The following is a 56188-nucleotide window of genomic DNA, read 5'->3' as shown; positions in this document are numbered from 1 at the left end:
GCATGCCCGACACCGGATTTGCCGCGCAACTGCAGGACGGCAGCTTCTTCGGCAGGAACCGGAAGGAAGACATCCTTGCCGAGGCCGAGCGCTACCCCCTGATGACCGGGTTGTGGGAAAACAAGATCCCCGCCTTTGACCGCATCACCGTCCCGGCATACATCGTGGCCAGCTACTCGAACACGCTCCATACGGCGGGCACGTTCCGGGCCTGGCGCCGGATCGCGTCGGAGGAGAAATGGCTGCGGATCCACAATGGGCAGGAATGGCCGGACTACTACGACGAAGCCAATGTGGCGGAGCTGCGCATGTTCTTTGACCGCTACCTGAAGGATGCGGACAACGGCTGGGAAGCCACGCCACGTGTCCGCTACTCAGTCCTGGACCTCGCGGGCGGCGACCGGACCGGAGTGGCCGCGGACGCATTTCCGCCACAGGAGGTGGTGTCCACGAAGTTCTACCTGGACGCCCGCACCCGCACCCTGACCACCGAGACGCCTGCCGGGGCGGCCCAGGCCGGCTACGCCGTGACCGCCAACCCGAACGCGGTCTCGTTCCTGGCCCGCTTCGATCAGGAAACCGTGATGGTCGGCTACCCGAAGGCACGCCTCTGGGTCGAGGCCGACGGCGCCGACGACATGGACCTGTTCGTCCTGGTGCAAAAGCTCGACGCCCACGGCACCCCGCTGCAGGCTTTCACCGTCCCCAACCACAGCGCGACGGCGCACGACCTCACCGATCACGGCGCGAGCATCCTGCGGTACAAGGGATCCGACGGGCGGCTCCGCGTGTCGGCGCGCAAGCTGGACGGGGCACTCTCCAGCGACGACGTTCCCGCGCACAGCTTTGACCGGATTGAAAAGCTCACTCCGGGCGAGATCGTCGAGATCGAAATCGACTTGCTCCCCATGGGTCTCGCGTTCCACCCGGGTGAACAACTGCGTTTCATCGTCAGCTCCCGGAACCTGCTCGGAACCCTGATGCCCGGCATCCGTGAATACGTGGGAGTCAACAGCGGCAGGCACATCATCCACACCGGCGGACGGCACGCCTCCTACCTGCAACTGCCCATCCACAACCTCGAGCCGCAGCCGAACCACTCGCAGGACGAACCGAACACCATGACCACCGGCACTAACGCGCCCGCGGAATCCACCCCTGAGCACTGGGTGCGCCTGGAAGGAGAGGACGCCGATGCAAGCATCGACGGCTTCGAACTGTTCTCGGCCCGCAGGGCACTGGGATTACTCAAGGGAAAACTCGGACGCGAACGCCTCCTGGTGCTCCTGGACGAGGAGATCGCGGCCGGCGACGCCTTCCTTCGGAACGGCGTCGAACGCTCCGGCGGCCAGGAGATTGCCGGCACCACGCGGCTGAGTGCGCACGGCATCACGGCGGCCCAGTTCACAGGGTGGCTCGGTCGCGCCTTCGGCCGCAACGACGTCATGCTGGCCGGGCATCCGGAGCACTACTCGATCCACGCGCAGCCTGGACAGAACGTCAACATCGTCGAGACCCTCGGGGAGTATGTCTGCTCGTTCTTCATGCGCGAGTGGGATGACAGCGTGGTGGCACAGGCGCCTTCCGACGCCGGCGCGAAGCCGGCCGGCCGCCGATCCCAGATGCTCCTCGCGGACGGCACCTTGGTGGGCACGATCGAGAACGTTTTCGACGAGGAAGCCAACGGCTTCACCGCGACGCTGTCGGTAACCTTGCCGGCCGCCTGCGGGCAGGACGTGATCCGGCAGCACCTGGAGCATTTCGCGGTGGAGTTCCGGACGTGGATCCTCAGGGCTGTGGCTGAGCTGGGGCGTCCCTAACCATAGGTGCCGTGAATGGGGAGGCGCCGGGCCTGCTTCCGGCGCCTCCCTGCCGTTACGGGATCCTGTTGAGCCAGGCGTCGGTGCCAAACTTTGCGTCCACGCGGCGCTCCGCCTCGGCCAGCTCCGCCGCCGTGAGGAACGAGGCCTTGGCGTCGTAGCGGTCCGCGAACGTCGCCATCATGTGGGCCAGCAGCTCGCCCCGGCCCAACCCCGTTTGGCGGCGCAGCGGGTCCACGCGCTTCTTGGCGGACCGGGTGCCCTTGTCGGAGAGCTTCTCCTTGCCGATGCGCAGCACCTGGACCATCTTGTCGGCGTCGATGTCGTAGCTCATGGTCACGTGGTGGAGCATGCCGCCGTTGCTGAGCCGTTTCTGCGCGGCCCCGCCAATCTTGCCCTGGTCCGTGGCAATGTCGTTCAGCGGCACATAGAACGCCTGCACGCCCACGGACTCAAGGGCGGCCATGACCCAGCTGTCCAGGAACTTGTAGGAATCCTCGAACGTCAACCCGTCCACCAGGGACTGCGGCAGGTAGAGGGAGTAGGTGATGCAGTTGCCGGCCTCCATGAACATGGCCCCGCCGCCGCTGATCCGGCGCACCACGTTGATGCCGTACTTTTCGACGCCGGCCGGTTCCAGTTCGTTGCGCACCGACTGGAAGCTGCCAATCACCACGGAGGGTTCGTCCCAGTCCCAAAAACGCAGCGTGGGGTTGCGCCGCCCCGCGCCCACTTCTTCCGTGAGCACCTCGTCGAGGGCCACGTTGACGGCGGTGGGCAGGACGGTGGGGGCGATGATGTCCCACTCGTGGTCGTGCCAGCTCGTGGCTTTCGCCAGGGCGCGGCGCACGGCCACGGCAACGGCCTGGGCGGAGAAGCCAAACAGGACGACGCCGTCGGGCAGGCCGGCCGTGATGGCGGCGGCCAGCTCGGCCGCCGGAAGGTCGCTGGAGAGGCCCGTCAGAGCCGCGTTGATGTCATCGAGGGCCTCATCGGGTTCCAGGAAGAAGTCGCCGCTGACGGAAACCTCGGCCAGCCGGCCGTCCGTCACCGCGAGGTCGACCACCACGAGTTTGCCGCCGTGGACTTTGTATTCGCCATGCAAGGTATGTGCCATGGTTTCAGTCTTTCAACAGGGCGGGACTTAGGCAAAGTCGCGCGCAACCCGCCAGGGTTAAACAACAGCGGCCCGCCCCCGAAGGAACGGACCGCTGAGCGTAAAACTGGTGGAAAGAAGTATTACTTCTTGCCGAAGCCTGCGAAGCGGGCGTTGAAGCGCTCCACGCGACCGGCGCTGTCCATGATGCGCTGCTTGCCCGTGTAGAACGGGTGCGACTCGGAGGAGATTTCAACGTCGATCACGGGGTAGGTGTTGCCGTCTTCCCACTCGATGGTCTTGCTTGACGTCGCGGTGGAGCGCGTCAGGAACTTGGTACCCGAGGCCAGGTCGTTGAAAACGATGGCGGCATACTTGGGGTGGGTGTTCTGCTTCACGGTTTACCTCTAAAGTGTGATCGCCTGGTTTTTGCCAGGCTGATGAATGTTATGGCCACGCGGGCCAGCTACAAACTTTACCGGTTCCGCACCGTTTTAACCAAGCCGGGCCGCCGTTCCGGCGCGTCAGGCCAACGTGGCCAGGGCCGCCAGCGCATTGTCGGCGTGGACGTCCATGTTGGTTTCGCTGCTGACCTGGAATCGCACCGTCAGGGACGAGTCAACGATGAACGTTGCCCGCTTGGTGGGAAGCGTCTTGGCCAGCAGGTGCCGGCGGACCCCAAACTGGTCCGCAACGGCCCCCTTGGCATCGCTCAGCAGCGGGTAGTCGAAGTGGTTTTCGGTGGCGAAGGCGAGCTGTTTGGCCGGGGAATCGGTGCTGATGCCAACCAGGGAGGCCCCGGCTGCGGCGAATTCCTTCTCCAGGTCGCGGAAGTGGCAGGCCTCCTTGGTGCAGCCGCCGCTGCTGGCCAGCGGGTAGAAGAAGATCACCAACGGTCCGTTGGCGGCCAGGGCCGAAAGCGTGCGGGGGTTGCCGTGCTGGTCCGGCAGTTCAAAGTCTGCAACAACGTCACCAATTTTCATGGTGTCAGCCTACCCCGGCCCCTTGGGAGGCCGCTGTTAGGCCGGGGCGGTCTTCTGGGTGGCGAAAAAGGCGACTGCGCTGGCGGCGGCGACGTTGAGCGAGTCAACGCCGGCATACATGGGAATCATGACCGAATCGCCCGCGCGGGCCAGGGTTGCCGGGCTCAGGCCGTCGCCCTCGGTGCCCAGGATCAACGCCAGCTTCTCGTCATTGCGGGCGGCCAGTTCGGTGATGGTCAGCGAATCCGGCTCCAGGGCCAGCGCCGCCGTCGCAAATCCGGCCTCTTCAAGCAAGGCCATGCCCTCGGGCCATTCCGGCAGCCGCGCCCACGGCACCTGGAACACGGTGCCCATGCTCACCCGGATGCTGCGGCGGTACAGCGGGTCCCCGCAGCGCGGGCTGACCAGGACGGCATCCACGCCCAGTGCCGCGGCGGAGCGGAAGATGGCGCCAATGTTGGTGTGGTCCACAATGTCCTCCAGCACCGCCACCCGGCTGGCTCCCGCCAGCAAGGCGGAAATGTCGGCCGGGGCCGGGCGGTGCATGGCCGCCATGGCGCCGCGGTGCAGGTGGAAGCCGGTAATCTCCTCGAGCATGGCCGCGGTGCCGACAAACACGGGGACATCCGGGTGGGCGTCGATCACGTCAGCCAGCTCGGGCAGCCATTTCTCCGCCATGAAGAAGGACCGCGGCCGGTGGCCGGCGTCGAGTGCCCGGCGCAGCACGCGGGAGCTCTCGGCGATGTACATGCCCTCGGCCGGTTCCCGGACCTTGCGGAGCTGGGTGTCGGTCAGGGAGGTGTAGTCGTCGACGCGGGGGTCGGCGGAGTCCTGCAGATGGATGATCACAGGTGCTTAGTGGCGGGCGGTTGCCGCGTAGCGGCCGGCGTTGTTCGTCACCGAAAGCGGCAGGCCGAACGTGGTGCTTAGGTGTTCCTCGGTCAAGACGTCCTCGATGGGTCCCTGGGCCACCACGCCGCCGTCGCGCAGCAGCAAGGCGTGCGTGAAGCCGGGGGGCACTTCCTCCAGGTGGTGCGTGACCAGCACGGTGCTCGGCGCCATGGGATCGGCGGCCAGTTCGCTCAGGCGGCGCACCAGGTCCTCGCGGCCGGCCAGGTCAAGCCCGGCGCCGGGCTCGTCGAGCAGCAGCAGTTCGGGGTCGCTCATCAAGGCGCGGGCGATCTGGACGCGCTTGCGCTCCCCCTCGCTGAGCGAGACGAACGTGCGGTTCATGAACGTGGACATGCCCCAGTCCTCGAGCAGGTGGAAGGCGCGGCGTTCGTCGTCGCGATCGTACTGCTCACGCCAGCGGCCCGTGACGCCGTAGGAGGCGGTCACCACAACGTTGAGGACCTTCTCGTTCCAGGGGATCTGATTGGCCAGCGTGGCGGACGCCAGGCCGATCCGGGGACGCAGCTCGAAGACGTCGACGGCGCCAAGGACTTCGTCGAGGATCCCGGCAACTCCGCGGGTGGGGTGCATGCGCGCACCGGCAATTTGCAGCAGCGTGCTCTTGCCCGCGCCGTTGGGTCCAAGGACCACCCAGCGTTCGCCTTCGGCAACCCGCCAGTCGACGGAATCCAACAACGTCTTAGTGCCGCGGACCACGCTGACACCGGCCAAACCCAAAACTTCACTCATGAACAAAGAGCCTAGGCCACGCGGGGCGGCCAACGCGAACTGTGCGGCCCCGTGCAGCCAGTGCGTCCCGTGTTTCGCTAGAATCGACCCATGCCCTCCACTTTTACTGCGGTCAGCTATGGCCAAACGCTTCCCGCCGAATCCGTCGCCGCCATCCGTGCGTTGCTGCTTGCCAACGGCTGCACCGTCCTGGACGAGTCCCGCGAAAGCCACCCGGGTTTTGAGACTGCCAGCTTTGGGCTTTCCGCCGACGACGACGCCGCCCCCGCCCTGCGTGCGGCCCTGGCGGCTGCGCCGGTGGCCGGCGTGGACACGGCCGTGGTGCCCGAATCGCTGCGCGGCGCCCGGCGCAAGTTCATCATCATGGATGTCGACTCGACCCTGATCCAGCAGGAAGTCATCGAACTGCTGGCCACCCATGCCGGCACCGAGGCCGAGGTCGCCAAGGTGACCGAGGCCGCGATGCGGGGCGAACTCGACTTCGCCGAGAGCCTGCATCACCGGGTGGCCACCCTGGCCGGCCTGCCCGAGACCGTGCTGGCGGAAGTCGGCGCGAAGATCAAGATGTCGGTGGGCGCCGAACGCCTCGTGGCCGAGGCCAAGGCAGCCGGGCACACCGTGGCAGCCGTATCGGGCGGATTTGCGCAGATCCTGGCACCGCTGGCCGCGCGCCTGGGCCTGGACTTTTCCCTGGCGAACGAACTTGAGATCGTTGACGGCCACCTCACCGGCAAGGTGCGCGGCGCCGTCGTCGACCGGGCGGCCAAGGAAACCAAGCTGCGCGACTGGAGCGCGGAAGCCGGGATCGGCATGGACGCCACCATGGCGATCGGTGACGGGGCCAACGATCTGGACATGATGAACGCGGCGGCGCTGGGCGTGGCGTTTAACGCCAAGCCCGCCGTCCGGGCCGTGGCCGACGCCCAGATCAACCTGCCCAACCTGGACGTTGCCCTGGCCCTGGCCGGAATCCAGGCAGCACGCTAAAGGCCCGCGCCAAGACAACACGCAAAAGCGGCGGCCCCACCAATTGGTGGGACCGCCGCTTTTGCGTTGGTTGCGCAGCCCTACTTGAAGGAGTCCGCGCCGCCCACGTATTCGGTGTGGCCGGTCTCGACGTCGGCCGTCGTCATGGCCGTGATCTCGGCGGCGAACTCGGCCACCGTGTAGAGGCGTCCGGCCTCGGCGCGGCGGGCCTCGATGGCGCCCGGGTTGGCACGGTCCAGCAGCGTGGCCGTGACGGTGCCCTCGATCATGTCGGCGGAAACCACCACGAGGGAGACGTTCTCGGCGGCAAGGTTGGGGATGAGGGCGCGCAGCGCGTCCTCGCCGGCACGCTTGCTCCGGGCCACGGGCTCGTACTCGGGCATGGTGGGCGTGGTTTCGATGAAGTGCGCCTGGTGGCTCGTGACGAACACCACACGGGAACCGGGCTTCATGACGGGCAGGGCCGCGTTGAGCAGGTTGACCTGGGCGTCGCGGTTCAGCTTGAGGGCGTAGTCCTCGGCCATGCCGCCTTCCATGCCGCCGGAGGCGTTGAGCACCAGCAGGTCGAGCGAGCCAAAGTTCTCCATGGCGGCGCTGACCAGGGCGTGCACGCCCTCGCGCTCGGTCAGGTCGGCGCCCACGGCGACGGCGCGGCCGCCGGCCTCCACGATCTGTGCCACGACCTTGTTGGCGCGCGGTGCCTTCTGGCGGTAGTTGACCACCACGGCCGCACCTTCCGCGGCCAGGTTCTTGGCCACGTCGGCGCCAACGCCGCGCGATGAACCGGTGACGATAGCTGTCTTTCCGTCAAGCTTTCCCATAAACAATCCTTCGTTTCTCTATGAACAAGTAAAAGGTGGGCCTAGTGGCCCATGCCGAGTCCGCCGTCGACCGGGATGACCGCGCCGGAGATGTAGGCGGCCTCGTCGCTGGAGACCCAGCGGACCACGTTGGCCACTTCCTCGGCGGAGGCAAAACGGCCGGCCGGAATCGTGGAGAGGTACTGCTTTTGCGTGTCCTCGGGGAGGGCCGCGGTCATGTCGGTGCTGATGAAGCCGGGGGCCACCACGTTGGCGGTGATGCCGCGGGAGCCGAGCTCGCGGGTCAGTGACCGGGCAATGCCCACCAGACCGGCCTTTGACGCTGCGTAGTTGATCTGCCCCGGCGAGCCGTAGAGGCCCACCACGGAGGAAATCAGCACCACACGGCCCTTGCGCAGGCGGATCATGCCCTTGGAGGCGCGCTTGATGACGCGGAACGCGCCGGTCAGGTTCGTGTCGATGACCGAGGTGAAATCGTCCTCGCTCATGCGCAGCAGCAGGGTGTCCTTGGTGATGCCGGCGTTGGCCACGAGCACTTCCACGGGGCCGTGGGCCGCCTCGACCTCGGTGAACGCGGCGTCGATCGATGCGGCGTCGGTCACATCGGCCTGCACGCCAAGGATGCCCTCGGGCAGTTCGGACGGGCTCCGGAACGTGACGGCCACCTTGTCGCCGTTGGCCAGGAAGGCCTGCGCAATGGCCAGGCCGATGCCGCGGTTACCACCGGTAACAAGGACGCTGCGGCCCTGTCCGGGTGCGTTGGCGGGTGCATTCATGTATTCCTCCAAGATTCGTTGCTCGCATTGCATCCTACGGGAAAGCCGCATTGGCACGCACTTGGGCTTTTTGGTTGTGCACACCGGCAGTGAGAGAATGAAGGCGTCCCTTGGAGTGTGATGAAAGACCAATCAGCAATGCCCGCGTCCGGTACCGGGCCGCGGAAACGCTACCGCCGCGCTGCCGCCGTACCCGAGGTCCAGACCATCACCAACGCCGCCGAGGCGCACAGCCAGGAGATGCACGGACGGCTCGTGAAGTACGCCACGGCCATGGGTATCCGCATGGTCTGCATCGTGCTCATTTTCGTCTTTGACGGCTGGTTCAAGCTGATCCCCGTCGTGGGCGCCGTGCTGTTGCCCTGGGTTGCCGTGGTCATCGCCAACGCCGGGGCCGACACCGTGCACGTGGAGCAGGCCTCGCTGCTGGATGAGGCTCCCCCGTTTGAGCTGGCCTCCGCCCCCGTGGATCCGGACGACGACGGACAGGTCCTGCTACAGGGCGAGCTGGTCGACGACGACGATGCCTCACCCGCCGCCATGGACGACGACGGCGCCCCCACCCCGGGCTCCGAATCCGGCCCGGGCGGAACCGGGCCCGCCGGACATGAAGCCCATGAGAATGAACGCCGGAACCCTGGCCGCAGCGGAACGACGGAGGCCACGGCATGAACCTTTTGGACATGATGGGTTCGGAGCCCGCACCCACCATCTGCTCCCGCAAGGGCTGCCGCGCCGCCGCCACCACGCAGCTGCTCTGGAACAACCCGCGTATCCACACACCTGAGCGGCGTAAGATATGGCTGGCCTGCGATGACCATGTCGCGTGGCTGGAAGATTATTTGCAAAGCCGGTCCCTCTGGAAGGAAACCGTGCCGATGACCAATGAGGAACCCGCCTAATACATGAAGACGTACAAGTTCCTGTTTTCCAGCAAGTGGGCCGGCTATTTTGTGATGGCGCTGATCTTTGCCATCGCCTGCGTGGCCCTGGGCAACTGGCAGATGAACCGGCGCAATGAGGTCGTGGCGGACATCGCCAAGATCACCGCCAACTACTCCTCCGCGCCCGTTCCGTACAGCACCATGGCGAACGACTTCGCGCACTTTGACTCCACTAAGGAGTGGACCCAGGTCACCATGAAGGGCGTTTACAAGACGGCCGACCAACGGGTTGTCCGGAACCGCCCGCTCAACGGCCAGCCCGGTTACGAGGTGCTGGTGCCCCTGACCCTGGATAATGGCGACACCGTCATCATCGACCGCGGCTGGCTGCCCATTGGCGACAAGGACCCCGGGCACCCGGACTCCGTCCCGCAACCGGCGTCCGGAGAGGTCACGGTGGTGGCCAGGCTGCGGCCGGCCGAGGCCAAACTCAACCGTGGCGCCCCGGCGGGCCAGTTGGCCTCCATTGAGCTCGGCGACTACGCGACTCAGCTGAGCTACCCCATCAAGACCGGCGCGTATGCCCAGCTCGCCACCGAATCCCCCGCCGCGGCGGTCAACCCCATTGGCTTCCCCGCCCCGTCCATCGACGAGGGCTCGCACCTCAGCTACGCCATGCAGTGGATCTGCTTCGGCGTACTGGCTTTTGTGGGCTTCGGCTACGCCGCCCGGATGCAGCGACGCAATGACGAATTCGACGAACTTGAGGCTGCCGAGACCGGCATCCCGGTCGAGGAAATCTATGGCCGCGGTTCCGCATTCCACCCCCGTCGGCTGAAGAAGGTCAAGAAGCCCGGGGCCCGCGCCTCGGCCGAGGAAGAGGAAGACGCGCTGCTGGATTCTCAGGGCTTCTAAGCGTATTTGACGCATATCGGCGCTTTCCGGGCTTATCGGCGGGTCAGGAACCGCCCATAAGCCGGGAAACCGCCGTTATGCGACGTAAGCGCGGTTGTGTGGAGGCTGTGACATTGCCCATAGACTGGGACCATGAGTGCTGAAGCAACCCCGGAAACCGCCAATCCCGTCGTCGAGAACGTGCGCCGGGCGCTGCTGGCCGCGGGGCTCCCCGACACGGTCATCGTCGTGGAGGAAACCGTCGCGACGGCGGCCACAGCTGCAGCAGCCCTGGGTTGTGAGGTGGGCGCAATCGCCAACAGCCTGATTTTTGAATGCGGCGGCGAACCGTTGTTGATCCTGGCCAGCGGGGCCGCGAAGGTCAACGCGAAGCTGGTGGCCAGGGAGCACGGTTTGCCCAAGATTGGCCGGGCCACCCCCGAGTTCGTGCTGGAGCACGCCGGGCAGCCGGTGGGTGGTGTCGCCCCCTTGGGGCACCGGGCACCCATCCGGGCATTTTTGGACACGGACCTGGCCCGCTTCCCGCTCCTGTGGGCGGGCGCGGGAAGCCATCAGGCCATGTTGTCCCTCACGTATGAGGAACTGTTGTGGGTCACCGGCGCGGTGCCGACGGCGGTCCGCTGACCGCCGTCGCTGCCGGGCGTGGGGACTAAGCCAGGGTGATCAGGTCCAGGTAATCCGGGTTCCAGAGGTCCTCGTCGCCGTCGGGCAGCAGGACCACGCGCTCGGGATCGAGTGCCTCCACGGCGCCTTCATCGTGGCTGACCAGGACCACGGCTCCGCTGTAGTTCTTCAGGGCGCCGAGGATCTCCGCGCGGCTGGCGGGGTCAAGGTTGTTCGTGGGCTCATCGAGGAGCAGCACGTTGGCCGAGGACGCCACGATCGTGGCCAGCGCCAGGCGGGTCTTCTCACCACCGGAGAGAACCCCGGCCGGCTTGTTGACGTCGTCGCCGGAGAACAGGAAGGATCCGAGGATCCCGCGCACTTCGGCGTCGTTCATGTCACCGGCGGCCGAGCGCATGTTTTCCAGCACGGTGCGGGTGACGTCGAGGGTGTCGTGCTCCTGGGCGTAGTAGCCCACCTTGAGCCCGTGCCCGTGGATGATCTCCCCGGTGTCCGGCTTGGCCACGCCGGCCAGCATGCGCAGGAGCGTGGTCTTGCCGGCACCGTTGAGGCCCAGGATGACCACCTTGGAGCCGCGGTCGATCGCCAGGCTGACGTCGGTGAAGATTTCCAGCGAGCCGTAGGACTTGCTCAGGCCCTCGGCCATGAGCGGGGTCTTCCCGCACGGTGAGGGGTCCGGGAAGCGCAGCGCGGCAACCTTGTCCTGGGCCCGGACGTCCTCCAGGCCGGCCAGCAGGCGTTCGGCACGCTTGGCCATGTTCTGGGCGGCGACGGCCTTGGTGGCCTTGGCACGCATCTTGTTGGCCTGCTCCATGAGGACTCCGGCCTTCTTTTCCGCGTTGGCGCGTTCCCGGCGTCGGGCCCGTTCGTCGGTCTCGCGCTGGGCCAGGTACTTCTTCCAGCCCAGGTTGTACTGGTCGATCGTGGCGCGGTTGGCGTCCAGGTGGAAGACCTTGTTCACCGTGGCCTCGAGCAGATCGGTGTCGTGGCTGATCACGATCAGCCCGCCCTGATGGCTCTTGAGGAAGTCCCGCAGCCAGGCGATGGAGTCGGCGTCAAGGTGGTTCGTGGGCTCATCGAGGAGCATGGTCTGGGCGCCGGAGAAAAGAATCCGGGCGAGTTCCACACGGCGGCGCTGACCACCGGAGAGCGTCTTCAGCGGCTGGTTCAGGATCCGCTCCGGCAGGGCCAGGTTGGAGGAGATGGCGGCGGCCTCAGCCTCGGCAGCATAGCCCCCGCCGGCCAGGAATTCCTGCTCGAGCCGGTCATAGCGGCGCATGGCCTTGTCCCGGACGTTGTTGTCCTCGCTGGCCATGTCGTGCTCGGCGGCGCGCAGCTTGGTGATGACCTTGTCCAGGTCGCGGGCGGCAAGGATCCTGTCCTTCGCCAGCTGTTCCATGTCGGGAGTGCGGGGATCCTGGGGCAGGTAGCCGATCTCGCCGCTGCGGGTGACCTTGCCGCCGGCAGGCAGGCCCTCCCCTGCCAGGACGCGGGTCAGCGTCGTCTTGCCGGCACCGTTACGTCCCACCAGGCCGATCTTGTCACCCTTGTCGATCCGAAATGACACTTCGTCCATGAGCAGTCGCGCCCCGGCGCGTAACTCAAGGTCTTGGACCGTAATCAACGTAGTAACCTTTCACGTAAGTGGGTAAGTGCCGCGAAACGAACGTCTGCCCCTTAAATACTGGCAGGACTTGCGTTGAACAACCTGTCCAGTCTAGCGAGGTTCCGGCACAACAAAAATCCCCAGGCATCGGAAAGTAGTGAGAATGAATCGAACATCACGCCCGCAGCAGGAAAAGCTTGTCCCTGCGACGGATTCGACGGCGGCACCGGCCCCCCTGCAGTCTTCCGTGACTGCCGGACGACGCCGTTTCACCGCGGTTGACCTGTCCCTGATCGCCGTTTTCGCCGCACTCCTTGCCGCCTCCATCGCGGTGCCCGGCATCAATGTGGGCCCGCTGGGTGTGGCGATTACGCTGCAGACCCTGGTGGTCAGCCTGTGCGGGCTCGTTCTGGGATTTGCCCGCGGCACGGCCGCCGTCGGCCTGTACATCCTCCTGGGGTTGATTGGCCTGCCCATCTTCAGCGGCTTCCGTGCCGGTCCGGCCGTGTTGGCCAGCCCGTCGGCCGGCTACATCATCGGCTTCATCTTTGGCGTGGCCGTGGTGGGCCTGTTGGCCAGCTGGGCCGTGCGCAGCCGTTTCCGCGCCGCAGCGCTGTTCGGTGCCGCCCTGGCCGGCATGGTGGTCATCCACGCGAGCGGGATCATCGGCTTCGTCATCAAGGGCATGAGCCTGCCGGCGGCCATCGGTGCCGACGCCATCTACCTGCCCGGTGACATCCTCAAGAACGTCATTGCCGTGGCCATCGCGCTGAGCCTGCACCGTGCTTTCCCCGATGTGTTGGTGCGACGCCGCCGGTGACCGTCCCAGCATCACGTTCAATCGTCCTGTCGGCGGCCGGGGTTTCCATTCCCCCGGCCGATGCCCGGGACACTGCTCCGAAAACCATCCTCCGGCCGCTTTCCCTGGAGCTGCGCGAACAGCGGATTGCCGTCATCGGCGCCAACGGCTCCGGCAAGTCCACGCTGCTGCGCCTGCTCAACGGGCTGGTGCTTCCGTCTACGGGCACCGTTGGCGTCAACGGCCTCGACACCCGCACCCAGGGTTCGGCCGTGCGTCGCACGGTTGGTTTTGTCTTCACCGACCCGTTGTCGCAGCTCGTCATGCCCACGCCCGTGGAGGACGTGGAGTTGTCCCTGCGCCGGCTCAAGCTGGGCAAGAAAGAACGGCGCGCCAAGGCCGAATCCATCCTGGAGTCCTATGGGCTGGCGCACCTATCCGGCAACAGCGTTTACGAGCTCTCCGGCGGCGAACGCCAGCTGGTGGCGTTGGCTGCGGTGCTGGCCGTGGAGCCTTCCATCCTGGTCCTCGACGAGCCGTCCACGCTGCTGGACCTGCGCAACACGCGTTTGCTGCGCGAACGATTGGAGCAACTGCCCCAACAGATCATCATGTCCACCCATGACCTGTCCCTGGCCGCCACCTTTGAGCGGATCCTGGTGGTCGACGACGCCGGCATCGCCTTTGACGGTCCGGCCGCCGAGGCCGTGGACCGGTACCGGGCCTTGGTGGGCTGATGCGCGGGCACGCCCATTTGGTGGCCGGGTACATTCCCGGCACCTCCTTTGTCCACCGCATGCCGCTGGGGCTAAAAGCAGTCCTGCTGCTTTTAGTGGCCGTGCTGTGCCTGGCCTCCCCCGCCATACCGGTGGGAATCGGGGCCGCCGTCACGACCTTCGTCCTGGTGATGGTGGTTGCGTCCCATGCCCTTGCGGGCTTGCCCTGGCGGAGGCTGTGGAGCGCCCTTCGCATGATGATTGTGTTCCTGGTGCTCATCGCGGCCTACCAGTGGTGGCAGCACGGCCCGGTGGTGGCCTGGCAGGTGATAGCGGCGATCGTTGCCACCGTGCTGGCGTCCAACGTGCTCACCGCGACCACGCCCGTCGACGAACTATTGGACGGTCTCGACGCCATGGTGCGCCCGTTGGAGCGGTTCGGCGCGGATCCCGAACGGTTTTCGCTGACCGTGGCGCTCATGCTGCGCAGCATCCCCTTTGTGATTGGCGCGTTCAGCGACGTCCGCGATGCCGCCCGGGCTCGTGGACTGGAACGGAACCTGCTGGCCCGGTCCTTGCCTGTTGTGATTGCCACGGTCGGCTACGCCCAGGCCACCGGCGAGGCGCTGGTGGCCCGGGGTCTGGGGGAAACCGAGCCGGATCTGCCCGAAGCTGACCGGCCGTAGCCTGCCGGATTCGAACCGCCGGTGCGTGAGACTAAATTCTCGCCACTTTTCAACTGGTCACTCGTTAACGCCGCGGGAGTTACGGCGCCTTTTCGACGGAAATGTCACCGTTGCGGGAATGGGCTTTCACCACATGGGCGCTGCCGTCGTCCGTGGCCACGTTCACGCTGATCCTCCCCTTCTTCGCGGACGTGTCGACTGCATACGTCGCTTGTGGAAGGGCCAGTTGGATGATTCCGTCCTGGCTTTGTACGTTGACGAGGTCGGGCACTGCGCCAAGCTCGAGCTGAACCTTGCCGTTCCTGCTGCTCGCCGTCACTGACTTGGCCGAGATCTTCTCCGCGTCAATATCTCCGTCCATGGTCATCAAGCTCAGCTCGGTAGTGAATCCGGTCGCTTTGATGCGGCCGCCGCCGTTTTCAGCGGAAAGAGTGACGTTTCGCGGTACTTTTACGGTGAACCGGGCGCCGCAATTAATGGAGATACCTGTGCAGCTCTGGTCCAGTGTCAGGGTGTTCCCGTCCAGCTGCCATACGGACTTGGGCTCTGCGCCGATCATTGACCCGCTGCTCGCCCGCTCGACCTGGATCTCGTCGACGTCTGCGGAGATGAGTTCAAGGTCGGAGGAGTGTGAGGTCACGATGAGGTTCTCCCCGCTGAACGAGAACGACTTCGTCTCCACGGTGGCGTTGGCTGTGCCGCTCTCGCTGCCGCAACCGGTGGCGACAAGGGCCAGGAGAACGATCCCGCCAAGGGCGAGCAGGGTGCGTGGTTTGGTAGTCATAGTGTGATTCCTTATTTCTGGGGGCATGCAGTGCTGCATGCCGTTGAACTTCTTGGAGAAGGGGTGGTTAGTCGTGTAGCCGCAGCGGCGCGTCAGCTGCGAAGCGCGTTGGGGACGTTGGTGCGGGATGCTGCAATGGCTGGCCATAGCAATGCCGCGCAGGGAGTGGCGAGCGTCAAGGCAGCGAGTCCGCAGAGCGTGACCCAGGGCAGACCGGACACTATTTCGAGCTGGGAAACACGGGCGCCAATGGCGACGGTCCAGCAAGCGATCACCAAAGTGATGAGGCCGAAGAGGATCGCAGTGATCGCATAGATGAGCCCCTCGTACAGGGTTGACCGGGCGATGACGCCGGGGCGCGCACCGGCCACACTCAGGAGAGCGGAGTCTCGGTGCCGCTCGCGTCCCACCAGTGCGATGACGGCCAGGCCCCCGACCCACGAGACAACAAAGACCCAGCCCAGGACGACGAGCACATCGCCAACGCCGGCTGTGCCACCGGGCATCGCGTTTCCGATCACCATGAACAGGCCCACCATGGACAGGGCCAAAGCAAAGGGCAACACGGTGGTGACGCTGCGGGCCGCACGGGTTCGGCAGGAGTGGACAGCCAGCCGCCATGCCACGTTGTTGGCCGGTACCGCTGCTGTCCACAACGACATCAGGGGCGTAAGAACCCAGGGCCCCATGACCAGCAACAGGCACACCAAGAAGAGATTGCCGGCGAAGGCGAAGGCCGTGCGCTGTTCAAATCCACCGCTGAGTTCCAGACCCAAACCGGGGATCCACATGCCTACTACACCGGCGAACAGGCAGAATGCCAGAATGCTCCGGCCGACACCGGGCCGCACGCCCGGGTCTGCGTTCTCGCGGAAAGCACGCATCTCCGGGGTCTTCGACGCGCGTCGCGCGGCACCCCAACCACCCACAAAACAGGGAAATACTCCTGCCGCCACTGCAGCGCCAAGGTGCCACGGCTGGAAGGCGATGCCGGCTCCGTGAAGGTCAAGGCCGGAATTGGTCCATTGAACCAGCGCTACGGCAGCGACCAAGAGCGCCAGCGGCAGTGCGAGGACCCCTGCTACCAAGCCCAGAACTGTTAGCTCGGCGTTCAGCACGCTGCGCACACGCCCGCGAGGGACGCCCAGCACCAGCCACAATGCGTGTTCGCGGCGCTGGCTTGTCAGCGTCAAGCTCACGGTGGATGCGACTACCCCGACCGAGGCCAGCACCGTGAAGAAGACAATATTTCCCCCGAGCGCAATCGCAGCCGTTGCCATGTTGGCGTCCCCTGCATGCCGGGCTGCACCCAGGGCGGTAAACATGGCAATCACCGAGCCCGCCGAACATGCTGCACCAACTGTGGCGCACAGGACGGTCCACAGCCACATTGCAGCTTGACGGCGGACGTCGGCCATCACCAGGCGGATCACGCCGGCACCTCCGCGGAATCGGCAACGGCCTGCGCAGCAAGGATGGCATCGGCAATCGCGTGGCTATCCCCACCAGCCATGACCTGGTGGATGTGACCGGAACCCATGACCACCACCTGGTCCGCCCTGGCTGCGGCGAGAGGATCATGGGTCACCATCACAACGGTGGTTCCCTGGGCCGGAAGAGCTTGCAACCAATCGAGGACAACATGGCCCGATTGCAGGTCAAGGGCGCCGGTGGGTTCATCGGCGAACACAATGCGCGGCTGGTTGGCCACAACCCGGGCAATCGCGACACGTTGACGTTCGCCGCCGGACAGCCTGTCCGGGCGCCGCCGGGCAAGTTTTCCGATGCCCAGGCGCTCCATCGCGTCGCGAATGCGCTTCTTGGGCACCTTGTGGCCGGCGAGGCGGGCCGGGAGCGCAATGTTCTCTTCCACGGTGAGGGAGCTGACCAGGTTGTAGTCCTGGAAGACGAAGCCGATGTGTTCACTGCGGAAGGTGGCACGCTGACGCGGGTTGAGGGAACCGAGCTCCACTCCGAGCACTTCGATGGTGCCGCCGGTGGGCTCTTCAAGCCCCGCGGCACAGAAGAGCAGGGTTGACTTGCCGGAGCCGGATGGACCGACGATGGCGGTCAGCCGACCCTCGGGGATGTCGAGGTCGATGTCGTGCAGAATTCGGGCGCTCTCCTTGCCGCGTCCGGGAACTGGGAACGCCATGTGCAGGCCCCGTACTCGTACACAAAGGTTGGCGGAGTTGGATTCGATAGGCATATATCCATTCCACCGTTTCTGAAACGCACACGCACTGGTGCTGTCACCCGAGACAGGTAGAGCCAGGTCTACCTTTCGTTTCGGTGTGCCGGCCGTGTGGGAGAGTTGAGGCATGCCACCATCGATCCTGCTCCGAAGGGTGCTGACGGAGGTTGTGGCCGCAGCACTGACTCCGCTGATGCTTGTGCTGCTGCCGCTACTGCCGCTGACGGCCGTCACCGTCGCGGAGATCGACAGGCTGCGGGCGCGTGCCTGCGGTGCACCGAGCTCACGGTTGCGCCCGGCCCACCAATCCTGGACCACATGGTGCCGTGCCCGGGTGCGCACCTCGGGATTGTGGCGTACGGACCTGCCCATATTCCTCACGGCACTCCTTCTCGGCCTGCTTTCGTTACTCGTAGTCTTCTTCGGTTTCATCGGCGCCTTGGCACTGGTGACCTCCCCCGTGCTCTGGGCCTTCGGCGTCGCGGCACAGGTGGGCCCCTTCACGCCCACCTCCTTTGGGCAGTCGTTGGCGGCCGTCCCCGCCGGCGCAGGACTGGCCCTGGTGACCGCGGCATTGCTCGTCGGTTTTTCGAAAGTGCGTGACGCTGCACTGCTCGGTTTTTCCAGCCGGCATGACCTGGACCTCCAAGCGCAGTTGAAGGAAGTGCGCAACAGCCGTGCCTCACTCACCGAAGCCTTCGAGCAGGAGCGCCGCCGCATCGAACGCGACCTGCACGACGGCGCGCAGCAGGACCTCGTGGCCGTGGTGCTCAGTCTTGGCCTGCTCGAATCAGCCGCGAGCTCCGGGGCGGACAAGGACCGCATCCAGGCACTGGCATTGCGCTCCCAGGATCAGGCGGAGCGGGCGCTGCGGCGCCTGCGCGACACAGTGCGCGGGATCCACCCGCCTGAACTCAGCGACTTGGGACTCGTGGCCGCAATCCGCGAGGTGGCCTCCCGTTCGCCATTGGACGTCGAAGTGGTGGCGGAGGACACCGATGATTCTTCACTCTCCTCCCCATCCGCGGGGGCGGTCTACTTCGCTGTATCCGAGGCACTGACCAACGTCGCCAAGCATGCCGGCGTCGACCACGTCAGGTTGGAGCTTTACTGCACGCAGGACGGCGTCAGAGCCCGCGTCATCGACACCGGAATCGGCGGCGTGGAACTCGGCAAAGGCACAGGTACCGGGCTCCTGGGACTCCGCGAACGGATGCGGAGCATCGGCGGCGACATCAGGGTCACCAGCCCGCCGGGTAGTGGCACCACGGTGAAGATCACCGCCCCCGCCGAGCCACAGTGGTGACGATGCAAAGCTGCAGACAACTATGAAGGAAAAGACAATGAGAATAGTGTTGGCCGATGATGCGGCACTCATCCTGGCCGGAATCAAGGAGATCCTTCAATCAAGCGGGCATGACGTGGTCCGCGAATGCATGGACGCGCCCTCCCTTGTTTCCGCCGTTGATGCCATGGCCCTCACAGTTGGGCTGCCGGACCTGGTGATCACCGATGTGCGGATGCCTCCGGGAAATACCGACGACGGTTTGCGGGCAGCCATCGATCTACAGGACCGACATCGCCACCTACCGATTCTGGTGCTGTCGGCCTACGTCACCGGGCCGTACATCAAGGAGCTACTCAATGGTCCCGGCGCCGACGCAGGCGTCGGATACCTTCTCAAGGAGAAGGTGGGTCGCGTCGGAGATTTCCTCCGGGCTGTCGAGATCGTCGCAGGTGGCGGCGTCGTCGTCGACCCGGAGGTGGTACGACACGTCACCAGGCCGGACTCTCCCACCGGACCGCTGAGTCGCCTGACTGCCCGAGAGACGCAAGTCCTCACCATGATGGCCGAGGGGGAATCGAACAAGGACATCGCCGATGCGCTCTACTTGTCCAACGCAGCGGTCAGCAAACACGTTGCCAACGTTTTCCTGAAGCTCGGCATGCCACCTGGCGAGGACAACCGCCGCGTCAAGGCAATTCTCACCTGGCTCGAACACCAGTGATGAACACCCACCTTCCATCGTGGCGTGCGCGGGGCGCACTGCCGGGACGCCGCGCATTGGGTTATTGTGTTGAAACGGATCACCCCTAGCAGCACCCTTCCACTTCCAGGAAAGAGCCATGAACAACATTCAAGCCACATCCGAAAGCCACAAGGGGCGCGGCCTAGGTATCACGGCGCTGATCCTGGCCATCCTGTTGAACATTGTTGGACTGATCGTGGGCATCATCGCCCTCGTCATCTCTCGCAGGGCCGGTGCAAAGAATGGCTGGGCCGTGGCTGCCATCATCGTCGGGGCCGTACTCTTTGTGGTCCTGGGCGGAGCAACCTTGATTGGTCTCACCGCAATCAATAGCCAGTGCGGGAATCTGGGGCCGGGCGTCCACCAGTGGAACGGCCTGACGCTGACCTGTTCCTGACACACAGCGCGTCAGGCCACGTGCCGAACCGCGGCTGCCCTATGGCCTCATCCACCGCAGGTCACGGCGTGGCGACCACCCAAAAGCCCTGGTAGGTTTTCAACGATTAACAACCCCGCTTTCTACAGCAGACTCCACCGGAACTGGGCCGTGATTCCCATGCCGCCGGCCATGCTGATCATGGCCAAGGCACCCAGGCCCGGTTCGGTACGGGCCGCGGACTGGGCAAAGAGCCGCACCACCGATACCGCTCCCGACGCACCATAAGGATGCCCCAGCGCGAGGGCGCCGCCGTCGAGGTTGAAGGCGTCGGGATCGAGGCCAGCCAGGTCTGCCGTGGCCAGCACCTGGGCGGCAAAGGCCTCGTTGAATTCGATCAGCCCGCTGTTGAGGGCGGCGGCGTCCTGCCCCGTGCGCTTCATGAGCGCCAGGGTTGAATGGGCGGCGCCCACGCCCAGCAAGTTGGGGTCCGTGCCGGCAACCGCACTGTCCACGAACGCTAAGCCTTCGGCGGCCAGTGAGCGAGCCCGTGCGGCAGTCGTGACCACTACGGCCGCTGCACCGTCGCTGTAGGGGCAGGAGTTTCCCGCCGTGACTGTGCCTCCGTCAACGAACGCTGCAGGGAATCGGGCCATGAGTGCAGGCGTGAGGTGGCGGTGCAGGCCCTCGTCGGCAATGAGACCGGCCAGCGGAAGCAATTCCTTCGAGAAGCGGCCGGCCGTGTCAGCGGCGTTGGCACGCCGGTGGCTTTCGAGAGCGTAGGCGTCCTGGCGTTCGCGGCCAATCCCGAAATGGCCCGCCACGTTTTCCGCGGCGACCCCGGCATCGGGATCGCCGGACTCCAGCGGCGCGAACTGGGCCCTGTCGAAGAAGTCCAGCGAACCGTCGGCCCGTCGATGGGCACGCGCCGGGGCGGTGCTGATGCTCTCTACTCCCCCAGCAACATAGGTGTCCCCGGCGCCGGCCTGGACCAACCGACAGGCCAGGACTATGGCCTCCAAACCGGAGCCGCACTGCCTGTCCACCGTCAGCCCGGGGACGCGGTCACCGAGGCCGGCCGTCAGCGCTGCCAGCCGTGCCACGTTGCCGCCCCCGCCGGTGGCGTTGCCCAGGATGACGTCGTCGACATCGGCGGCGGCCAGACCGGAATCGGCCAGCACCGCTGCCAGCACTGGTGCCGCGAGTTGATGGGCACGGAGTTCCTTATAGGCGCCGCCTGCCTTGGCCGTTGGCAGACGCCGGGCCGCGACGATGACGGGCGTACGGTCGGGAAGCGTACGAAGCTCAGGCGAGGCGTTGGGCACGAGCGTCCCCTTCCATGATCCAGTCCCGAAGTTGCGCCCGGCTGAGCTTGCCGCCGCCGGTCACGGGGGCCGCGGACAAGGCGAAATATTGGGTGGGCCGGGCTGCGGCGGGCAACTGCTTGGCCCGGGCGCGGCAATCAGTCAGGAACTGCTCAATGGGCATCTGCCCTGCCAGGATTCCGGCCACCACGCGCTGCCCGCGCAGGGGGTCCGCGACACCGGTCACCACCACGGTTCCGGCATCTTCCGAGCTCTCCAGTGCGCGCTCCACCAGCTGCGGGTACACGTTCGCGCCCGAGGTCACGATCATGTCGGACGCCCGGCCCAGCACGTTCAGGATCCCGTCACCGTCCAGGAAGCCCTGGTCGTGGACCGTATGCCAGTCGCCGTCGAGGGCCGTGAAGGCCAGCCCGTCGTCGCCCCACGCATAGCCGTCGCTGACCAGCGAGCTTCGCACACAAATGCTGCCTGGCTCTCCCTGGATGGTTGGCTCCCCGTCCGCATCCAGGATGGCCAGTTCGACGCCGGGAAACGCCGCCCCGACCGCGGTGCCGTTGTCGGGAAGAGGCGCTGCCGACGCCGCCACGAAGCCCAGCTCGGACGCACCGTAATACTGCTGGATGGTTGCCTCGGGCGCCCAGCGGCGGGCCAGCGCGGCAATCGCGGGCGGCAGGGCGGCGCCCGCGCAGACGATTGCCCGTACAGCGCCGGGTCCTTGGTCCGTGTCGAGCCCACGCTGTGCCAGCAACCCCAGGACCGCGGGTACCAGGACCAGCCGGGTCACGCCGTCGTTCTTGATGGCGCCAATGGCGGCGTCCGGGCTGAAGGAGGGCAGGGCCACGAAGGTGCCCCCGGCAAACAGCGATTCTCCGAGGGCGTAAAGGTTCATGCTGGCGGCCAAGGGCCCGGGAGCCAGCGTTACGTCATCGGGGCCTACGCCGAAGTAGGCGATGCTGCGCACGAAAGATTCCCGCCAGGACTCGCGGGAACGGGTGAATGCCTTCGGCAGGCCGCTGGTGCCAGAGGACAGACCCAGCATGAACGTGGTGTCCGGCGGGCCGTCGGTGAAACCCGGCTCCGGCGCAGGAGGTATCTCGCGGTCGCGGGCCCAATCGCCCACCTTTGCCTCGAGACCGGCCTTGAGGGTGTCCGGCCAGGAGGCGTCAACCACGGCTGCGACACCCGTGCCGGCCACGGCCGCGCAGAACTCCACCGCCAGCGAGGTGCTCGTGGGAGTGTCGATGACGTGGACACCGTCGGCGCCTTCATGGCGATGAAGCGCTGCGGCGGCCTGGCTGAGCTGTTCAAAGCTGAGTGAATCGGCTCCGACGATGACGGCCGGGTGCTGGGGCCTGGTCCGGGCCCAATGCTGGAGCTGGTTGATGAAAGGCATTGCCTTCATCGTAAACGAAGCGGGCCAACTGTCCCGCGGCGGGCCCGGAGCCGCTACCCTGATCCCATGACTTTTAATGAGGGGGCGCGGCTTGATCCATCACAAGCCGAGGACCAGCGGGGCGGATCGGGCGGCGGGATGGGCCGCGGAGGCAAGGTGGGCCTTGGCCTGGGCGGCGGACTGGTGGTGCTCATCGGGGCACTGCTGGGCATCAACCCGGAACTGCTCACTGGCCTTGTAGGTGACACGGGCGGGCAGCCGCCGGCCATTGAACAGACGGCCGGTTCGGCGCTGGGATCGTGCCTGACGGGCAAGGACGCCAACGACCGGCTGGATTGCCGGATCCTGGGCACCACCAATTCGCTCAACAGCTTTTGGCCCGGCTACCTGAGCCGGTACAAGGTCAAGTACACCCAGCCCAGGACCGTGATCTTCTCCTCGCGGGTAAACACCGCGTGCGGGGCGGCAAGTACCGACGTGGGCCCGTTCTACTGCCCCGCGGACAACAAGGCCTATTTTGACCCGTCGTTCTTCAACGAGCTCGAGACCCGGTTCGGGTCCTCGGGCGGTCCGCTGGCCCAGGAATATGTGGTGGCCCACGAGTTCGGCCATCACGTGCAAAACCTCATCGGCACCATCGGCAATGCCCAGCGGGACCCCAACGGCGCCCAATCGGCCGCCGTGCGCACCGAACTGCAGGCCGATTGCTATGCCGGAATCTGGATGCGGTACGCGTCCACCACACCGGCTCCGGGCAGTTCCCAACCGTTCCTGGCGCCGTTGACCCAAAAGGACCTCAACGACGCGCTCTCCGCGGCCTCATCGGTGGGCGACGACAGGATCCAGCAGGCCGCCACGGGACGCACCAACCCCGAGTCCTGGACCCACGGCTCCAGCGCCCAACGCCAAAAATGGATGTACACGGGGTACCAGAAAGCGGACCTCAAGGCCTGGGACACCTTCGCCGTGCCCAAGGTCTAGCGAGCCCGGTCACGCGAAGAGGCCCGGGTCTCGACAGGCTCGACCACCGGTGGTCGAGCCTGTCGAGACCCGGGCCTTCAGCCCGCGGACGGCCCGGCTGCGAAGCGGCCGAGGCGGTGGGGACTAGATGTTGAAGCCGAGGGCCCGCATCTGGTCGCGGCCGTCGTCGGTGATCCGCTCGGGACCCCACGGCGGCATCCACACCCAGTTGATCCGCCACTCGTCCACGATGGGCCCGAGGGAGTTCTCAACCTGTTCCTCGATGACGTCCTGCAGCGGGCAGGCCGCTGTGGTCAGCGTCATGTCCAGCAGCAGGGCGCCGTCCTCGCCGTAGCGCAGGCCGTACAGCAGGCCCAGGTCGACGACGTTGACGCCGAGTTCGGGGTCGATGACGTCCCGGAGGGCTTCTTCAACGTCCTCGAGGTCGGTCTGCGCACCCGCCGGGGCGGCGTTTGATTCGCTGATGTCAGTCATGGTTCCTTCTTCGCGATCGATGGATCGGTAAGGTTGTTGAACGGGGAGCGGCGGTTAGGCCGTGGCCGTTTCGGCAACCTGGTAGCGGTCGTAGCCTTCAGCTTCGAGGCGGTCGGCCAGTTCCGGGCCGCCCTGCTCGGCGATGTTGCCATCGACGAAGACGTGCACGAAGTCGGGCTTGATGTAGCGCAGGATGCGGGTGTAGTGGGTGATGAGCATGGTGCCCAGTCCACCGGCGTCGATGGCGCGGTTGACGCCCTCGGAGACAACCTTCAGTGCGTCGACGTCGAGGCCGGAGTCGGTCTCGTCGAGGATCGCGAACTTCGGCTTCAGGAGCTCAAGCTGGAGGATCTCGTGGCGCTTCTTCTCGCCACCGGAGAAACCTTCGTTGACGTTGCGCTCGGCGAACTCGGGCTCGATGCGCAGCTGCGCCATGGCGGCCTTGACGTCCTTGGTCCAGGTGCGCAGCTTGGGGGCTTCGCCGTCGACCGCGGTCTTGGCGGTGCGCAGGAAGTTGGTCATGGTGACGCCGGGGATTTCAACCGGGTACTGCATGGCCAGGAACAGGCCGGCGCGGGCGCGCTGGTCCACGGTCATCGCCAGGACGTCTTCGCCGTCGAGGGTGATGGAGCCGCTGTCCACGGTGTAGCGCGGGTGGCCGGCGATCGTGGAGGCCAGGGTGGACTTGCCGGAACCGTTGGGGCCCATGATGGCGTGGGTCTCACCGGTGTTGATGGTCAGGCTGACACCCTTGAGGATCGGCTTGACGCCCTGCTCGGTCTCAATGCTGACGTGCAGGTCCTTGATTTCCAGAGTAGACATACTCTATTTTCTCCTAAAATATGTGTGCGTGCGCCGCTACTGCGGGCTGACGCCGTTAAGAATGTTGGTGACGTCAACGTAGACGTCGCTGCCGTGAACGGCCAGGGCAAAGACGGGCACCGGTTCGAACGCCGGCAACGTCAGCGGTTCGCCCGTTTTTAAATCGAACGAGCTGCCGTGTGCCCAGCATTCGATGGTGCAGTCCTCCACGTCGCCCTCGCTGAGCGAAATTTCCGCATGCGAGCAGGTGTCCCCGATGGCGTGCAGCTCACCGTAGGAGTCCCTGACGATGGCAACTGGGATGTCGTCGATCTCCACCAGGAGGGCCGACTTCACCTCGACGTCGCCGTCCTGGCAGACCACGACGCCGGCGGGCGCGGAGGTTTCGGCCACTACAGTGCCCCTGCTGCCAGCTCACGTTCCACGGCGTCGCGCAAGCGCTCTTCCAGGGCGGGAACCTTGATGTGCTGGATGACCTCGTTGAGGAAGCCGCGCACCACCAAACGGCGGGCCACGTCTTCCTGGATGCCGCGCGACTGCAGGTAGAACAGCTGCTCGTCATCGAAGCGGCCCGTTGCACTTGCGTGCCCGGCGCCCTCGATCATGCCCGTTTCGATCTCCAGGTTCGGCACCGAATCGGCGCGGGCCCCCTGGGTCAGGATCAGGTTGCGGTTCATCTCGTAGGTGTCGGTGCCTTCGGCCTGCTTGCGGATCAGCACGTCGCCAATCCACACGGCGTGTGCGCCGTCGCCCTGCAACGCGCCCTTGTAGGTGACGCGGGACTTGCAGTTCTTCGTGGAGTGGTCAACGAACAGGCGCTGCTCCAGGTGCTGGCCGGCGTCGGCAAAGTACAGGCCGTACATTTCCACGTCGCCACCGGTGCCGGTGTAGCGGGCCGACGGCGTGGTGCGCAGCAGGTTGCCGCCAAGGTTGACGACGACGTGCTTGACGTGGGCGTCGCGGCCCACCGAGATGTGCTGGGCACTGGCGTGCACGGCGTCGTCGTTCCAGTCCTGGATGCTGACGACGGTCAGGTTGGCACCGTCCTCGAGGACGATCTCGACGTTTTCGCTGAGCACTGCGCTGCCGCGGTGGTCAAGGACCACGACGCCGGTGGCGAACTTCTTCGCGTGCACCACGATGTGCGAGGCGGCCGGGGTGTCCCCCGTGCCGGTCAGCGTCAGCGTGGTGACGTCGTCGTCCGTGCCGGCAAACTCGGCCGGCAAGGTGACAACGGTGGCCTCGGTGAAGTTCTCCCACGCGGCTGCCGCAACGCGGTCCTCGGGGATGCCGCCGGTGCCGATGCGGGCATCGTCGCGACCCACGGTCTCCACCGTGACGGCGTCGGGCTTGGAAACCTCGACCGTCGGGGCGGCGCCGTTGAGCTCCTGGCCCTTGACACCCACGCGGTCAAGGCCGCGCAGGCGCTTGAGCGGGGTGAAGCGCCAGTCCTCTTCACGGCCCGTGATGAGCGGGAAGTCGGCCAGCTTGTAGGAGGTCAGCCGGCCGGCGCGGGAGCTGTCCGGGATGCCGACGCCCCCACCGTGGCTGTCGCCGCCGTGGCTGTGGGCCTGGGCGGCGCTGCCGCCGAGCGGGCCGGTCTCCGGGTTGATTTCGGAAAGCTGCTCGCCCTCCTCCGTCATGCCCTTGATGAATCCCTGTGACCAAACTTTTTCTTCTGTTGCTTGTTCTTGCTTGAGCTCGGTCATTTAGCCGACGGCCCCTTCCATCTGCAGTTCGATCAGGCGGTTCAGTTCCAGCGCGTATTCCATGGGCAGTTCCTTCGCGATCGGCTCGATGAAGCCGCGCACGATCATGGCCATGGCCTCGTCCTCAGGCATGCCGCGGGACTGCAGGTAGAACAGCTGCTCCTCGCTCACCTTGGACACGGTGGCCTCGTGGCCCATGGAGACATCGTCTTCACGAACGTCCACGTACGGGTACGTGTCCGAGCGGGAGATGTTGTCCACCAGCAGGGCGTCGCAGCGCACGGTGTTGGCCGAGTGCGTGGCGCCTTCGCGGATCTGGACCAGGCCGCGGTAAGCGGCACGGCCGCCGCCACGGGCCACGGACTTGGAGATGATGGAGGACTGCGTGTTCGGCGCAATGTGGACCATCTTGGAACCGGTGTCCTGGTGCTGGCCCTCGCCGGCAAAAGCAACCGACAGGGTCTCGCCCTTGGCGTGCTCGCCCACCAGGTAGACGGCCGGGTACTTCATGGTGACCTTGGAACCGATGTTGCCGTCGACCCATTCCATGGTGGCGCCTTCGTGCGCAATGGCACGCTTGGTGACCAGGTTGTACACGTTGTTGGACCAGTTCTGGATGGTGGTGTAGCGAACGCGGGCGTTCTTCTTGACCACGATCTCGACGACGGCCGAGTGCAGGGAGTCCGAGGTGTAGATCGGGGCCGTGCAGCCTTCGATGTAGTGGACGTAGCTGCCCTCGTCGGCGATGATGAGCGTGCGCTCGAACTGGCCCATGTTTTCCGTGTTGATGCGGAAGTAGGCCTGCAGCGGGATCTCCACGTGGACGCCCGGCGGGACGTAGACGAAGGAGCCACCGGACCAGACGGCCGTATTCAGCGAGGCGAACTTGTTATCGCCCACCGGGATCATGGTGCCGAAGTACTCCTGGAAGATTTCCGGGTGTTCGCGCAGCGCGGTGTCGGTGTCGGTGAAGATGACGCCCTGGGCTTCCAGGTCCTCACGGATCTGGTGGTAGACAACCTCGGACTCGTACTGGGCCGTGACGCCGCCGACCAGGCGGTTGCGCTCGGCTTCCGGAATGCCCAGCTTCTCGTAGGTGTTCCGGATGTCCTCGGGAAGCTCTTCCCAGGTGCCGGCCTGCTTCTCCGTGGAGCGCACGAAGTACTTGATGTTGTCGAAGTCGATGCCGGAGAGGTCTGCACCCCAGGTGGGCATGGGCTTGCGGTCGAAGTACTTCAGGCCCTTCAGGCGCATGTCCAGCATCCACTGGGGCTCGCCCTTCTTGGCGGAGATGTCGCGGACGACCTCTTCGCTCAGGCCGCGGCGGGCGTTGTCGCTGACGGCGTTCTTGTCCGACCAGCCGAAGGCGTAGTTGCCCAAGCCCTCCAGCTCCGGGTTTCTTTCGAGGATGTCGTGGTTGGTGGCATCTTCCACCGCACCATCCGCGCGTACATCGTGCGCTAGTTGATCCGTCATCACGGCCTTTCTTGCTGATGGTTGGAAATACTCTTTGACGCGGGGGCGGAGTCCGGTCCCACGCTGATGCGCTTGCGGACCACCGCCCGCCCCGTTGGTACGTGGGTCGTGCAGACGTGTCCGCCACTGGCAAGGGTGGAGAGCCGCCGGACGTCGACGCCGAGGAGCCTGGAGAAGACTTCCGTTTCGGCGTCGCAAAATTCGGGGAACGTGGTGGCAAGTTCCTGGATGGGGCAGTGGCCCTGGCACAGTTGCTCGGCAGCCATGGCCGAGTCAGGGTTCAGGGAGTTCGACGTCGCCACGAACCTGTCGGCATTCAGTGCGGTTGCGAGGGCTTTGGACCGTGCGGCGACGTCGGAGCCGGCCGCGTCAACCGCGGGCCGGTACTTGGCCTCCATCTTCGCAAAGCGGCGTTCGGCGAACTCCGCCACACCGCGCGCTCCCCTGACATCGGCAATCTCGGACAGGGCAAGCCGGGCAATCTCAAGGTAGTCGTCGCCGATTTCACTTTGGCCCTGCTTGGAGACAACGTAGCGGCGGGCCGGGCGTCCGGCCCCGCTCTTGGCGTTGCTGATCAGTTTGACCTCGATCACGCCCTGGCGGGACAGGGTGTCAAGGTGCCGGCGGACGGCGGCCGGGGTCAGCCGGAGCATGGTGCCCATCTGCGCTGCGCTGATGGGGCCGTGTTCCAGGACGGCCGTCAGGACGCGGTCGCGGGTGCGCTCGTCCGGGTCGACGCCATGCATCTGCCCCGGATCCACTTGCGTGCTCATGACACCTCCGCTACCTGAAATTCATCGTTCATTAATAAACAACACAAGTATGTCGTAATTCGGTGTGACAATCCACTAAGGTGAGCCTACCCACGCACCCGTCACGGGCATGCGGGACGGTGAGCGCCGCGGACACATACTACGTCGCGTAGAATAGGGCCGTGACACAGTCTCCCTCCCCCGCCCTGGACATTGTTGGGCTCATCAAGGATGTCGGCCCCGTCCCGGCACTTGACGGCCGCATGAAAAGGGTCATTTCCAATATTAGTCTCCAAGCCCACTTTGGTGCCGTAACGGCCCTGTTGGGTGCCAATGGAGCCGGTAAAACGACCACCATCGAGTGCGCCCAAGGTCTGCAGAAGCGCACGGGCGGCACCATTTCACTCCTGGGCCAGGACCCCGAAACCGCCGATGCGGCGCTCCGGGCCAGGGTTGGCGTCATGCTGCAGGACGGCGGCCTGCCGCCGTCGGCCCGCCCGGTGGCCCTGTTGCGCCACCTGGCCGGCCTCTACGAGAATCCGCTGGACGTGGACGCGCTGGTCGATCGGCTGGGCATTGGCGAGTTTTCCGCCACCACCATCCGCCGGCTTTCGGGCGGCCAAAAGCAGCGCGTTGCGCTGGCTGCCAGCCTGTTGGGCAACCCCGACGTCGTGTTCCTTGACGAGCCCAGTGCCGGCCTGGATCCGCAGTCCCGCTTGATGGTGTTCGAGCTGATCCGTGAACTGCGCGACGCCGGTAAGGCCATTGTGCTCACCACCCATCTACTCGACGACGCCCAACGCCTGGCCGACTACGTCTACATCGTCAATCACGGCGAATCCGTCACGGAGGGCACGGTTCCGCAGCTGCTGAGCCAGTCCACCGCCGCCCAAACCCAGCGCGTCATGACCTTCGAGGCGGCGCCGGACCTGGATACGGCGTCGCTGCGCCGCGAGGGCCTGGCCTGTGACGAAACGCGGCCCGGCAGCTACCGCCTGGCCGGCTCGCTGGAACCGGCCGACCTTGCCCGCTTTGGCAACTGGTGTGCCGAACGCTCGGTCATGCCGACGTCGGTCCACCTGGCGTCCCAGTCACTCGAGGATGTGTTCCTGGCCGTGTCCCAAGGCGCGTCCGCAGCCCTGGAAACGGAGAACTCATGAGCACGCTCTTCCACGACGCCCCGGCCGGGCGGCCGGCGTCGCTCACCCGGCGCGTCCTGAACCAGGGCAGGTACGAGGCCGGCACCATGCTGCGCAACGGCGAGCAGCTGGTCTTGATGATCGTGATGCCGCTGTTGGGGCTGATCGCCCTTGCCGTCACTCCCATCCTCGACGGACTGGGGCACTCTAGGATCGACGTCGCCACCCCCGGCATCCTGGCGCTGTGCGCGCTCTCGACGGCCTTCACCGGCCAGGGCATCGCCACGGGCTTTGACCGCCGTTACGGTGTGCTGCGCTTCCTGGCCACGACGCCATTGGGCAAGGCCGGGCTGATTGCCGGCAAGGTCATCGCCGTGCTGGCCGCGCTGGCCATCCAGGTCGTGATCATCTCCACCGTTGCGGCGTTCCTTGGCTGGCGGCCCCCCGTGGCCGGCGTGCTCCTGGGCATCCCCCTGCTGATCCTCGGCGCTGCCACGTTCACCGCTCTTGGCCTGCTGATCGCCGGCACCGTGCGACCCGAGGCCACGCTGGCCATCACCAACCTGGGCTGGATCCTATTCGCCGCACTCGGCGGGATCGTGCTGCCGGCGTCGAAGTTCTCCGACACCATGGCCGGGATCGTGAACTGGCTGCCGTCCGGAGCCCTTGGCACCCTGATGCGCGGGGCCCTCCTGGAGAGCCGGATCGATGTTTTTGCAATTGTCATCCTGCTGGCCTGGGCAGTTGCCGGATCAGTGGCCGCAATCAAGTGGTTCAAATGGAACTGAAAGACGTGAATCAAGTGACTCAAAGCAACGCGGTGAAGCGATCCTGGAACGACAGGCTGCCCACCTCCATCACTCCGGCCCTGCGCCGGCTCTCCGTGGCGTCCCTGATCGGCCAGGGCGTGCTGATCGTCTCCGGCGGCGTGGTCCGGCTGACCGGTTCCGGCCTGGGCTGCCCCACCTGGCCCAAGTGCACGGCCGAATCCCTGACCAACACCCCGGCCATGGGCATCCACGGCCTCATTGAGTTCGGCAACCGGACCCTGACCTTCGTGCTGGCAGCAGTGGCCGTCGCCATGCTGGTCATGCTGTGGAACCTGCGCAAGGAACGCAAGGACCTGTTCTGGCTGGCCTTCGCCCTGCTGGCCAGCATCCCCGCCCAGGCCGTCATTGGCGGCATCACGGTGCTGACCCACCTGAACCCGTACGTGGTGAGCCTGCACTTCCTGGTGTCGGCGGCCTTGGTGGTCTTCTCCATGTTGCTGGTGAACCGCACCTACGGCCGCACCGGAGCCACCGCCCCGTCCGACGTCGTGCGCCCCCGCGCCACGATCCGCAAGCTCAGCGTTGTTGCGGCCGTGTGCACGTACCTGGCCGTGGTGATCGGCACCATGGTTACCGGCTCGGGCCCGCACGCCGGCGACGCCAACGCACCCCGCAACGATCTCGACCCGTACCTGATCACACGCCTGCATGTGGTGCCCGTGTACATTCTGGTGGCCGTTTCGGCTCTCCTGGTGGTGCTGCTGTGGCGCCGCGGCAAGGGCGACCTGCTGCGCATCGCCTCACTCCTGCTCTTTTCCGCCGTGCTGTACCAGGGCGCAATCGGCTACTGGCAGTACTTCACCGGCCTGCCCGGCGTACTGGTGGGCTTCCACATGCTCGGCTCCTCGCTGATGCTGGCCGCCGGCACGAACATCGTCGACCTGGCGTTGCGCCGCGGCAAGGACCGTGTCAGCGCCTAGCGCTCAATAGCGAATCCCGGCCCCGCACCTTTTCGATAAGGTGCGGGGCCGTCGTCGTTAAGGCCCTGTTCGAGGGGTGCCGGGTGCGCAGCTAACGCGGTTATCCCACTCGCTAAGGCGCGTTATGTGCGCACCGGGCGCCGGATTGAGCCGCGGAGGCGCTGTGGAGGGCGATCTCTGTGGTGCGCACCCGAGCCCGGCCCGCCGGATGTGCAGCTATGGCGACTCCCGGTCCGTGGGAGTCGCCATAACTGCGCACCCACCCGGAAAGCGAAACGGCACCCGCCCCGGTGGGGCGAGTGCCGTCGTCGTGCTTGGGGAGGGTGTCAGCCCATCAGCGCGGAGCCGACGAACGGGTCCACGGCGAGGGAGAGGAACACCAGGGTCAGGTAGCTGATGGAGGCGTGGAACACCTTCATGGCGTTCTTCTTGGTGACGAGGTCCTTCTTGGCGTTGTTGTACAGGGTGTGGGCCTCGAACAGGAACCAGACGCCCGCGGCCGCCGTGGTCACCGTGTAGACGATGCCGGCGCCACCCAGCGGAATCATGAGCAGCGAGCACGCCACCATGGCCCATGTGTACAGGACAACCTGCACGGCAACGGTGCGTGAACCGGCCACGGCGCCCAGCATGGGGACGTTGGCGGCGTTGTAGTCGTCGCCGTAGCGCATGGACAGCGGCCAGTAGTGCGGCGGGGTCCACAGGAAGATGATCATGAAGAGGATGACGGCCGGCCACTGCACGGAGTTCGTGACGGCGGACCAGGCAATCAGCACGGGCATGCAGCCGGCGGCACCGCCCCAGACAATGTTCTGCGTGGTGCGGCGCTTGAGGATCAGCGAGTAAACCACCACGTAGAGGAAGATCGCGCCAATGCCGAGCACGCCGGTCAGCGGGTTGATGCTCCACAGCAACGCGACGGCCAGCACCGTCAGGATCCAGGAGAAGACGAGCGCTTCGCGCGGGGTGATGACGCCCGTCACGAGGGGGCGGTTGGACGTGCGGTGCATGACCTTGTCGATGTCGCGGTCAATGTAGCAGTTGAACGCGCCCGAGGCTCCCGCGGCCAGGGCGCCGCCCACCATGGTGGCCACGATCAGCCACAGGCCGGGCACGCCGCCCTTGCCGGAGAATCCCTGCGCGTAGAACATGGTGGGGAGCGTGGTGACAAGCAGCAGTTCCACCACACGCGGCTTGGTCAGGGCCAAATACCCTTTGGCTTTGTCGGCAAACCCCACAGGCGCTTGGGGGCTTGTTCCTGCGATCGGTGTATGCGTTGCACTCACGTGTAATGTCACCATGTTCTAATCGTTGGTTCACAGCGTGTTCATTGGTCCACGGCTGCGGTTTGGCGCGGGCGCACGTACGTTTGGAACGGGCGTCGTTCGGAAGCTCTCAAACCTCTAAATATCATACCCGCACGCGGCTGAAAAGGCGTGAAGGGGCGTAAGTCAAGGATTTGCGCCAAGTTACGTCAAAGATGAGCACTTGTCTCCGCGGCCCCGCCTTTATGAATCCAACGCACCACCATGGGTTGGACGTCCCCCGTACCAGTGGCACTAAGCTGAAGGAACTTGAAAGTTTCACCGCCGAAGCGTCCAGCCCACCGGCGCACCGACTCGTTCGCAGCCGGCGCCAGCCGCACGCCAAGGCTTGTTTTGCATGCACCCAACGAGAGGGACTAAGTACGTGTCACATCTGGACTCAGCACCATTTACCTGGACGGCCGACGACAAGCGCGCAGTGGACACTGCCCGCGTATTGGCCGCTGACGCAGTCGAAAAGGTTGGCAACGGCCACCCCGGCACCGCCATGTCCCTGGCCCCCGCGGCCTACCTGCTTTTCCAAAAGGTCATGCGCATTGACCCGAAGAACCCGGACTGGATCGGCCGCGACCGCTTCATCCTCTCCCCCGGACACACCTCGCTGACGCTGTACGTCCAGCTGTTCCTCTCCGGCTACGGCCTGGAGCTGAACGACCTGGAGGCCCTGCGCACTTGGGGTTCACTGACCCCGGCCACCCCGAGTACAAGCACACCAAGGGCGTGGAGATCACCACAGGCCCGCTCGGCCAGGGCCTCGCCTCCGCCGTCGGTTTCGCCTACTCCCAGCGCCGCATGCGCGGGCTCATGGACCCCGACGCCGCCCCCGGCACCAGCCCGTTCGACCACACCGTGTGGGTTATCGCCTCCGACGGCGACCTCCAGGAAGGCGTGACCAGCGAGGCCTCCTCGCTGGCCGGCCACCAGGAACTCGGCAACATGGTGGTCATTTACGACTCCAACCACATCTCCATCGAAGACGACACCAACATCGCCTACTCCGAGGACGTCCTCAAGCGTTACGAGGCCTACGGCTGGCACGTGCAGCGCGTCGACTGGACCAAGACCGGCGAATACGTCGAGGACGTGGCAGAGCTCAACGCCGCACTCGCGACCGCCAAGGCCGAGACCTCCAAGCCGTCCATCATCTTGCTGCGCACCATCATCGGCTACCCGTCGCCGAAGAAGCAGAACACCGGCGCCATCCACGGCTCCGCCCTCGGTGCCGCCGAGGTTGCCGCGCTGAAGACCGATCTCGGCTTCGACCCGGAGAAGAACTTCGAGGTGGACCCCGCCATCCTGGCCCACGCCCGCCAGCTTGAAGAGCGCGGCGCCGCGGCCCACGCAGAGTGGAACACCGGCTTCGAGGCCTGGAAGACCGCCAACCCGGAGAACGCCGCACTGCTCGAGCGCATCGAGAACAAGGAACTCCCGGCCGGCTGGGAAACCAACCTCCCGGTGTTCGAGGCCGGCAAGGACGTCTCCACCCGCGTGGCATCCGGCAAGGTCCTCAACGGCGTTGGCGGCGTGCTGCCCGAGCTGTGGGGCGGTTCCTGCGACCTCGCCGGTTCCAACAACACCACCATCGAGGGTGTCGGCTCGTTCGTGCCGGCCTCCAAGCAGACCGACACCTGGTCAGGCGGCCCCTACGGCCGTGTGTTGCACTTCGGCATCCGCGAGCACGCAGCCGCCTCGATCGTCAACGGCATCCACCTGGGCGGGCCCACCCGGGCCTTCTCCGGCACGTTCTTGATCTTCAGCGACTACCAGCGCCCGGCCATCCGCCTCTCGGCCCTCATGGGCGTCCCGTCCATCTACGTGTGGTCGCACGACTCGATCGGCCTCGGCGAGGACGGCCCCACCCACCAGCCCGTGGAGCAGCTCGCAACCTTGCGCGCCATCCCGGGCCTCGACGTGGTCCGCCCGGGCGACGCCAACGAGGTCTCCGCTTCCTGGAAGAAGATCCTGGAAACGAAGAACAACCCCGCCGGCATCGTGCTGACCCGCCAGAACATCCCCACCTACGCCCGCGCCGAAGGTGCGGCAACGGCCACCGAGTTCGGCTCCGCCGACGGCGTGGCCCAGGGTGGCTACGTGCTGGCCGAAGCCGTCACCGACGGTGCGGTCGTCACGCCCGCCGTGATCCTGATCGCCACCGGCTCCGAGGTGCAGCTGGCCGTCGAGGCCCGCGAGGCACTCCAGGCCGAGGGCATCGCCACCCGCGTGGTCTCCATGCCGTGTGTCGAGTGGTTCCACGCCCAGGACGCCGCATACCGCGAGTCCGTGTTGCCCGCAGCCGTCAAGGCCCGCGTCTCCGTCGAGGCCGGCCTGGCCCTGGGGTGGAAGGAATTTGTTGGCGACGCCGGCCGTTCCATCTCACTGGAGCACTTCGGCGCCTCGGCAGACTACAAGCGCCTGTTCCAGGAGTTTGGCATCACCACCGAGGCCGTCACGGCAGCAGCCAAGGATTCCCTGGCCGCCGCCGGCGCATAGCCCTCCGGCACAGCAGTAAAAATGTTTGTGCGCGGCCGGCCGGCTGTCCGGCCCGCCGCGCACAAACCACGGCACCTGTAGCTCATTCCCAGGAAGAAGTTGAAGACATGACCAACGAAACCCCCACCGCACAGCTTTCCGCCGCCGGAGTATCCATCTGGCTCGACGACCTGTCCCGCACGCGCCTTACCACGGGCAACCTGCAAGAACTCATCGCCGAAAAGAACGTTGTTGGCGTGACCACCAACCCCAGCATCTTCGAGGCCGCCATCACCAAGAGCGACGCCTACAAGGCCGAGCTGGCCGAGCTTTCCGCCAAGGGCATCGCCGCCGAAGAGGCAGTCTTTGAACTGACCACGGCCGACGTCGCCGCCGGTTGCGACGTGTTCGCCGAGATTGCCGCGTCCACCAAGGGCGTCGACGGCCGCGTGTCGATCGAGGTCGACCCCCGCAAGGCCTGGGACACCGAGGGCACCATCGCCGAGGCCAAGCGCCTCTACGCCAAGGTCGACAAGAAGAACGTCTACATCAAGATCCCCGCAACGCTGGAAGGCCTGGAAGCCATCACGGCAACCCTCGGCGCCGGCATCAGCGTCAACGTGACCCTGATCTTCTCGCTGGAGCGCTACCGCGCCGTCATGAACGCCTACATCAGCGGCATCGAGCTGGCCAAGGCCAACGGCCACAACCTGGCCGACATCCACTCCGTGGCATCCTTCTTCGTCTCCCGCGTGGACAGCGAAATCGACAAGCGCCTCGACGCCCTCGGCACGGATGGAGCCAAGGAGCTCAAGGGCAAGGCCGGCCTGGCCAACGCCCGCCTCGCCTACCAGGCCTTCGAGGAGACCTTCGCCTCCGAGCGCTGGGCCCTGCTGGCCGGTGCCGGCGCACTCCCCCAGCGCCCCCTGTGGGCCTCCACGGGCGTGAAGGACCCGGCCTACCCCGACACGCTGTACGTGACGGAACTGGCCGCGGCCAACGTTGTCAACACCATGCCGGAGAAGACGCTCGACGCGACCTTCGACCACGGCGTCGTCACCGGCGACACCATCACGGGCACCTACGAGGAGTCCAACGCACTCTTGAACCGCCTCGAGGGCCTGGGCATCTCCTACAACGACGTTGTGGGCCTGCTGGAGTCCGAAGGCCTCGAGAAATTCGTTGCCAGCTGGAAGGACCTCCTGAACCACGTCCAGGAAGCCCTGGACGCCGCCGGCAAGGAAGCATAAGTCCATGACGTCCCTCGCATTCGCGGCCACGGGTGCCGCACAGGCCGCCGGAGCGGCCCACCTTGAAACGCTCGTGGCCGACGCGGTTGCGTCGCGGATCTTCGCCAAGGACGCGACCCTTTGGGGTCCCGACGCCGAGGCCGAGTCCGCGATCCGTCTGGGTTGGGTGGAGGCACCCGAGGTGTCCTCCGCACTCGTACCCGACATCAACGCACTCCGCGACGAATTGGCCGCCGAGGGCATCACGCACATCGTGCTGTGCGGCATGGGCGGTTCATCCCTGGCCCCCGAGGTCATCACGGCCACGGCCGGGGTTGAACTGACCGTCCTGGACAGCACCGAGCCCGGCCAGGTCCGTGCGGCCGTGGCCGACCGGTTGGCGCAGACCGCCGTGGTGGTCTCCTCCAAGTCCGGCTCCACGCTGGAAACGGATTCGCAGCGGCGCATCTTCGAGCAGGAGTTCACGGCGGCGGGCATCGATGCGAAGTCACGCATCATCATCGTCACCGACCCGGGCTCCCCCTTGGACAAGTCGGCCCGCGAGGCCGGCTACCGCAAGGTCTTCAACGCCGATCCGAATGTGGGCGGCCGCTACTCGGCGCTGACCGCGTTTGGCCTGGTCCCCTCCGGCCTGGCCGGCGTGGACGTGCAGGCGCTGCTGGACTCGGCCGAGGAGGCCGGGGAATTCCTGCGCGAGGACGACGCCGACAACATCGGCCTGCGCCTCGCCGCCGCCCTGGGCGGGACGTCGCCGCTGCGCGACAAGATCGTCATTGTCGATGAGGGATCCGGCATCGTGGGCTTCGCCGACTGGGCCGAACAGCTCATCGCCGAATCCACGGGCAAGCTCGGCACCGGCGTCCTGCCGGTCGTGGCCGGCCCGTCCTCCCCGAGGTCACCGGCGGCGCCTCCGACGTCCTGGTGGTTCGGCTGGTGGCCGGGGACTCCGACGTCGAACTTCGTGAAAACGAAGTCTCGATTGCCGGTGACCTGGGCGCACAGATGATGGTCTGGGAGTTCGCCACGGCCGTGGCCGGACGCCTGCTGGGCATCAACCCGTTCGACCAGCCCGACGTGGAGGCCGCCAAGTCGGCCGCCCGCGGCCTGCTGGACGCCACCCGGCACCCACCCCGGCCATCTTCACCGACGGCTTCGTTGAGGTTCGCACCGCCAACGATGACGCCGGCTGGCTGGCCGGGGCGAGCACCCTCACCGAGGCGCTCACGGCCCTGAACGGCACCCTGCCGGCCAACGGCTACCTGAGCGTCCAGGCATACCTGGACCGTTTGGCCAACCCGTCGCTCGCCGAGGTGCGCGACGAACTGGCCGAAACCACGGGCCGCCCGGTCACCTTTGGGTGGGGCCCGCGGTTCCTGCACTCGACCGGCCAGTTCCACAAGGGCGGCCCCGCCGTGGGAGTATTCCTTCAGGTGACGGGTGCCGCAGCCACGGATTTGGCAATCCCCGACCGCCCGTTTACGTTTGGGGAGCTGATTTCCGCCCAGGCGGCAGGAGACGCACAGGTATTGGCCAACCACGGCCGCCCCGTGCTGCGCCTGCACCTGACGGACGTCGCAGCAGGTGTTGAACAACTAAAGACTGTGGTGGCTGCACTCGCCGGCCGGCACACCGACGCATAAGGCTAGATTTCCCACATGCCCACACATGCCCCAACGCAACACGCCAACCCGCTCCGGGATAGCCGAGACCGTCGGCTGTCCCGGGTGGCGGGCCCGTCGTCGCTGGTGCTCTTTGGAGTCACCGGCGACCTCTCGCGCAAGAAGCTCATGCCAGCCGTGTACGATCTGGCGAACCGTGGCTTGCTGCCGCCCAGTTTTGCGTTGGTGGGTTTTGCCCGCCGCAGCTGGTCGAACGAGGACTTCGCCGCCGAGGTGAAGGCCTCCGTGCAGGCGCACTGCCGCACCCCCTTTGACGAGGCGGTGTGGAACCAGCTCAGCGAAGGCATCCGCTTCGTCCAGGGCGAGTTCGACGACGACGACGCCTTTGAGCGTCTCAAGACGACCCTGGCCGAACTGGATGAGCAGCGGGGCACGCAGGGTAACCATGCGTTCTACCTCTCGATCCCGCCGAAGGCCTTTGAACTGGTCTGCCGCCAGCTGTCCAAGCACGGCCTGGCCCAGGCCGAGGGTGAGAAGTGGCGCCGGGTGGTGATCGAGAAGCCGTTCGGGCACAACCTCGAATCGGCCCGGACGTTGAACAGCATCGTCGAATCGGTGTTCCCGCCCGATGCCGTGTTCCGGATTGACCATTACCTGGGCAAGGAGACGGTCCAGAACATCCTGGCGCTGCGCTTCGCGAACCAGTTCTTTGAACCGCTCTGGAACGCGAACTATGTGGACCATGTGCAGATCACGATGGCCGAGGACATTGGCACCGGTGGTCGGGCCGGTTACTACGACGGTGTGGGCGCGGCCCGTGACGTCATCCAAAACCATCTCCTGCAGTTGTTGGCCCTGACGGCCATGGAGGAGCCCATCTCCTTCAACGCCGAGGACCTGCGTGCGGAGAAGGAAAAAGTCCTCGCCGCCGTGAAGCTGCCGGCGGATTTGTCGACGCATTCGGCGCGCGGCCAGTTTGCCGGCGGCTGGCAGGGCGGTGAGCAGGTCCTCGGTTACCTGCAGGAGGAGGGTATTCCGGCCGATTCGACCACGGAGACCTTTGCCGCGATCCGGCTGGATATCAATACCCGCCGCTGGTCCGGGGTCCCGTTCTACCTGCGGGCCGGTAAGCGGCTGGGGCGGCGCGTCACCGAGATCGCGGTCGTGTTCAAACGGGCACCGAACTTGTTGTTCACGGATCATGCGGAGGATGACTTCGGTCAGAACGCCGTGGTGATCCGGGTCCAGCCCGATGAGGGTGTGACGATCCGTTTTGGGTCCAAGGTGCCGGGCACGCAGATGGAAGTCCGCGATGTCACAATGGACTTCGGCTACGGGCATGCGTTCACCGAATCGAGCCCCGAAGCCTACGAACGCCTCATCCTGGATGTGCTGCTCGGTGAACCGCCGTTGTTCCCGCGCCACCAGGAAGTGGAACTGTCCTGGAAGATCCTGGACCCGTTCGAGGACTTTTGGGCTGCCGAGAACGTGCAGCCCGAAAGTTATGAACCCGGCAGCTGGGGACCGGCGTCGGCCGATGAACTGTTGAAGCGAGACGGAAGGACGTGGCGTCGACCGTGATCGTTGACCTACCCAATACCACCACCTCCAAAATCACCAAGCGCATTGTCAAGATGCGGGAACAGGGCGGCGTCGTCACCCTGGGCCGCGTCCTGACCTTGGTGGTCATCACCAAGAACGGGCTCGAGGAGGAAGCCATCGAGGCGGCCAACCTGGCCAGCCGCGAACACCCCTGCCGCATCATCGTGCTGGCCGCCGGTTCCGCCGACGAGCCCACGCGCCTTGACGCCGAGATCCGGGTGGGCGGTGACGCCGGCGCCTCCGAGGTGATCGTGCTGCGCGGCTTCGGCGAACTGGCCGCGGAGAACGAATCCGTGGTCTCGGCGCTGCTGCTCCCGGACGCACCCATCGTCGCCTGGTGGCCCAACCACGCCCCCGAGTCGCCCAGCACGAGCCCCGTGGGCCGGATTGCGCACCGTCGCATCACGGACTCCTCCAACGAGGAGGATCCCCGCGCGGCGCTTGAACACATGGCCAACACCTATGCCGCCGGCGACACCGACCTGGCCTGGACCCGCCTGACCAACTGGCGGATCCAGCTGGCGGCGGTGCTGGACCAGTTCATCACCAGCGCGCCCATCACCGGCCTGCAGGTGGAAGGCGCCAGCGACTCCCCCAGTACCTTGCTGTTGGCGTCCTGGCTGCACCAGGCCCTCAATGTGCCGATCACCGTCATCGAGGATCCCCGCGGCACAGGTATCCGCCGCGTCATCCTCGAACGGGACAACGGCAACGTCGAGCTGCACCGCCCCGGCACCACCGAGGCAATCCTGACCCAGCCCTGCCAGCCGGTGCAAAGGATCTCCCTGCCGCGCCGCTCCCTCCAGGACTGCCTGGCCGAGGAACTGCGCCGGCTCGACCCGGACGAGGTCTTTGGTGAGGTGCTCACCGAGGGCATGAGGAAACTGTTGGCCGACGAAAAGGTTGTCACGGCATGAGCCGAAACGTTCGCATCACCTTGCACCCCTCCTTCGATGTCCTGGCCGCCACCACGGCGGCCCGGCTCATCACCCGGCTCCTGGATGTCCAGAGCGAACGCGGGGAGGCAACCGTGGTGCTGACCGGCGGCAGCGTGGGCATTGCCACGCTCAAGGCCGTCGCCGAGTCACCGGCCCGGCTCGCCGTGGACTGGTCAAAGGTGAACTTCTGGTTTGGCGACGACAGGTTTGTCGAAACCGCCTCGGCGGACAGGAATGCCGGCCAGGCCGCCGCGGCGCTGCTTGACCACATCGACGTCGACCCCGCCCGGGTGCACCTCATGGCCGCCTCGGACGAGGTCGCCAACCTTGCCGCGGCAACCGCCGACTACACGTCCCAGCTTGCCGAGGCCGCGCGCCTTGAGTGGGAGAACGACGACGACGCCGACTCGCCGCAGGTGCCCACGGTGCCGCGTTTCGACGTGCTGCTGCTGGGCCTCGGCCCGGACGCGCACATCGCCTCGTTGTTCCCGGACCTGGCCGGCATCCGCACCCAGGGCGTGCCGGTCGTGGCCGTGAACAATTCGCCCAAGCCCCCGCCGTTGCGCGTCTCGCTGACCCTGGAGGCCATCAACTCGGCCCAGGAGATCTGGATCGTTGCGGCAGGCGCCGACAAGGCGGCGGCCGTGTGCCTCGGCCTGGCCGGAGCAAACCCCGTGCAGGTTCCGGCGTCGGGAGCGCACGGCGTTGGCAAGACGCTGTGGTTGATCGACCAGGACGCCGCAGCCAAGGTCCCCGAGCAGCTCATGCGCCGGGACTCCTAAGTCTCGACAAGCTCGACCAACGGTTCGGTGGTCGAGCTTGTCGAGATCCAGGTCTTGACAAGCTCGACCTACACAAAAGGTCCCGTCCGGAACATTCCGGACGGGACCTTTTGTGTAAGTCAGGGGTGCTGTTACGTCGCGTAGGACATGATCAGGCCGAGGCCGATGATGACGACGCCCCAGGTGATGCCCAGGACCACGGTGAAGCGGTTGAGGTTGCGCTCGGCAACGCCCGAGGAACCAAGGCTGGAGCTCATGCCGCCACCGAACATGTCGGACAAGCCACCGCCGCGACCCTTGTGCAGCAGGATCAACAGGGTCAGCAGCAAGCTGGTGACGCCCAGCAAGATCTGCAGGGCAATTCTTAACGCATCCACGAGTGGCCTTTCAGCATGGGACAGAAGGTGTCTATGAAAATTGTGCGGCTATACCGGCGCTGTTAATTCCAACTGCTGTGAAATCCAACTGCTGTGATCCGCACCCCAAGTCTATCCGCCTCCACGCGTACAACGCGAATGGACACGGATCGTGACCCGGGTGCGGATTACATTTGGAGGCTAGTTGGTGACCAGGTGGTTCTCAAAGCGGGCGATGTTGGCGAATTCGCCGGCATCCAGGCTTGCGCCGCCCACCAGGGCGCCGTCGACGTCGCGCTCGGCCATGATGGCCGCGACGTTGTTGGCCTTGACGGAGCCGCCGTACAGCAGGCGGGTCTTGGCGGCGGTCTCGGCGTCGAACAGTTCCGCGAGTTCGGCGCGGATGGCTGCGCACATTTCCTGGGCGTCGGCCGGGCCGGCTACTTCACCAGTGCCGATGGCCCAGACGGGCTCGTAGGCGATGACGAGTTCGGCGGCCTGCTCGGCGCTGAGGCCTTCGACGCCGGCGCGGACCTGGGCGAGCGTGTGCTCCACGTGGGTTCCGGCCTGGCGGATCTCGAGGCCTTCGCCGGCGCACAGTACGGGGGTGATCTCGTTGCGGAATGCGGCCTTGACCTTGGCGTTGAGCAGCTCGTCGCTTTCGCCGTGGATTTCGCGGCGTTCACTGTGGCCCACCAGCACGTAGGTGCAACCGAGCTTGTTCAGGAAGGCGCCGGAGATGTCGCCCGTGTAGGCGCCGGAGTCCTTGTCGGAGAGGTCCTGGCCGCCGTAGCTGAGCTTGAGCTTGTCGCCCTGGACAAGGGTCTGGACGCCGCGGATGTCGGTGAAGGGCGGGAAGACGGATACTTCGACACGGCTGAAGTCGTGGCGGGCGTCCGAAAGCGTCCACGCCAGCTTCTGCAGCAAGGTGATGCCCTGGACGTGGTCCATGTTCATCTTCCAGTTGCCGGCAATTAGCGGTGTGCGGTCAAATTTACCGTTGGTCGAAGTCGTCATCGCTCTCTCGTTTCTTGCATAGCTAAAAGTACAACCCAAAAGTTTGTTGCACCGGGTGGCGCAACAAAGGCGGTGGCGGGAGATCCCCGCCACCGCCTTCCTGCTTAGCGCTCCAGGGCGCTCAATCCGGGAAGTTCCTTGCCTTCGAGGAATTCCAGGCTTGCGCCGCCACCGGTGGAGATGTGGCCAAACGCGTCATCGGCGAAACCGAGGGTGCGGACCGCGGCGGCAGAGTCGCCGCCGCCCACCACGGTGAAGCCGCCCTGTGCGGTGTTGGCCGCCAGTGCCGCCGCAACCGCGCGGGTGCCTTCGGCGAAGGCCGCGAACTCAAACACGCCCATGGGCCCGTTCCAGAACACGGTCTTGGCGCCCTTGATGGCCTCGGCAAACGCCGCACCGGAGACCGGACCGATGTCCAGGCCCAGGCCGCCGGCACCGAAGCTGGACGATTCAATGGCGTCGGCCGCCACCGTCTCGTGTGCGGCGTCGGCGCCGAACGATGCCGCCACGACCACGTCGCTGGGCAGCACGAATGTGGTGCCGGCCAGTTCGGCCCGCTTGAGGTAGTCCTGGACCACGGGGATCTGGTCAACCTCCAACAGCGAGGCGCCCACCTTGTGGCCCTGTGCGGCCAGGAAGGTGAACATCATGCCGCCGCCCACCAGGATGGTGTCGGCCTTGCCCAGCAGGTTGTCGATGACTGCCAGCTTGTCCGAGACCTTGGAGCCGCCCAGCACCACGACGTAGGGGCGTTCGGAATCGGCGGTCAGCTTGCGCAGGACCTCCAGCTCCGTGCGCACCAGATCGCCCTGGTAGGACGGCAGCACCTTGGCGATGTCGTACACGCTGGCGTGCTTGCGGTGGACGGCGCCAAAGGCGTCATCCACATAGGCGCCGTTGTCACCGGTCAGGGCCGCGAGCTCGCCCGCAAACGCTGCGCGCTCGGCGTCGTCCTTGGAAGTTTCGCGGGCGTCGAAGCGCACGTTCTCCAGGACCAGCACGGAACCGTCGGCGAGGGACGCCGCGGCGGCCTGTGCCGCAGGGCCAGTGGTGTCGCCGGCCAGCGTGGCGTTCAGTTCCGGTGCCAGTTCCGCCAGGCGCGCCACGGCGGGAGCCAGGGAGTACTTGGCTTCCTGGGCGCCCTTGGGACGGCCCAGGTGGGCGCTGACGAGGACCTTGGCGCCGGCGTCGGCCAGTGCCTTGATCACGGGAAGGGAGGCCTTGATGCGGCCGTCATCGGTGACTACAGAGCCGTCGAGCGGCACGTTCAAATCACTTCGGATAAGAACGTACCGCCCGCGGACACCTTCATCGATGAGTTCGCTGAGGGTGTGCAATGTCATGCTTGCGCCTAGCCCAGCTTCGATGCGACGAGTTCGGTCAGGTCGACGAGGCGGTTGGAGTAACCCCACTCGTTGTCGTACCAGGAGACAACCTTGACCTGGTTGCCGATGACCTTGGTCAGGCCGGAGTCGAAGATCGAGGAGGCCGGGTCGCCGACGATGTCCGAGGAAACGATCGGGTCCTCGGTGTACGTCAGGTAGCCTGCCAGCTTGCCTTCGGCTGCAGCAGCCTTGTAGGCGGCGTTGATTTCCTCAACGGTGACCTCGCGGCTGACCGTGGCGGTCAGGTCGGTGGCGGAACCGGTAGGGACGGGAACGCGGATGGCGAAGCCGTCCAGCTTGCCCTTGAGTTCCGGCAGGACCAGGCCGATTGCCTTGGCCGCACCCGTGGAGGTGGGGACCATGTTGATGGCGGCGGCGCGGGCGCGGCGCAGGTCGCCGTGCGGGCCGTCCTGCAGGTTCTGGTCGGCAGTGTAGGCGTGGATGGTGGTCATCAGGCCACGCTCCAGGCCGAAGTTGTCGTTCAGGACCTTGGCCAGCGGGCCCAGGCAGTTGGTGGTGCACGAGGCGTTGGAGATGATGTTGTGCGCGGCCGGGTCGTACAGCTCGTCGTTGACACCCATGACAATGGTGATGTCCTCGTCGGAGGCCGGTGCGGAGATCAGGACCTTCTTGGCGCCTGCATCGATGTGCTTCTGTGCGGCGGCGGCCTTCGTGAAGAAACCGGTGGACTCGATGACGATGTCAACGCCCAGCTTGCCCCAGGGCAGGTTGGCGGGATCGCGCTCGGCCAGGACCGTGATGGTCTTGCCGTCAACCACGAGGTGGCCGTCAACAACTTCGACGGAAACCGACAGGCGGCCCCCGACGGAGTCGTACTTGAGCAGGTGAGCCAAGGTCTCGGGGCTGGTCAAGTCGTTGACCGCAACAATTTCAATGTCGGCACCCTGGGCCAAAGCGGCGCGGAAGTAGTTACGACCGATGCGGCCGAACCCATTAATACCAATACGAGTAGTCACTGATTATCTCTCCTTGGTGCTCTTACGAACACGCGTAGTCTGGCCGAGGGTTTCCCTTCGACCGGTGGTTCCCGCACGACGTTGGGCAGAGATCTTGCAAAAAGCGAATTCCCGAAGCTGGCCGGGGATTCAGCGCCGATCCGGGCGGTTCCCGCCGGGGGCGGTCATCCGGATGAATTCGGCGTCGTGATCTATATTACGTTCTATGGGGCCCGCCCCGGCAATCGGACGGGGCGGGCGTCCATATATTGGTCACACGGCGCGCTCAAAGGTGCACGCCGTGCGGCACAAATGCTACGGCAGGATCAGGCCGGTGGCGTTCTTGCGAGCAGCGTCGAAACGCTTGGCAACGTCGGCCCAGTTGACGATGTTCCAGAAGGCCTTGACGTAGTCGGCCTTGACGTTGACGTAGTCCAGGTAGAAGGCGTGCTCCCACATGTCCAGCATCAGCAGCGGCGTGGTGGCTACGGGGACGTTGCCCTGCTGGTCGAAGAGCTGCTCGATGATGATGTTGCCACCGAGGCCCTCGAAGGAGAGCAGTGCCCAGCCGGAGCCCTGGATGCCCATCGCGGCGGCCGTGAAGTGTGCGCGGAAGGCGTCGAAGGAGCCAAAGGCGTCGTCGATGGCCGCGGCCAGCTCGCCCTCGGGCTTGTCGCCACCCTCGGGTGAGAGGTTGTTCCAGAAAATCGAGTGGTTGGTGTGGCCACCAAGGTTGAAGGCCAGGTCCTTGGAGTACTTGGCAACGTTGGCGAAGTTGTTGGTTTCGCGCGCCTCGGCGAGCTGCTCAAGGGCCAGGTTGGCCCCTGCAACGTACGCCGCATGGTGCTTGCTGTGGTGCAGCTCCATGATGCGGGCGGAAATGTTGGGCTCCAGGGCAGCGTAGTCATAGCTGAGTTCTGGAAGTGTGTACTGAGTCACGGTTCCTCCGTTGCGTTTCTTCTGGTGATTTTTACCGGGCGGTGCCTGCCCCGGCAAAGAGCATAACCGAATGGATGGCCGGTTATATTTCTACTCTTTCATACTAGGCACTTTTATGATTCCAGCATGTCGAAAGTGACGCTCGACTCCGTCCCGGGAATGCCCAGGTCGAGGGCCTTCTTGTCCGCCATGGCCAGCAGCCGGCGGATGCGCCCGGCAATGGCGTCCTTGGTCAGTGGCGGGTCGGCCAGGCGGCCCAACTCGTCCAGGCTTGCCTGCTTGTGGGCCACGCGCAGCTCCCCCGCATACTTCAGGTGCTCGGGGACGTCGTCGCCAAGGATTTCCAGGGCCCGGTCAACACGGGCACCGGCGGCCACGGCTGCCTGGGCGGAGCGGCGCAGGTTCGCGTCGTCGAAGTTGGCCAGGCGGTTGGCGGTGGCGCGCACTTCCTTGCGCATGCGCCGTTCCTCCCACACCAGCAGCGTTTCGTGGGCGCCCATGCGGATGAGCAGCTCGGCGATCGTGTCGCCGTCGCGAATCACGACGCGGTCAATTCCGCGCACCTCGCGGGCCTTGGCGGCAATGTCGATCCGGCGGGCCGCACCCACCAGGGCCAGGGCGGCCTCGGGGCCGGGGCAGGTGACCTCCAGCGCGGAGGACCGGCCGGGTTCGGTCAGGGAACCGTGGGCCAGGAAGGCGCCGCGCCAGACGGCTTCGGCGTCCGCCGCCGATCCGTTGACCACCACGGACGGCAGGCCGCGGACGGGGCGGCCGCGGCCGTCCAGCAGGCCCGTTTGGCGGGCCAGGGCCTCGCCGTCGCGGACCACGCGGACCACGTAGCGGTTGCCGCGGCGCAGCCCGCCGCCGGAGACCACGATGATTTCGCTTTGGTGGCCGTAGATTTCGGCGATGGCGACACGCAGCCGCCGGGCGGTGGCGGCCGAGTCGACCTCGGCCTCGATCACGATGCGCCCGGAGATGATGTGCAAGCCCCCGGCAAAGCGCAGCAGCGCCGACACCTCGGCCTTGCGTACGGAGGACTTCTTGATGTCCAGCCTGGACAGTTCCTCTTTGACGGCTGCTGTCAGTGCCATGGTTTACGCCTTCGCTCTCACGTACTAGTTGTCCCCAAAAATGTCCCGGTAGGCCGCTGCCAGTCGGAGCGGGTCATGGGTGGCCGTTCCCCCGGAACTTCCCACCTTACCGAACACCACCTCGGCACCTATCATCGCGGCCGCTTCTGTGAACTCCCCCACGTCGGAGATCGACGCCGGATCGGCAAGCACCACGTCCACGCCAAATTCGGGGGCGTAGCGGGAAATGACCCGGAGGTGGTCGGCGGCGTCCATGCCCGTCGCCTCGAGGTCGTTGATGTCAAGGTTCATTGTGACCAGCCGCTTGGCCTTGGTGGCGCACAGGGCGGCGCGCATCTCGGGCAGCAGCAAGTGCGGGAGCACCGAGGTGTACCAGGATCCGGGGCCCAGCACCACCCAGTCGGCGGCGTGGATCGCGTCGACGGCTTCCTTGCAGGCCGGCGCGTCCTCGGGGAGCAGGCGGACGTTGTCCACCTCGCCGGCCTTGGCCAGCCGGGCCTGGCCGCGGATGGTCCGGCCGTTGGGGTGGAGGGCGTCGGCGGAGGACTTCAGTTGGCCCTCGATGGTCAGCGGGACGCTGGCCATCGGCAGGACCTCGCCGCGGGCGCCCAGGAGCGCACCGGCCCAGCGCAGCCCCGCGACGGGGTCGCCCAGCAGTTCCCACAGGGTCACGATGAGCAGGTTGCCGAGCGCGTGGTTGTCCAGCGACCCTTCGCCGCCGTTGCGGGACGTGAAGCGGTGCTGCATGACGTCGCGCCAGGTCCGGCCCCAGTCGGTGTCGTCGCACAGTGCGGACAGCGCCATGCGGAGGTCGCCCGGGGGCAGCACGCCCAGCTCCTCGCGGAGGCGGCCGGAGGAGCCGCCGTCGTCAGCCACCGTGACGACGGCGGTGAGGTTGCTGGTTAGCAGGCGCAGGGCCGAGAGGGACGCGGCGAGGCCGTGCCCGCCGCCGAGGGCCGTAACCTTCACGCCCGATTCAAAGGCGGGGAGCCGGTTGGCGGCCGGGATGATCGGCAGGATTCCGGTGTACATGCCTACTCCCGGCCCAGGTCGCGGTGCCGGATGCTGGTGGTGACCCGGGGCAGCTGGCTCAGCCGCTTGGCCAGTTCGATCGCGACGGCCACGGAACGGTGCTTGCCGCCCGTGCAGCCGATGGCGATGGTGGCGTAGTGCTTGTTTTCCCGCCGGTACCCGGCCAGCACGGGCTCCAGGGCGTGGACGTAGCGGTCCACGAATTCGGCGGCGCCGTTGTCCTTGAGCACGAAGTCGCTGACGGCGGCGTCCTGGCCGGTCAGCGGGCGCAGCTGCGGGATCCAGTGCGGGTTGGGGATGAAACGGACGTCGGCCACATAGTTGGCGTCCACGGGCAGGCCGTACTTGAAACCAAAGCTCATGACCGTCAGGCTCAGCACCACGGGACCGGTCTCGGAGAACAGCTCGGTGACGGCGCTGGCGAGTTCGTGGACGTTCAACGCCGTCGTGTCCAGCACCATCTCGGCCTGGGCCTTCATGTCGGCCAGCAGTGCCCGCTCGGCGGCGATCCCGTCCAGGATCCGGCCGTCCTGTTGCAGCGGGTGCGGGCGGCGGCCCTGCTCAAAGCGGCGCACCAAGGTGTCATCGCTCGCGTCCAGGAACAGCACCCGGTAGCTGACGCCGGCGGCGGACAGCGCATTGAGGGATTCGCGGATGTCGGCAAAGAGCGCCTTGCCGCGGACGTCGACGACGACGGCCAGCTTGGGCAGCGCGGCCGGCATGCGGGAGACGAGCTCGGCCAGGGTGCCGAGCATTTGTGGGGGGAGGTTTTCGATGACGTACCAGCCGTGGTCCTCCAGCGCGTTGGCCGCGGTGCTGCGGCCGGCTCCGGACATGCCGGTGACAACGAGCAGTTCCGCCTCAACGGGTTTGACCGCCGTCAGTGTGCCGTCATCTCCGGCGGGCGTCTCTTGGTGCTCCGTCATTGCATGTCCTTAGTCCGTCGTGTGTGGGCGGGGCGTGGTCCCGCGGGCACGGGACCGAAAGGTGTTCCCGGCCCGCAGGGGTGGTTCCAACGGGCCGGTTTGTTCCCCACCAGCCTAGTCATGTTCGGCCCGTGCACGTTAAACCGGCGGCCCCGAAAGGGCCGCGCGATCCGCCTAATCCAGGATCTCGCCCGTGGTCATGTTCACGGCCGGTGCCGCGGCGTTGGCCTCGTCCCCGGTGTTCAGCGTGTCATGGATGGCCTGCGCCAGCACGGGCCCGATGCCCTTGGCCGCGGCCAGCTCCTCGGCGGGCGCGGCGCGGACCTTCTTCATGGAACCAAAGTGGTCCAGAAGGGCTTTCTGCTTGGCCGCGCCCAGCCCCGGGACGGTGTCCAGCACGGACGCCGTCATGGCCTTGCCGCGCTTGGCGCGGTGGAAGGTGATGGCGAACCTGTGGGCCTCGTCGCGGATGCGCTGGAGCAGGTACAGGCCCTCGGAGGACCGGGGCAGGATCACCGGGAAGTCGCTGTCGGGCACCCACACCTCCTCGAGCCGTTTGGCCAGCCCGATCACGGCGACGTCGGTGATGCCCAGCTCGGCCAGGGCCCGCTGGGCGGCGTTGACCTGCGGGATGCCGCCGTCCACCACCACCAGGTTGGGCGGGTAGGCGAACTTGGACTTGGGCGCCTCCGCGGCGTCCTCGCCGGTCAATGCGCCGGAGACCTCACCGGTGGCGGCCACGGCGTTGGCCCGGGCCTCGCTTTCGGCGAGGTAGTTGCGGAAGCGGCGGGTGATGACGTCGTGCATGGAGGCGGTGTCGTCGATGGCGGCTTCGCCGGTGATGGCGAATTTCCTGTATTCGCCCTTCTTGGCCAGTCCGTCCTCCACCACAACCATGGAGGCCACGACGTTGGTGCCCTGCACGTGGGAAATGTCGTAGCACTCGATCCGCAGCAACGGCATGGGCAGGTCGAGGGCTTCCTGGAGTTCCTGCAGGGCCAGGGAGCGGGTGGTCAGGTCGCCGGCCCGGCGGGACTTGTGCAGGGCCATGGCCTGGGTGGCGTTTTGGCGGACGGTTTCCATGAGCGCGGCCTTCTCGCCGCGCTGCGGCACCTTGATCTCCACGGGCCCGTTCCGCAGCCCGGCAAGCCACTGGGCGAGGTCCTCGTGGTTGGCGGGAAGTTCCGGCACCAGGATTTGGCGCGGAATGCTGTCCTGCTGCTGCTCCTCACCGCCGTAGACCTGTTGCATGAGGTGTTCCCAGAGGTCGGCCTCCGTGGCGTCTTCCACCTTTTCCACGACCCAGCCGCGCTGGCCGCGGATCCGGCCGCCGCGCACGTGGAACACCTGCACGGCCGCCTCGAGGTCGTCCTGTTCGACGGCGAAGATGTCGGCGTTGGTGTCCTCGCCCAGCACCACGGCGTTGCGTTCAAAGACCTTGCGGAGGGCGATGATGTCATCGCGCAGCCGGGCGGCTTGTTCGTAGTCGAGTTCGGCGACGGCGGCCGCCATCTGCTGTTCCAGTTTTCCGATGAACCGTTTGGCCTCGCCGCCCATGAAGTCGCAGAAGTCCTGGGCGAGTGCCTTGTGCTCTTCCTCGCTGATGCGGCCCACGCAGGGTGCGGCGCATTTGTCGATGTAGCCGAGCAGGCAGGGCCGGCCGCTGCGTTCGGCCCGGCGCAGTACGCCCACGCTGCAGCTGCGTACCGGGAAGACGCGCAGCAGTGTGTCCATGGTTTCGCGGATGGCCCCGGCCGTGTACGGGCCAAAGTACTTGGTCCCCTTGCGCCGCTCACCCCGCATGACCTGCACGCGCGGATACTTCTCGCCCATCGACACGGCAAGGTACGGGTAGGTTTTGTCGTCGCGGAACGCCAAGTTGTAGCGCGGCGTGAATTCCTTGATCCAGGTGTACTCGAGCTGCAGTGCCTCAAGCTCGCTGCCCACCGTGGTCCACTGCACGCTGGCCGCGTGGTGCACCATGGCGTGGGTCTTGGGCAGCAGTGTTGCGGGGTTCGCGAAATAGCTGTTCAGCCGGGAGCGGAGGTTCTTGGCCTTGCCGACGTAGATGATGCGCCCGTGTTCGTCACGGAACCGGTAGACGCCGGGATCGGTCGGGATTTCGCCGGGACGGGGCCGGTAACTTGCTGGATCTGCCACCAGCCCATTCTAGGGCCCCGAAAGCCGCGTCACTCGATGCTGGGGCTTTGGTTGTACTTGGGGCTGCGTTCCTGCCCTGAGAGTTCGGCGATGGCGTCCATGATGGTGTCGGTGACGTGGCGCCGTGCGGGCAGGGAGTGGTCCGGCCCGGTCTTTTCAAAGTGCAGGGGTTTGCCGAAGCGCAGCGTGAAGTGTGCGGGCTTGACGGTGTTGCGTCCGGCCGGCTGCAGCGCCTCGGTGCCGATGATGCCCACGGGGACCACGGGCGCGCCGGTGGTCAGGGCCAGCCAGCCCACGCCGGTGCGGCCACGGTAGAGGATGCCGTCGCGGGACCGGGTGCCTTCGGGGTAGATGCCCACGCCCTCGCCGCGTCCCAGGATGTCCAACAGGGTCTTCAGGGCCTGCACGCTGGCTGCCTGCTCGCCGCGTTCCACCGGGATGGAGTTGACGGACTGGAAGAAGGACTTCATGAGCTTGCCCTTGATGCCCTTGCCGTTGAAGTATTCGGCCTTGGCGAAGAAGGACACGGGCCGCGGGGTCAGCGCCTGGACGATCACCGAGTCAAAGAACGACAAGTGGTTCGGGGCCACGATGAACGGCCCGTCCGTGGGGACGTTTTCCAGCCCTTCCACGGTGGGCCGGCACAGCCCGCTGATGGTGCCGCGGGTCAGCAGCCGGGTGAGGTCATACAGTGCCATTCGCGGCCTCCCGTGCAGCCGGGGCAAGGTGCCGGGCCAGTTCCGTCGTGGAGTCGACGACGGCGGCCGCGCCTGCCTCGGCCAGCTCGCCTTCCACGGCGAATCCCCAGGACACGCCGATGCAGCTCAGCCCGTTGGCCGTGGCGCCGTTGACGTCCTGGTGCCGGTCCCCCACCATGACGGCGTTGTCCGCGGCCAGTTCGGCCAATGCGGCGGCAATGATTTCCTGCTTGCCCTGCCGGTAGCCGGCGTCGCCGGGCATGAGGGTTTCGTCCTCGTTGGCGCCGCGGATCACGTCAAAGGCGGCGTCGAGTCCGTGGTGGGCCAGCAGGGTTTTTGCGAGGGGTTCGGGCTTCTGCGTGGCCACGCCCAGGCGGATGCCCGATGCGCGCAGCTCCGCCAGCAGTTCCGCGATGCCCGGGTAGACCTTGGACATGGCCATGCCCGTGGAGCGGTACCAGCTGCGGTACGCGGCGATGGTCTCGGGCACCAGGGGCAGCGGCACGCCGGCGCGGTTGGCCAGGGCGTCGGCCAGCTTGGGTCCGATCATGCCCTCCAGCACCGAGGCGTCCGGGACGGGCAGGTCCATGGCCCGGAGTGCATGTTCTATGCCGCCGGTGATGCCACCGGCCGGATCGACCAGGGTCCCGTCCAAATCGAAGAGGACGGCGTCATAGAGGGGCGCGGGCGCGGCAATAGTCACGTCCATAGTTTCTCACGGCCCGCCGGGGAGCATGCACATCCATGCCCGCCCCGGCATACTTCGGCCCCTGGGACCCCGTCCGGAGGACCGGATCAGGCCCCGAGCACTTCGCGCAGGAACGTCGCCGTGTAGCTGTCGGTGCTCTTGGCGACCTTTTCCGGCGTGCCGGCGGCAATGACCTGCCCGCCGCCGGTGCCGCCGTCGGGCCCGAGGTCCACGATCCAGTCGGCGCTCTTGATCACGTCGAGGTTGTGCTCGATGACGATGACCGTGTTGCCCTTGTCCACCAGGCCCTGGAGCACCAGCAGGAGCTTGCGGATGTCCTCGAAGTGCAGGCCCGTGGTGGGCTCGTCCAGGACGTAGATGCTGCGGCCGTTGGAACGCTTTTGCAGTTCCGCGGCCAGCTTGACGCGCTGCGCCTCACCGCCAGAGAGCGTCGTGGAGGCCTGGCCCAGCCGGACGTAGCCCAGGCCGACGTCGACCAGCGTGCGCAGGTGCCGGGCGATCGGCGTGAAGGCGGCAAAGAACTCCGCTCCTTCCTCGATCGGCATGTTCAGCACGTCGGCGATCGACTTGCCCTTGTAGTGGACTTCCAGGGTTTCGCGGTTGTAGCGTGCACCGTGGCAGACCTCGCAGGGCACGTAGACGTCGGGCAGGAAGTTCATCTCGATCTTCAGCGTGCCGTCACCCGTGCAGGCTTCGCAGCGGCCGCCCTTGACGTTGAAGGAGAACCGGCCCGGCTGGTAGCCGCGCACCTTGGCCTCGTTGGTCTCGGCGAACAGCTTGCGGATGTTGTCGAAGACGCCCGTGTACGTGGCGGGGTTGGAGCGCGGGGTGCGACCGATGGGGCTCTGGTCGACGTGCACCACCTTGTCCAGGTGTTCCAGGCCGTCCACGCGCAGGTGCCGGCCGGCCACCTGCTTGGCGCCGTTGAGCTTGTTGGCCAGCACCTTGTAGAGGATCTCGTTGACGAGCGTCGACTTGCCGGAGCCGCTGACGCCCGTGACGGCCGTGAGCACGCCCAACGGGAACGCGACGTCGAGGTTGCGCAGGTTGTTTTCCTTGGCGCCAACGACCTTCAGCTCGCGCTTTTTGTCGTACTTGCGCCGCTTGGACGGCATGGGGATCTGCTTGCGCCCGGAGAGGTAGTCGCCCGTGAGCGAGTTGGTGTTCTTCAGCAAATCCGCCACGGAGCCCGAGTGCACCACCTGGCCGCCGTGTTCGCCGGCGCCGGGGCCGATGTCCACGATCCAGTCGGCCTCGTGGATGGTGTCCTCGTCGTGCTCGACGACGATCAGCGTGTTGCCGAGGTCCCGCAGCCGGGTGAGGGTCTCGATGAGGCGGCGGTTGTCGCGCTGGTGCAGGCCGATCGAGGGCTCGTCCAACACGTACAGCACGCCCACCAGGCCGGAGCCGATTTGGGTGGCCAGGCGGATGCGCTGGGCCTCGCCGCCGGACAGCGTGGCCGAGGCGCGTTCCAGGTTCAGGTATTCAAGGCCGACGTCGAGTAGGAACTGCAGGCGGGCCTGGATCTCCTTGAGCACCTGGCTGGCGATCTGGGCCTCGCGGCCGGTCAGCACCAGGTTGGAGAGGAAGCCGAAGCAGTCGCGCATGGACAGGGCACAGACCTCGGCGATGGACTTGCCGTTGATGAGCACCGACAGCGATGCCGGGTTAAGCCGCGCTCCCCCGCAGGCCGGGCAGGGGATCTGGCGCATGTACTCCTCGTAGCGGTCGCGCGCGGAGTCCGATTCGGTTTCCAGGTGCTTGCGCTGGATGTACTGCACGGCGCCCTCGAAGCCCGTGCTGTACTTGCGTTCGCGGCCAAAGCGGTTCTTGTACTGCACCACCACCTTGTGGTCCTTGCCGTACAGGATGGCCTGGCGGGTTTCGGTGGACAGCTTGTTCCAGGAGTCGTCGAGGCTGAAGTCGAGGTCGTCGGAGAGGCCCTCGAGCAGCCGGTTCCAGTACTCCGTGGTGGCGGTGCCCAGCGACCACGGCGCAATGGCGCCGTCCCGCAGGCTCAGGAACGGGTTGGGAACCACGAGTTCCTCGTCGACCTCGAGCTTGGTGCCGATGCCGCTGCAGGCGCTGCAGGCGCCGAAGGGGTTGTTGAAGGAGAAGGAGCGCGGCTCGATCTCGTCGATCGCGAGCGGGTGCTCGTTGGGGCACGCGAGGTTCTCGGAGAACTGCCGGACCCGCCCGGCGTCGCCCTCGTCCAGGTCGACGAGTTCGGCCAGCACGCGGCCCTCGGCCAGGCCGAGCGCGGTTTCCACGGAGTCGGTGAGGCGCTGCTGGATGCCGTCCTTGACGACGAGGCGGTCCACGACCACCTCGATGGAGTGCTTGAACGTCTTCTTCAGCTTGGGCGGATCGGAGAGCTGGATCTGCTCGCCGTCCACCTTGGCCCGGGAGTAGCCCTTGGCCGTGAGTTCGCGGAACAACTCCACGAACTCGCCCTTGCGCTCACGTACAACGGGGGCAAGGATCTGGAAGCGGGTGCCCTCCTCCATCTCCAGCAGCTGGTCCACGATCTGCTGCGGGGTCTGCTTGGCGATCGGCTCGCCGCAGACGGGGCAGTGCGGGGTGCCGACGCGCGCCCAGAGCAGGCGCATGTAGTCGTAGATCTCGGTGATGGTGCCCACCGTGGAGCGCGGGTTCTTGGACGTGGACTTCTGGTCGATGGACACCGCCGGGGACAGTCCCTCGATGAAATCGACGTCGGGCTTGTCCACCTGCCCCAGGAACTGGCGGGCGTAGGCGGAGAGCGATTCCACGTAGCGGCGCTGGCCTTCGGCGAAGATCGTGTCAAACGCCAGCGAGGACTTGCCGGACCCGGACAGGCCGGTGAATACGATCATGGCGTCGCGGGGCAGGTCAAGGTCCACGTTGCGAAGGTTGTGTTCGCGGGCCCCCTTGACAATCAAGCGCGACAAATCCGGGCGCGCTGGAGTGGACTTCGGGCTGAGCGACTGGGGCATTGTTTCCTTCGAGGTACCGTCCGAGTCCCGGACATTGCGATGTAAGCACCAACGCTTATCAGTATAGTCGAATCTTCGTTCGAACACCCGCTGTCGAAGAGGTGTTCCCCACTACCGCGTGGCGCCGCGTTCCAGGGCCGCGGACACCATGGCCAACGCCTTGGCGGACGGCACGCCGCACTTGAGGACGACGCCGGCGAACTCGGCCGCAGCGGTCGCCACGGCTTCCGTCAGCTGGTCGCCGCCGGAGGCGATGACGGTGCCGCTGCGTCCGGCGGTCACCACGATCCCGGCGTGTTCAAGTTCCCGGTAGGCACGCGCCACGGTGTTCGCGGCAACGCCAAGCTCGGTGGCGAGGGCACGGACGGACGGAAGCTTCATGCCGACGGCGAGTTCG

The 56188-nt window shown here is 66.2% G+C and carries 54 protein-coding genes and 2 pseudogenes (2 of these 56 cut by a window edge); 23 read left to right on the top strand and 33 right to left on the bottom strand.

Annotation, left to right across the window (positions count from 1 at the left end; translation table 11 throughout):
* On the top strand, positions 1-1820 hold the 3' portion of the coding sequence (locus AL755_RS11615) for a CocE/NonD family hydrolase (protein ID WP_082369191.1). 655 nt of this gene lie to the left of the window's left edge; only the last 1820 of its 2475 coding nucleotides appear in the window; its start codon lies beyond the left edge, outside the window; its stop codon occupies positions 1818-1820.
* A gap of 55 nt (positions 1821-1875) precedes the next feature.
* On the opposite strand, the gene AL755_RS11610 is transcribed toward AL755_RS11615, so the two are convergent.
* From AL755_RS11610 to AL755_RS11590, 5 genes are all read right to left on the bottom strand, one after another.
* Positions 1876-2937, bottom strand: a complete 1062-nt coding sequence (locus AL755_RS11610; RefSeq protein WP_054011140.1) for a lipoate--protein ligase family protein — start codon at positions 2935-2937, stop codon at positions 1876-1878.
* A gap of 122 nt (positions 2938-3059) precedes the next feature.
* Positions 3060-3314 carry a type B 50S ribosomal protein L31 gene (locus AL755_RS11605; RefSeq protein ID WP_054011139.1) on the bottom strand — a complete coding sequence of 85 codons (255 nt, stop codon included), beginning with the start codon at positions 3312-3314 and terminating at the stop codon, positions 3060-3062.
* Positions 3315-3440: 126 nt separating this feature from the next.
* Positions 3441-3899, bottom strand: a complete 459-nt coding sequence (locus AL755_RS11600) for a peroxiredoxin (protein WP_054011138.1) — start codon at positions 3897-3899, stop codon at positions 3441-3443.
* A 36-nt stretch (positions 3900-3935) separates the two neighbouring features.
* A complete protein-coding gene (locus AL755_RS11595; RefSeq protein WP_054011137.1) occupies positions 3936-4748 on the bottom strand; it encodes a TrmH family RNA methyltransferase in 813 nt (270 codons plus the stop codon).
* Positions 4749-4754: 6 nt separating this feature from the next.
* The gene (locus AL755_RS11590) at positions 4755-5540 is read right to left on the bottom strand and encodes an ABC transporter ATP-binding protein (protein WP_054011136.1); all 786 of its coding nucleotides are present in this window, start codon (positions 5538-5540) and stop codon (positions 4755-4757) included.
* A 90-nt stretch (positions 5541-5630) separates the two neighbouring features.
* On the opposite strand from AL755_RS11590, the gene serB reads away from it, so the two are divergent.
* Entirely contained in the window at positions 5631-6527 is an 897-nt protein-coding gene (serB, locus tag AL755_RS11585; protein WP_054011135.1) for a phosphoserine phosphatase SerB, read from the top strand.
* 80 nt (positions 6528-6607) lie between these two features.
* On the opposite strand, the gene AL755_RS11580 is transcribed toward serB, so the two are convergent.
* A complete protein-coding gene (locus AL755_RS11580; RefSeq protein ID WP_054011134.1) occupies positions 6608-7348 on the bottom strand; it encodes an SDR family oxidoreductase in 741 nt (246 codons plus the stop codon).
* Positions 7349-7389: 41 nt separating this feature from the next.
* Positions 7390-8124, bottom strand: a complete 735-nt coding sequence (locus AL755_RS11575; protein WP_054011133.1) for a beta-ketoacyl-ACP reductase — start codon at positions 8122-8124, stop codon at positions 7390-7392.
* Between the two features lie 120 nt (positions 8125-8244).
* Between AL755_RS11575 and AL755_RS11570 the strand changes: the two genes are divergently transcribed.
* The 4 genes from AL755_RS11570 to AL755_RS11555 all read left to right on the top strand — a co-directional run bounded on the left by AL755_RS11570 (position 8245) and on the right by AL755_RS11555 (position 10547).
* Positions 8245-8796, top strand: coding sequence for a DUF3099 domain-containing protein (locus AL755_RS11570; RefSeq protein ID WP_107503843.1), 552 nt, complete (start codon positions 8245-8247; stop codon positions 8794-8796).
* Positions 8793-9026, top strand: a complete 234-nt coding sequence (locus AL755_RS11565; protein WP_054011132.1) for a hypothetical protein — start codon at positions 8793-8795, stop codon at positions 9024-9026. The genes AL755_RS11570 and AL755_RS11565 overlap by 4 nt, the downstream gene beginning before the upstream one ends.
* Before the next feature lie 3 nt (positions 9027-9029).
* Positions 9030-9923 carry an SURF1 family cytochrome oxidase biogenesis protein gene (locus tag AL755_RS11560; RefSeq protein WP_054011131.1) on the top strand — a complete coding sequence of 298 codons (894 nt, stop codon included), beginning with the start codon at positions 9030-9032 and terminating at the stop codon, positions 9921-9923.
* A gap of 132 nt (positions 9924-10055) precedes the next feature.
* Positions 10056-10547 (top strand): YbaK/EbsC family protein, encoded by a 492-nt coding sequence (locus AL755_RS11555; protein ID WP_054011130.1) that lies wholly within the window; start codon positions 10056-10058, stop codon positions 10545-10547.
* Positions 10548-10572: 25 nt separating this feature from the next.
* Here the strand turns inward: AL755_RS11555 and AL755_RS11550 are convergent, their stop codons facing one another.
* Positions 10573-12171, bottom strand: a complete 1599-nt coding sequence (locus AL755_RS11550; protein WP_054011129.1) for an ABC-F family ATP-binding cassette domain-containing protein — start codon at positions 12169-12171, stop codon at positions 10573-10575.
* Between the two features lie 145 nt (positions 12172-12316).
* On the opposite strand from AL755_RS11550, the gene AL755_RS11545 reads away from it, so the two are divergent.
* The 3 genes from AL755_RS11545 to AL755_RS11535 are packed head-to-tail and all read left to right on the top strand — an operon-like array spanning position 12317 to position 14354.
* Positions 12317-12973: a biotin transporter BioY gene (locus AL755_RS11545; protein WP_082369185.1), complete on the top strand. Its 657-nt coding sequence runs from the start codon at positions 12317-12319 to the stop codon at positions 12971-12973.
* Positions 12970-13689, top strand: a complete 720-nt coding sequence (locus AL755_RS11540) for an energy-coupling factor ABC transporter ATP-binding protein (protein ID WP_445290502.1) — start codon at positions 12970-12972, stop codon at positions 13687-13689. The genes AL755_RS11545 and AL755_RS11540 overlap by 4 nt, the downstream gene beginning before the upstream one ends.
* Positions 13689-14354 (top strand): energy-coupling factor transporter transmembrane component T family protein, encoded by a 666-nt coding sequence (locus AL755_RS11535; RefSeq protein WP_054011128.1) that lies wholly within the window; start codon positions 13689-13691, stop codon positions 14352-14354. Before AL755_RS11540 ends, AL755_RS11535 begins: the two co-directional genes overlap by 1 nt.
* 79 nt (positions 14355-14433) lie before the next feature.
* On the opposite strand, the gene AL755_RS11530 is transcribed toward AL755_RS11535, so the two are convergent.
* The 3 genes from AL755_RS11530 to AL755_RS11520 form a co-directional block, all read right to left on the bottom strand.
* A complete protein-coding gene (locus AL755_RS11530; protein WP_054011127.1) occupies positions 14434-15138 on the bottom strand; it encodes a DUF4097 family beta strand repeat-containing protein in 705 nt (234 codons plus the stop codon).
* Positions 15139-15230: 92 nt separating this feature from the next.
* A complete protein-coding gene (locus AL755_RS11525; RefSeq protein ID WP_054011126.1) occupies positions 15231-16571 on the bottom strand; it encodes an FtsX-like permease family protein in 1341 nt (446 codons plus the stop codon).
* Positions 16568-17347 (bottom strand): ABC transporter ATP-binding protein, encoded by a 780-nt coding sequence (locus AL755_RS11520; RefSeq protein ID WP_237762669.1) that lies wholly within the window; start codon positions 17345-17347, stop codon positions 16568-16570. Before AL755_RS11520 ends, AL755_RS11525 begins: the two co-directional genes overlap by 4 nt.
* A 112-nt stretch (positions 17348-17459) precedes the next feature.
* Here AL755_RS11520 and AL755_RS11515 point away from each other — a divergent pair, with 112 nt between their 5' ends.
* The 3 genes from AL755_RS11515 (at position 17460) to AL755_RS11505 (ending at position 19759) form a co-directional block, all read left to right on the top strand.
* Positions 17460-18638: a sensor histidine kinase gene (locus AL755_RS11515; RefSeq protein WP_054011124.1), complete on the top strand. Its 1179-nt coding sequence runs from the start codon at positions 17460-17462 to the stop codon at positions 18636-18638.
* A gap of 22 nt (positions 18639-18660) precedes the next feature.
* A complete protein-coding gene (locus AL755_RS11510; protein ID WP_237762668.1) occupies positions 18661-19341 on the top strand; it encodes a response regulator transcription factor in 681 nt (226 codons plus the stop codon).
* A 118-nt stretch (positions 19342-19459) separates the two neighbouring features.
* Positions 19460-19759: a hypothetical protein gene (locus tag AL755_RS11505; protein WP_054011122.1), complete on the top strand. Its 300-nt coding sequence runs from the start codon at positions 19460-19462 to the stop codon at positions 19757-19759.
* A gap of 122 nt (positions 19760-19881) precedes the next feature.
* Here AL755_RS11505 and AL755_RS11500 read toward each other — a convergent pair whose 3' ends face one another.
* Together AL755_RS11500 and AL755_RS11495 are read right to left on the bottom strand one after the other, a co-directional pair.
* Complete coding sequence (locus AL755_RS11500) at positions 19882-21063, bottom strand: thiolase family protein (RefSeq protein WP_054011121.1); 1182 nt, start codon at positions 21061-21063, stop codon at positions 19882-19884.
* Positions 21044-22456, bottom strand: a complete 1413-nt coding sequence (locus AL755_RS11495) for a class I adenylate-forming enzyme family protein (RefSeq protein WP_054011120.1) — start codon at positions 22454-22456, stop codon at positions 21044-21046. Before AL755_RS11495 ends, AL755_RS11500 begins: the two co-directional genes overlap by 20 nt.
* 66 nt (positions 22457-22522) lie before the next feature.
* Between AL755_RS11495 and ypfJ the strand changes: the two genes are divergently transcribed.
* Positions 22523-23437, top strand: coding sequence for a KPN_02809 family neutral zinc metallopeptidase (gene ypfJ, locus AL755_RS11490; RefSeq protein WP_054011119.1), 915 nt, complete (start codon positions 22523-22525; stop codon positions 23435-23437).
* A gap of 123 nt (positions 23438-23560) precedes the next feature.
* Here the strand turns inward: ypfJ and AL755_RS11485 are convergent, their stop codons facing one another.
* Genes AL755_RS11485 through AL755_RS11460 form a run of 6 tightly spaced genes read right to left on the bottom strand, consistent with a single transcriptional unit; the run spans position 23561 to position 28691 of the window.
* Complete coding sequence (locus tag AL755_RS11485) at positions 23561-23911, bottom strand: metal-sulfur cluster assembly factor (protein WP_054011118.1); 351 nt, start codon at positions 23909-23911, stop codon at positions 23561-23563.
* Between the two features lie 54 nt (positions 23912-23965).
* Positions 23966-24733 carry a Fe-S cluster assembly ATPase SufC gene (gene sufC, locus AL755_RS11480; protein WP_054011117.1) on the bottom strand — a complete coding sequence of 256 codons (768 nt, stop codon included), beginning with the start codon at positions 24731-24733 and terminating at the stop codon, positions 23966-23968.
* A 36-nt stretch (positions 24734-24769) separates the two neighbouring features.
* The gene (locus AL755_RS11475) at positions 24770-25126 is read right to left on the bottom strand and encodes a non-heme iron oxygenase ferredoxin subunit (RefSeq protein ID WP_054011116.1); all 357 of its coding nucleotides are present in this window, start codon (positions 25124-25126) and stop codon (positions 24770-24772) included.
* Positions 25126-26442, bottom strand: coding sequence for a Fe-S cluster assembly protein SufD (sufD, locus tag AL755_RS11470; protein WP_054011115.1), 1317 nt, complete (start codon positions 26440-26442; stop codon positions 25126-25128). The genes AL755_RS11475 and sufD overlap by 1 nt, the downstream gene beginning before the upstream one ends.
* Positions 26443-27918 (bottom strand): Fe-S cluster assembly protein SufB, encoded by a 1476-nt coding sequence (gene sufB / locus AL755_RS11465; protein ID WP_054011114.1) that lies wholly within the window; start codon positions 27916-27918, stop codon positions 26443-26445.
* Positions 27918-28691, bottom strand: a complete 774-nt coding sequence (locus AL755_RS11460; protein WP_054011113.1) for a helix-turn-helix transcriptional regulator — start codon at positions 28689-28691, stop codon at positions 27918-27920. Before AL755_RS11460 ends, sufB begins: the two co-directional genes overlap by 1 nt.
* A 161-nt stretch (positions 28692-28852) precedes the next feature.
* Here AL755_RS11460 and AL755_RS11455 point away from each other — a divergent pair, with 161 nt between their 5' ends.
* Genes AL755_RS11455 through AL755_RS11445 form a run of 3 tightly spaced genes read left to right on the top strand, consistent with a single transcriptional unit; the run spans position 28853 to position 31559 of the window.
* A complete protein-coding gene (locus tag AL755_RS11455; protein WP_054011112.1) occupies positions 28853-29830 on the top strand; it encodes an ABC transporter ATP-binding protein in 978 nt (325 codons plus the stop codon).
* Positions 29827-30597, top strand: a complete 771-nt coding sequence (locus tag AL755_RS11450; RefSeq protein WP_054011111.1) for an ABC transporter permease — start codon at positions 29827-29829, stop codon at positions 30595-30597. Before AL755_RS11455 ends, AL755_RS11450 begins: the two co-directional genes overlap by 4 nt.
* 5 nt (positions 30598-30602) lie before the next feature.
* A complete protein-coding gene (locus AL755_RS11445) occupies positions 30603-31559 on the top strand; it encodes a COX15/CtaA family protein (protein ID WP_054011110.1) in 957 nt (318 codons plus the stop codon).
* A gap of 326 nt (positions 31560-31885) precedes the next feature.
* On the opposite strand, the gene AL755_RS11440 is transcribed toward AL755_RS11445, so the two are convergent.
* On the bottom strand, positions 31886-32857 hold the full coding sequence (locus AL755_RS11440; protein WP_054013018.1) for a heme o synthase: 972 nt from the start codon (positions 32855-32857) through the stop codon (positions 31886-31888).
* A 364-nt stretch (positions 32858-33221) separates the two neighbouring features.
* Between AL755_RS11440 and AL755_RS24615 the strand changes: the two are divergent.
* The 7 genes and pseudogenes from AL755_RS24615 to pgl form a co-directional block, all read left to right on the top strand.
* A pseudogene (locus AL755_RS24615) lies at positions 33222-34255 on the top strand (transketolase); the annotation flags it as partial.
* 84 nt (positions 34256-34339) lie between these two features.
* Positions 34340-35374 (top strand): transketolase-like TK C-terminal-containing protein, encoded by a 1035-nt coding sequence (locus AL755_RS24610; RefSeq protein WP_445290514.1) that lies wholly within the window; start codon positions 34340-34342, stop codon positions 35372-35374.
* 107 nt (positions 35375-35481) lie between these two features.
* A complete protein-coding gene (gene tal, locus AL755_RS11430; RefSeq protein WP_054011109.1) occupies positions 35482-36603 on the top strand; it encodes a transaldolase in 1122 nt (373 codons plus the stop codon).
* A gap of 4 nt (positions 36604-36607) precedes the next feature.
* Positions 36608-38243: pseudogene (locus AL755_RS11425) on the top strand (glucose-6-phosphate isomerase).
* A gap of 15 nt (positions 38244-38258) precedes the next feature.
* On the top strand, positions 38259-39803 hold the full coding sequence (gene zwf, locus AL755_RS11420) for a glucose-6-phosphate dehydrogenase (protein ID WP_054011108.1): 1545 nt from the start codon (positions 38259-38261) through the stop codon (positions 39801-39803).
* Positions 39800-40741, top strand: a complete 942-nt coding sequence (locus AL755_RS11415; protein WP_054013017.1) for a glucose-6-phosphate dehydrogenase assembly protein OpcA — start codon at positions 39800-39802, stop codon at positions 40739-40741. Before zwf ends, AL755_RS11415 begins: the two co-directional genes overlap by 4 nt.
* On the top strand, positions 40738-41544 hold the full coding sequence (pgl, locus tag AL755_RS11410) for a 6-phosphogluconolactonase (RefSeq protein ID WP_054011107.1): 807 nt from the start codon (positions 40738-40740) through the stop codon (positions 41542-41544). Before AL755_RS11415 ends, pgl begins: the two co-directional genes overlap by 4 nt.
* A gap of 131 nt (positions 41545-41675) precedes the next feature.
* On the opposite strand, the gene secG is transcribed toward pgl, so the two are convergent.
* The 13 genes from secG to AL755_RS11345 form a co-directional block, all read right to left on the bottom strand.
* Positions 41676-41921 carry a preprotein translocase subunit SecG gene (gene secG / locus AL755_RS11405; protein WP_054011106.1) on the bottom strand — a complete coding sequence of 82 codons (246 nt, stop codon included), beginning with the start codon at positions 41919-41921 and terminating at the stop codon, positions 41676-41678.
* A gap of 180 nt (positions 41922-42101) precedes the next feature.
* Positions 42102-42917, bottom strand: coding sequence for a triose-phosphate isomerase (gene tpiA / locus AL755_RS11400; protein ID WP_054011105.1), 816 nt, complete (start codon positions 42915-42917; stop codon positions 42102-42104).
* Between the two features lie 104 nt (positions 42918-43021).
* On the bottom strand, positions 43022-44260 hold the full coding sequence (locus AL755_RS11395) for a phosphoglycerate kinase (protein WP_054011104.1): 1239 nt from the start codon (positions 44258-44260) through the stop codon (positions 43022-43024).
* A gap of 8 nt (positions 44261-44268) precedes the next feature.
* Positions 44269-45279, bottom strand: coding sequence for a type I glyceraldehyde-3-phosphate dehydrogenase (gene gap, locus AL755_RS11390; protein WP_054011103.1), 1011 nt, complete (start codon positions 45277-45279; stop codon positions 44269-44271).
* Between the two features lie 294 nt (positions 45280-45573).
* Positions 45574-46197, bottom strand: a complete 624-nt coding sequence (locus AL755_RS11385; protein WP_054011102.1) for a superoxide dismutase — start codon at positions 46195-46197, stop codon at positions 45574-45576.
* Positions 46198-46310: 113 nt separating this feature from the next.
* Positions 46311-47291, bottom strand: coding sequence for a DNA-binding protein WhiA (gene whiA / locus AL755_RS11380; RefSeq protein WP_054011101.1), 981 nt, complete (start codon positions 47289-47291; stop codon positions 46311-46313).
* 24 nt (positions 47292-47315) lie between these two features.
* Positions 47316-48323: a gluconeogenesis factor YvcK family protein gene (locus tag AL755_RS11375; protein ID WP_054011100.1), complete on the bottom strand. Its 1008-nt coding sequence runs from the start codon at positions 48321-48323 to the stop codon at positions 47316-47318.
* A gap of 2 nt (positions 48324-48325) precedes the next feature.
* A complete protein-coding gene (gene rapZ, locus AL755_RS11370; protein ID WP_054011099.1) occupies positions 48326-49249 on the bottom strand; it encodes an RNase adapter RapZ in 924 nt (307 codons plus the stop codon).
* Between the two features lie 174 nt (positions 49250-49423).
* Entirely contained in the window at positions 49424-51409 is a 1986-nt protein-coding gene (gene uvrC, locus AL755_RS11365) for an excinuclease ABC subunit UvrC (protein WP_054011098.1), read from the bottom strand.
* Positions 51410-51438: 29 nt separating this feature from the next.
* Positions 51439-52107, bottom strand: a complete 669-nt coding sequence (locus AL755_RS11360) for a lysophospholipid acyltransferase family protein (protein ID WP_054011097.1) — start codon at positions 52105-52107, stop codon at positions 51439-51441.
* Entirely contained in the window at positions 52094-52810 is a 717-nt protein-coding gene (locus AL755_RS11355; protein ID WP_160318895.1) for an HAD hydrolase-like protein, read from the bottom strand. The genes AL755_RS11360 and AL755_RS11355 overlap by 14 nt, the downstream gene beginning before the upstream one ends.
* Before the next feature lie 92 nt (positions 52811-52902).
* Entirely contained in the window at positions 52903-55791 is a 2889-nt protein-coding gene (gene uvrA, locus AL755_RS11350) for an excinuclease ABC subunit UvrA (protein ID WP_054011095.1), read from the bottom strand.
* 111 nt (positions 55792-55902) lie between these two features.
* Positions 55903-56188: the 3' portion of a GntR family transcriptional regulator gene (locus tag AL755_RS11345; RefSeq protein ID WP_202813561.1), read on the bottom strand. 107 nt of this gene lie beyond the right edge of the window; the window shows 286 of its 393 coding nt (coding positions 108-393); the start codon falls outside the window, past its right edge; the stop codon is at positions 55903-55905.

This window comes from Arthrobacter sp. ERGS1:01 (genome assembly GCF_001281315.1).
GTDB lineage: Bacteria > Actinomycetota > Actinomycetes > Actinomycetales > Micrococcaceae > Specibacter.
Note: the sequence above shows the minus strand (reverse complement) of the source record. Positions and strands in the feature narration are given on the sequence as shown.

What these genes read in the sequence shown, in the direction of transcription:
- AL755_RS11610 (WP_054011140.1), bottom strand. Translation starts at nt 2,937, where the DNA reads ATGGCACATACCTTGCATGGCGAATACAAAGTCCACGGCGGCAAACTC.
- AL755_RS11600 (WP_054011138.1), bottom strand. Translation starts at nt 3,899, where the DNA reads ATGAAAATTGGTGACGTTGTTGCAGACTTTGAACTGCCGGACCAGCAC.
- AL755_RS11590 (WP_054011136.1), bottom strand. Translation starts at nt 5,540, where the DNA reads ATGAGTGAAGTTTTGGGTTTGGCCGGTGTCAGCGTGGTCCGCGGCACT.
- serB (WP_054011135.1), top strand. Translation starts at nt 5,631, where the DNA reads ATGCCCTCCACTTTTACTGCGGTCAGCTATGGCCAAACGCTTCCCGCC.
- AL755_RS11580 (WP_054011134.1), bottom strand. Translation starts at nt 7,348, where the DNA reads ATGGGAAAGCTTGACGGAAAGACAGCTATCGTCACCGGTTCATCGCGC.
- AL755_RS11575 (WP_054011133.1), bottom strand. Translation starts at nt 8,124, where the DNA reads ATGAATGCACCCGCCAACGCACCCGGACAGGGCCGCAGCGTCCTTGTT.
- AL755_RS11570 (WP_107503843.1), top strand. Translation starts at nt 8,245, where the DNA reads ATGAAAGACCAATCAGCAATGCCCGCGTCCGGTACCGGGCCGCGGAAA.
- AL755_RS11565 (WP_054011132.1), top strand. Translation starts at nt 8,793, where the DNA reads ATGAACCTTTTGGACATGATGGGTTCGGAGCCCGCACCCACCATCTGC.
- AL755_RS11560 (WP_054011131.1), top strand. Translation starts at nt 9,030, where the DNA reads ATGAAGACGTACAAGTTCCTGTTTTCCAGCAAGTGGGCCGGCTATTTT.
- AL755_RS11555 (WP_054011130.1), top strand. Translation starts at nt 10,056, where the DNA reads ATGAGTGCTGAAGCAACCCCGGAAACCGCCAATCCCGTCGTCGAGAAC.
- AL755_RS11545 (WP_082369185.1), top strand. Translation starts at nt 12,317, where the DNA reads ATGAATCGAACATCACGCCCGCAGCAGGAAAAGCTTGTCCCTGCGACG.
- AL755_RS11535 (WP_054011128.1), top strand. Translation starts at nt 13,689, where the DNA reads ATGCGCGGGCACGCCCATTTGGTGGCCGGGTACATTCCCGGCACCTCC.
- AL755_RS11530 (WP_054011127.1), bottom strand. Translation starts at nt 15,138, where the DNA reads ATGACTACCAAACCACGCACCCTGCTCGCCCTTGGCGGGATCGTTCTC.
- AL755_RS11520 (WP_237762669.1), bottom strand. Translation starts at nt 17,347, where the DNA reads ATGCCTATCGAATCCAACTCCGCCAACCTTTGTGTACGAGTACGGGGC.
- AL755_RS11515 (WP_054011124.1), top strand. Translation starts at nt 17,460, where the DNA reads ATGCCACCATCGATCCTGCTCCGAAGGGTGCTGACGGAGGTTGTGGCC.
- AL755_RS11510 (WP_237762668.1), top strand. Translation starts at nt 18,661, where the DNA reads ATGAAGGAAAAGACAATGAGAATAGTGTTGGCCGATGATGCGGCACTC.
- AL755_RS11505 (WP_054011122.1), top strand. Translation starts at nt 19,460, where the DNA reads ATGAACAACATTCAAGCCACATCCGAAAGCCACAAGGGGCGCGGCCTA.
- AL755_RS11495 (WP_054011120.1), bottom strand. Translation starts at nt 22,456, where the DNA reads ATGCCTTTCATCAACCAGCTCCAGCATTGGGCCCGGACCAGGCCCCAG.
- ypfJ (WP_054011119.1), top strand. Translation starts at nt 22,523, where the DNA reads ATGACTTTTAATGAGGGGGCGCGGCTTGATCCATCACAAGCCGAGGAC.
- AL755_RS11485 (WP_054011118.1), bottom strand. Translation starts at nt 23,911, where the DNA reads ATGACTGACATCAGCGAATCAAACGCCGCCCCGGCGGGTGCGCAGACC.
- sufC (WP_054011117.1), bottom strand. Translation starts at nt 24,733, where the DNA reads ATGTCTACTCTGGAAATCAAGGACCTGCACGTCAGCATTGAGACCGAG.
- sufD (WP_054011115.1), bottom strand. Translation starts at nt 26,442, where the DNA reads ATGACCGAGCTCAAGCAAGAACAAGCAACAGAAGAAAAAGTTTGGTCA.
- sufB (WP_054011114.1), bottom strand. Translation starts at nt 27,918, where the DNA reads ATGACGGATCAACTAGCGCACGATGTACGCGCGGATGGTGCGGTGGAA.
- AL755_RS11460 (WP_054011113.1), bottom strand. Translation starts at nt 28,691, where the DNA reads ATGAGCACGCAAGTGGATCCGGGGCAGATGCATGGCGTCGACCCGGAC.
- AL755_RS11450 (WP_054011111.1), top strand. Translation starts at nt 29,827, where the DNA reads ATGAGCACGCTCTTCCACGACGCCCCGGCCGGGCGGCCGGCGTCGCTC.
- tal (WP_054011109.1), top strand. Translation starts at nt 35,482, where the DNA reads ATGACCAACGAAACCCCCACCGCACAGCTTTCCGCCGCCGGAGTATCC.
- zwf (WP_054011108.1), top strand. Translation starts at nt 38,259, where the DNA reads ATGCCCACACATGCCCCAACGCAACACGCCAACCCGCTCCGGGATAGC.
- pgl (WP_054011107.1), top strand. Translation starts at nt 40,738, where the DNA reads ATGAGCCGAAACGTTCGCATCACCTTGCACCCCTCCTTCGATGTCCTG.
- tpiA (WP_054011105.1), bottom strand. Translation starts at nt 42,917, where the DNA reads ATGACGACTTCGACCAACGGTAAATTTGACCGCACACCGCTAATTGCC.
- AL755_RS11395 (WP_054011104.1), bottom strand. Translation starts at nt 44,260, where the DNA reads ATGACATTGCACACCCTCAGCGAACTCATCGATGAAGGTGTCCGCGGG.
- whiA (WP_054011101.1), bottom strand. Translation starts at nt 47,291, where the DNA reads ATGGCACTGACAGCAGCCGTCAAAGAGGAACTGTCCAGGCTGGACATC.
- AL755_RS11375 (WP_054011100.1), bottom strand. Translation starts at nt 48,323, where the DNA reads ATGTACACCGGAATCCTGCCGATCATCCCGGCCGCCAACCGGCTCCCC.
- rapZ (WP_054011099.1), bottom strand. Translation starts at nt 49,249, where the DNA reads ATGACGGAGCACCAAGAGACGCCCGCCGGAGATGACGGCACACTGACG.
- AL755_RS11360 (WP_054011097.1), bottom strand. Translation starts at nt 52,107, where the DNA reads ATGGCACTGTATGACCTCACCCGGCTGCTGACCCGCGGCACCATCAGC.
- uvrA (WP_054011095.1), bottom strand. Translation starts at nt 55,791, where the DNA reads ATGCCCCAGTCGCTCAGCCCGAAGTCCACTCCAGCGCGCCCGGATTTG.